Here is a 56,835-nt window from a genome sequence, read left to right on the forward strand (position 1 = left end):
AGCTTTCCAGCGCCGATGGTACTGCCTCCTTGCTGGGGTGGGAGAGTAGGACGCCGCCGTAATTGATGTTGGTTGGGCTCGTTTGGTTGCCTCTTGTGGGGGTGGCTGGGCGAGCCCTTCCGCATTTGTGGGGGTGTTTTCGGTGGCAGTCATCACCCGCACCCGTGAGGATTTTCGGGCGGGCGACGGCGCCGGCAGCGGCCACCGCACCGACCCCAACGTGTCCAGAGAGGTTTTCCCGGACCCCGCTGTACCGCGTCATGCCTGTTGCAGCGGCCAAAACACATGGTTTTCCAGGTAGATCCACAGATGCCGTACAGTTGGTCTGGATCTTCGGAATCATTTTGCGCTGCTATGCAAGAGGTGGCAGCGCTTTTGACTTGTTTACGGACGGAACGATGACTGACGAAAGCCGATCGGGGGGCCACGAAGGCTCCGGAGCACGCGACCATGGAGGTCATCGATCCGGCGGCCAGAGGTCGGGGGGTCGTGACAGCGGCCGGTTCGGTCGGGACACAGCCCGGGGTGGCGGTGGATCCGGGCGTGGGAACTGGTCACGTGACGGTCGTGATTCCGGACGTCGAGACGACCGCGCGGGTGGTGGTTTCCGTCGGGACGATCGCGCAGACCGTCCCCGTGACGACCGTGATGGGCCGCGTGGTGACGAGCGGCCCCGCCGTGACGGCGCAGGCCGTCCGAGCGGTGAGCGACGCGAAGGTGACCGCGGAGGCTTCCGAGGGGGGCGTGGCGACCGCCCGTTCCGGTCGAGTGACCAGCAGCGTTCCTCGTTCCGAGACAGCGACCGGCGGGATGGCTCCCGTGGCGGTTCCGACCGGCGTGACGATCGCGGTGGGTATCGTGGCGGTTCCGACCGGCGCGACGAGCGGCCGGGCGACCGCAACCGCGGAAATTATTCGGGTGAGCGTCGGGAGGGCGGCTATCGTGGCGGTTCCGACCGGCGCGACGACCGGCCGGGCGGTGACCGCGGAGGTTTCCGTCGCGACGACCGGCCCCGGGACGGCCGGGGTGCAGGTTCGGGGCGCCGTGACGAGCGCGGCGGTCGCAGCGATCGGCCGATGCGTTCCGGCTACCGCTCTGACGGCCCCCGTCGCCAGCAGGGCAACGACCGTTACCGCGAGGAGCCTCGTGACCCGCGCGACACCGCGCCGGAACTGCCCGAAGACGCCTTGCCGCACCGCCTGGACCCCGATGTCCGCAGTGAACTGACCACGCTTCCCAAGTCGCTGGCCGATGTAGTGGCCAAACACTTGGTCGCGGCTGGTGAACTGCTCGAGGAAGACCCGGAGCGTGCCTACCAGCACGCTGTCTACGCCCGTCGCAAGGCATCGCGGATCGGTGCCGTGCGTGAGGCGTCGGGGCTTGCTGCCTACAGTGTCGGGAAGTGGCAGGAAGGACTCTCCGACCTCCGGGCCGCTCGCAGGATGAATGGTCGCAATACCTACCTGGCGGTCATCGCCGACTGCGAGCGCGGTCTCGGCCGTCCGGAGCGGGCCCTCGAGGTTGCACACGGACCCGAGGCCGCTGACCTCGACGTCGCCGACCGGATCGAGTTGCGGATCGTTGCCTCCGGGGCACGCCGGGACATGGGGGACATCCACGCTGCCCTGGTGGAACTCCAGGTACCGGAGCTCAAGGAGCGCCGCGCACGCCCGTGGGTGGCCCGTCTGTTCTACGCCTACGCCGATGCCCTGCTCGAACTCGGCCGCGAGAGCGAAGCTCGTGAGTACTTCTCTCGCGCATCCGCTGTGGACCGGGAAGGCGGGACCGACGCCGACGAGCGTCTTGCCGCTCTTGAGGGCGTCGAGATCGTGGACAGCGATGATGACGTGGTCTGGACCGACGCCGAGGACCCCTACTTCGAGGAGGAAGCGGAGTCCGAGGCTCCTTCCGTGCCTTCGATGTCCACCGAAGAGGCCGACGCCGGCGATGTGCGCGGGCACGAGGACGGCCCCGCACCCCGGGACCGGGAGAATTAGGAGTTCCTCGCGACTGTGGTTCGGCGCCGGGCGGTTCGTGGCTCTTGTCCGCGAACCGCCCGGCGCCGTCGTGTCGGAAACCGGCAGGAGCGGCACCCTGAAAAACCGATTGCTTCTCGGCCTCCGGTGAAGTTGGGTTGGATGGGTGGCGGGTCCGACCTTGGTGACCTGCGCTCTTCGAGCATGGAAACGGTGAGTTTTGTGCCCCGGCAGTTCCCGAGTGCGCCGTGTATGCCCGCTTGGAGTCCGACTTGTGGTGTCCAGCGATCGAAAAAGATCTACTGATGCCCTCGGGTTGACCTTGCGGTGCGGGCGAGTCGCACTCCACGTGTGCCGTTTCGCCGATTCCCGCTAGGAGCATTCCATCGTGTCCCAACGACGCGACGACCGTTCTCGTTCACGTGCCGATCAGGGCGCCCGATCGTTTCGCTGTCACCACTGCCGTCTCGACGTCTCGCTGTGGGCGCCGGGCACGCAACACCGCAATCATTGCCCGAACTGTCTATACAGCAGGCATGTGGACGATCGCCTGCCGGGGGACCGCGCCTCCGAATGCCGTGCCCGGATGGAACCGATCGCCATCGCCGTACGCGGTGCCGGAGAATGGGTCATCGTCCACCGCTGCACAGGGTGCGCCGAGCTCAGCTCCAACCGCACCGCGGGCGACGACAATCCTCTGTCGCTGATGAGGATCGCCACCAGGCCACTCGCTCAGCCGCCGTTCCCGTTGGAGCACCTGACCCGGCTCTGACCGGTGGTGGTGCGGGCCATCGCAGAGGTGTTGGCCCGCACCACCACCCCGGGGCCATGACGATGGGGCCTGGGGGCTGGCGCACCGCGAGTTCATCGGTGAGACTTGAGGGGATGCCAGAACTTCCGTTGACGGATGTACGCGCCCTTGACCGTTCTTCTCCACAGGCGCCATGGCTGGCATCCGATGATCGGATGATTTTGGCTCTCCTGGTATCCCCGGCATCGACCATCTGACGGCTACGCACACGTGAGGCGACAGCGCTTATGACCGTTCTCCCTCCGCCGTTCAACGGCGCCGCCGTCCACCTCGGTGAGCTGCCCGCAACCCATGACTCAGTCGTTGTGCTGCTGTTCTCCCACGGGCGCCCGGTCATGGTCCGCCATCGCGACCGCGCCTGGGAATTTCCCGGCGGCCACACCGAGCCGGGTGAGGACGTGGAGACGACTGCTCGCCGGGAGGTGCGGGAAGAGGCAGGCGCGGAACTGGCCGATCTGACGATTGCCGGCTACTACCGTCTTGCCAACGGGCACACGACGGTCGTCACCCACGCGCGGTTGGTCGGCCTCGTTCCACTCACCGGGGAGTTCGAGACGCTCGAGGTCCGTGTTTTCGACGTGCTGCCCCCGGACCTGTCGTTCGACGACGGCCTCTACGCCCATCTGCTCACCGTGATCGGGCTTCCGGGGGTTCCGCCCACCGTGCCATGAGCCGTCTTCAGCGGGCGGAGTGCCCTGCTGCGGGTTTGGCGTACAGACTCTCCTCGGCGCAGGGTCGATAACCCAGCCACCGGTTGATGGCGAGCATGGGCACGTTGTCGTCCGCGTTGGCCGTGTAGGCGAAACGGTAGCCGTGCTCCCGAGCCCTGTGCAGTGCGGCGGTCTTGGCGTATTTGACCAGTCCACGACCGCGGTAGCCGCGTAGGGTCCCGGTCATCGCCGAGTAGACCCTGTCGATGCCGTCAGTGAACAGGCTGACGGTGCAGACGGGCCGCTCGTCCACCACCACGGCGGTACTCAGGTCGGTGTTCATCAGGGGATGCCGCCACATCATTCGACGCCAGTCCTCGTAGGGACTGGCGTCGAAGGGGATGTCGGCAGGCTCGTCCTTGATTGCTTCGGCCTCCACCGCATGCAGTGGTCTGGGGTCGGCGCCGAACCGGGCGAAGGGGGAAAGCGCGGCGTTCCCGGGCGCAGGTGGGATCGGCGGCAGCGCGCTGAGGTCGAGTTCTTGGAACTTCGCGCTCGTGCGGCGTTGGTAGCCGCGGCGTTCGGCGAACCCGGCGGAGTCGGTATCCAGCACATTGCCGCGCAGGACAACGGCTCCGACGGCGGCGAGGTGCTTCTCGGCCGCCTGGAGCAGCGCGCTGCCCGCTCCTCGCCCGCGATGACCCGGGGCCACCAGCACGTCCATTTCTCCTTGGCCGGCCAGTGTCGTCTCCCACTCCAGGCCGGCGCGTGCCCGGCCCACGACCACGCCGTCGAGTTCGGCGACGAGCACCGTCTCCCGGGACGTTTCCGGAACCCGGGCCGCACGATCGCACATGGCTGCAACGGTGTCGACCAGATACGGCATCACCGCCTGGCGGAAAGCGAAGACCGCCGGGGCGTCATCGCCTCGGAACGGTCGGATCACAAGGGTCATGTGGTGACCCTAGGGGGCGTGAGCAGGGATTGTCGCCTGATTATCGGGTCAGGAGCCGACTCACGGCCTTCAGCTCCGGACTGGTCGTGTGCAGCGCCGAAAGCAGGGCATCGCCTGCTGCTTCGACGTCACCGGAGGTCATGGGGGCGAGGGTGTCGATGATGAAGATGCCCCGGGTGGTCGTCTCGGTGAGCCGGGTGCGCAGACACTGGCGCCAGTTCCATCTGCGGCAGGTGACCCCGGTGGCGTCGCGCCACACGACCTCGCCCGGTGCAGGGTGTTCGATGATCGATTCACCGGCCTTGCTCGTCTCGAATTCTTCATCACCAGAGGCGCGCACCAAGTGCAGCGGCCCCTGATAACAGTCGAGGTCCTCGCCGCCGACAGGAACGACGTGGGAGACGGAGACGGCGTTGTAGGCGTCGGTGAGCCGGTCGACACGGGGCAGTCCCTCTGACGCCCTGCGCAGCAGTGCCTCCACGCTGGTGCGGGTGCGCTGCGGTTTTGCTCCGAAGGAGCGGAACGCCTCCCGCCAGGAGTGCACGTGGGGGAGGTCGGCCGGGTCCGTGTCCGCGAGCAGTGTCGTGGCACGGGATTCGGCGTCGGCGAGCAGCGCCTCGCTGGCCGCGTCGCTGGGACCGGGACGCAGCCCCTCTGCGGCGATCAGAAACGCTCGGTAGTCGGGACGCAGGGTGAAGACGGCATCGTCGACACGGGCCTCGTCGAGCCAGGCGGAGAGGTCGGCGGTCATGGTTCTCCTCGGGATGGAAGGGATCGGGGCGACAGATGCACGGTCATCAGGAAGTCGCAGGGCTGATCCGCCGCGCAGGAGTAGGCGTGCTCCTTGTCGGCGGCGAAAGCCGCGGTTGCGTCGGTCGCAACGACCGTCTCGGCCTTGTCCACGGTGACGTGCAGTGTGCCGTTGAGCACCGTCACGGTTTCGTGTACCCCTGCTCCGTGCATCGCACTGCGGTGCGTCTCGCCGGGCAGGAGGCGCCACCGCCACACCTCGACCGGTGCCGGGCCGGGGGTGGTCAGCAGCAGCCGGGCGGTACCGCCTGCGGTGCCGGTCCACAGTGGTGCGACGCGGTCGAGGGGGACAACGCGGATCGATTGTGTGCTGGTGCGCGGTTCCACCAGTGCGGACACCGACAGGGACAGTGCGTCGGCAAGGCGTACGAGGGTGGAGAGGCTGGGGTTGCCCTTGCCGTTCTCCACGGCCACCAGGGCACCTTTGCTCACGGTGGCCCGTGCTGCCAGCTGATCGAGGGAGAGCCCGTGCCTGGTCCGTGCGGAGTGGACGTTGGCGGCCACGGTCGCGGCTGTGTCGCGGTCGGTCACGTGCCTCCTTCGGTCATTATATTGACCGAATATATCACTAAAATGACCGCACGGAGAGTCGTGCCGCTCGGTTCGCAGCGTCCTCACCGCAGGTTGAATCCCCCGTCAAGCAGCAGGACCTCACCGGTGATATAGGAATTCGCCACCAGCGCCCACACGATGTCGGCGACGTCGGCCGGGGTCGCGGTGCGGCCCATGGGCGCGGTGTCGCGCCAATGCCGTCTCGCCTCGTGCCATTGTGCGGTCAACGGGGTCTCGACGAATCCCGGCGCCACCGCGTTCACGCGTACGTGCGGGCCCAGCGCGGCGGCGAGCAGCCGGGTGACATGGTTGAGGGCCGCTTTTGTCGCCGCATAAGGGATCGACGCGCCTTTGGGACGCACCCCGGCATGGCTGGTCACGTTGACGACCGAGCCACCGCCCGGGCGAGGACTTGACCGCAGTGCCTCAAGGAACGCCGAGGTCAGTGTCCAGGGCGCGATGAGATTGACGTCCAGCAGCGCGTGCCAGTCCGCGGCTGAGACCGCCGCCATGTCGGCGTGTTCGACGACCGTGCTGATTCCGGCGTTGTTGACCAGCACGTCCAGGCGGCCCAGCCTGGCCAGGACTTGTTCGGCCAGTGCAACGATGTTCTTCTCGTCGGAGAAGTCGGCCCATACGTGATAGCCGTCCAGTTCCGCCGCGAGTTCGGTTCCTGCGGCCCGGCCGTCGCGGCTGTGCACCACGACGAAAAACCCTTCCGCTGCCAGTCGGCGGGCCGCGCCGGCGCCGATCCCCCCGGTGGCCCCGGTCACCAGGGCCACCGGCCGGAGCTCCTTCCCGGTCATCCTGTCCGCTCTGTTTCCTCTTGTTCTGCCGCGATCCGGTCCAGCCAGTGCACGATGCCCGCGACGTTGCCCTCGACCCCGCTGAGAGCGTCCATGACCTGTCGGGTTTGCGAGAGCGCGTCGGATGGTTCGGTAGGGCGGCTGGTCACGCGTTCGCGTATGAGAGCGATGGCGTGGTCGAGGTCGCCTCCGTCGTCCCGGGAGACGCGGACGGTGTCGACCCACAGCCGCAGTTCCTCCACCGCGAGGCACAGGGTCTCCTCGACCGAGTCGGTTGCGCCGAAATGGGAGAACATCAGTCGTTGGGGGTCGATGTCGCCGAACAGCCGCAGGGAGGCCAGCCCGGCGTCCAGGTCGAAGTCCGGTGGTGGGGTGGCGGGGCGGACCCCACCGGTGGCGGGGTTGTATATTCCGGCCGCGTCACCGACATAGAGGTCCCCGGTTGCCGAGTCCACCAGCCCCACGTGATGTTTGGCGTGGCCGGGGGAGTAGTGGGCGGTGAGAGTGCGGCCCCCGCCCAGGTCCACGATGCCACCGGTGTCCACGGCCCGGATCCGGACGGCCTCGGTCGCGGCCATTTCCCCGAACAGTGCGTCCAGCCGTTCGCCCCAGACCATGCGGGCGCTGCGCATCAGCCGGGTGGGATCCGCGAGGTGCCGCGCCCCCTTCTCGTGCACCACTACTTCCGCATTGGGAAACATTCGTGCGATCTCGCCGGTGCCGCCGGCGTGGTCGAGGTGGATATGGGTGACCACGATGGTGGCCAGATCCGCCGGTGCGACCCCCAGCCGGTGGATCGCGTCGCGCAGGACCGGGGCCGATCCGGCTGCGCCGACCTCCACCACGCAGGGGCGCTCGGTGCGCAGCAGGTAGCTGGAGGTGACCCCTGGGCAGCCGGCCATCAGAGTGTCGATCGCGTAGACCTCGTCGCCCAGGGGCGTGATGTCCTCGCCGGTCGGCCGCGTCGTGTCAGCCATGGACTCCCCCGCTTCGTCTGCCGGCCCGCGATGTCGCGGACCCGAATCTATGTAGACGGTACGGGGCAGACGGGCGGCAGGGGCGATCCCGGTGCGGTTGTCCACAGATTGCGCTCCGGGGCGCAGACGTCCTGGCGCACCCGGTGATCCTGGAGACAGCAGGGCCCTGCCCGCGTTGCCAGCCCCGGTGGCTCCGGTTTCTTCGAGAGGACGACCATGCACGATCGCGCACCAGCACCCCCCAGCCCTCGCGGTCCGTTCGCGCCAGGCCCCGGCCAGCGGCCGGTTCCGGCTCGCCCGGTTCCCCAGCCCGCCGGGCACCGCAACGAGATCCTGTTGGCCGGCCGGGTCACCGCCGAACCGTCGGTGCGTGAGTTGCCCAGCGGCGATCAACTGGTGACATGGCGTATCGCCGTCACGAGGCCCCCGGCTGAGCAGCGTCCCAATCAGCCCGCCGATCCCATCACCTGTGTGAGTTTCCGCCGTGACATGGTCGAACTCACTCGTGACTGGCGCATCGGCGACACGGTTCAGGTCACGGGAGCGCTGCGACGCCGATTCTGGCGTTCGCCCAGTGGAGCGTCCAGCGTTTTCGAGGTGGAGGCCAAGACCGTGCGGCATGTCGCCCCCCGTGATCACCACCCCAGTTGATCGACTGCTTTCTGGGCGGAGTCGGGAGAGACGGTACGGGTACTGGTCCAGGCGGCCGCGCACAACGCCCGCAGAGCGTCCAGCCGCTCTCCCGACCCCTCAAGCTCAAGGTGCCCGTCGTTCGATTGCGCCTGCCAGGAGCCACAGCGCGCCCGGCCGTGCTCCACGACGGTCGGGGGGTGGCTCTCGTTGATTCCGTCCAGATCGTAGGAGAGGTAGGAGGGCCGATGCTCGGGTGGCGCCAGCATCAATTCGACGGGAGTGGTCACACCCGACAGCACCAGCAGGCTGTGCGCCCCGCGCCTCGTGGCCCCTTCGATGTCGGTGTCCAGGCGGTCGCCCACCACCAGAGGGTTGGTTGCTCCGGTGCGGTTCACCCCCTCCTCGTGCAAGGGGCGTTCGGGCTTGCCCGCCACGATGGGTTCGTGTTTCGTGGCGTAGGCGATCACCCTGGCGAAGGAACCGTTGCCCGGTTGGATTCCACGGCCCAGCGGCGCGGTGGCGTCGCCGTTGCTCGCCACGAACAGTGCTCCTGCCGCGACGGCCAAGGCCCCCTCCACCACCAGATCCAGCCCCATGCGGGGCGAGTACCCCTGCACCACCGCCACGGGTTTGTCGTAGACGGTCGTCACCGGCCGCAGCCCTTGCTCGCGTACCGCCTGGCGCAGGCCGGTGTCGCCGACCACCAGTACGGGGGACCCCGGGGCGAAACGCTCGGCCACCAGGCGCGCGGCCGCCTGGGCGGCGGTCACCACGTCGGCGGCGTCGGCCTGCACGCCCATCCAGGTCAGACGTTCGGCGATCGAAGCGGGGGTGCGGGACGCGTTGTTGGTCACGAAAGCCACGCGCATTCCGGCCGCACGTGCAGCGGCCACGGCGTCGGGGGCCGCGGGGATCACATCGGGTCCCAGGTAGACGACCCCGTCGAGGTCGAACAGGGCCGCGTCATAGACCGAGTGCAATGGTTCGGTGCTGGTCAGGAGTGTCAACGGATTCAACTCTCGCTCAAGGGGTGTCAGGCGGGTCCAGGCTGCGCAACACCAATCCGGTGCGCGGTTTGGGGCCGAAGGAGGTGGATTTGCGTGGGGTGAGTTCGCCACCAGCTGTTACCGCGTAGACGTCATCGACGCTCAACGCAGGCAGGAGTACCGCGGTCCGCTCACCGGGCACGGCGGACCGGGCAGCCTCGGCCGCGTTGTCGTGGACCAGTTCGGCGTCCTCGTCGCGGACTTTCCACATCGGCAGGAAGATACCGATCAGCGCTGCGGTGGGTAGCGCACGCCATCGGGGAGACCGTTTCGGCAACAGAGCGGCCAGACGATCACGGTCGATGTCGCGCACCAGATAGCGGTGTCGGGCATCAGCCAGCAGCAGGGCGGGGCCGCGTTCGGCGGCGTCGGCCAATCGGGCACTCGCGGCGTCGATGGAGCAACCGCCGAGATCGTCCACCTTGGCTGCTGTCCCGGCTGCCCGTGCGGCGCTCCTGCAGTCCAGGCCGGCGATGACGCGGTGAATGGCTCCCACGTGCGGAGGCGAGGTGTCGGAGTTCACCAGGAGGGCGAGGCCGTACCCCCATGCCCGCGCTGTGGGGTTTGCGGCGTGCATCTGCTGGTAGGCGGCGTAACGGTGGTGACCGTCGGCGATCAGTGCGTTGCGCGGTGCCAGGTCTGCGGCGATCTCAAAGAGTTGTGGGGTGTCGGTGATCGCCCACAGCCGGTGCGTGACACCGTCGTCGGTCGTGGTGTCCACCAGAGGAACTGCGGGCGGTTCGGCTTCGGCTGCCAGCGCTGCGGCGCCGCGTTGGTTTCCGCGACCGCCCTGGTAGAGCAGGAAGACCGGCTCAAGGTTGGCGCGGGCCTCGGTCATCAGCAGCGCACGGTCGGCCACCGACTCGGCGAAGACCTCTTCGTGTGCGCGTACGGACCGTGCCCCCGGGCCGGGCAACCGCAATGCTCCGATCAACCCGCGCTGACGTTCTCCCCCGGGAAGGAGCTGCTCGTACACGTAGAGCGAGGGGAAGCGGTCGCGGACCAGTGTCCCCGATTCGATCCAGGTGCGCAGGGTGGTCGCAGCCCTGCGGTACCGGTCGGGGCCGGTCAGCCCGGTGAGGGCGTGTGCAGCCGGTGGGACGGTCAGCCGCACGGCGTTGCGCGGCCCGCCGCGCAGCAGGTGACCGGCAGAGACCGCGTCCACCACGTCGTAGGGCGGGGCCAGCGCACGGGCCACGTCCAGCTCGGGAGAGTTGATGAGTGCCCGGGCATCGGGGGAGGCATAGCGGATTCCCCGAAAGGGAGCCAGCTCAAGGGGGTCCTGGACGTCGTCAACCACCCGCAAACGATATCGGCCGGTGTTACAGCAGTTTGCGCAGCCGCATCATGTCGCCCAGGCTCGCGTCCAGTTTGATCCGACCGCTGAGCAGCGCCTTGGCGAAATCGAGACGGTCCTCGGCGAGCTCGACGAGGTCGTCGCTGGAAACGGTGATCCGGACCTGGGCCCGTTTTGCCGCTGGATCGACGGGGCGGTCGGTGATCCCGACCAGTCCTGCCATGTCCAAACGCATATCGAAGACGGTCGCCAGGTCACTGACGGTAACGCTGACCGTGCGGTCCATGATGTGCTTGCGTCGGCGGCTCTCGTCCACCTGACTGATCCGGTCCGACACTTTGCCGATTGCGGCGCGGCATTCCTCAACACTGGCCATGGCCCCATCATGCCCTAAAACGCCACGGGGAAGGCCCCGCCGGCGTGGGCCACCACGCTCACAGCCGCGGCTGCCGCCCGACCGGGCCGTGTCGGCCCGGCCCCGTCAACGGGCAAGCGGTACACCGCACACCCCTTGAGTTGCCCACTGGGTAACATCGCCGCATCGATACAGGTAGTTTTCTTCAAGGGTCCCGATCCCGCCGATCACACCTGTGACCTTCGAGGAGTGCATGAAATGGTCGTCGACGCGGTACGCACGTATCTGGAGGCCGCCAGCGGCTTCACCGAGTTGACGCGCAAACGCGCGGTCACCGCGGCCAAGACGCTGCTCAAGGAGAGCGACGAGCGTTCTGGTGGTGCGATCACCAAGGCCACCGACACCGCCAAGAACACCATGGACAACGTCGAGAGCTCGGTGCGCGGAACCCGGGTCGGTCACAGCATCCAGGCGTTGGCCTCCGACCTGATCGAGACCAGCAAGACCAACCGGGCCGCGATCAGCAATCTGGTCGAGGGCGAGGTCGAACGCCTCCTCGACCGCCTCGACCTGGTGCGTCGGGACGAGCACGACCGGGTGGTGCGCCGCGTCGCCGAACTGGAGCGACGGATGGCCTCCCGTACGGCTGCACAGCGGCGCCGTACCACCGCTGTTCCCGAGCACACCGAGCACACGGCTCCTCCCGAGACCACGACAGTGCGCCCCGAACTCGCGGTCGTCGCCGAGCCGGCAGCGCCCGAGGCGCCCGCGCCAGAGCCCGTGGCCGAGCCGACCCCCGCTCCCGCGCCGCTTCCGGTCGAGGAGTCTGCCCCGCAGAGCGACCCCGCCCCGCAGAGCGATCCCGCCCCGGAGAAGCCCGCGCCGCGGGCAGCCAAGCCCAAGGCCACGGGTACCCGTGGCCGTGGCGCAGGCAAGGGCCAGACCAAGCGCACCGGTCCCCGGAAGAACACCGGTGGTTCCTCCAGTGGCAAGTAACCGTCGCGCCAGGAACCGCTGATGAGCCAGGACACTCACGGGGCCGACACGGTGTCCGCCGTTCCCGTGCCGCCCGGTACGGGAGAGGCGGCGCTCGCCGAACGTACGGTGAGGGGAGTGCGCGCCCGGCTGGACACCCTCGACGCCCTGCCCACCTTCGAACACGTCGCGGTGTTCGAGGCGGTGCATCGGGAACTGTCGGAGGTTCTGACCGCTCTCGACGCCGCTCGCGGCTGATCCGGATCGTGGACCCGCGTCGGCGCGCGGGATGATGGGGGCACCTGCAAGCCCACGATCAAGATAGGCATCGCACACCATGGCCAAACGCAGCCGCCTGGACGCCGAGTTGGTCCGGCGCGGGCACGCCCGCTCACGCGGGCACGCCGCCGAACTGATCGACGCCGGACAGGTCAGGGTGGCCGGAGCAGCCGCCACCAAGCCGGCAACCCAGGTGGGGACCGACCAGGCCATCGTGGTGACGGCCGCTACCACAGAGCCCGCCTATGTGTCCCGGGGCGCGCACAAACTGATCGGTGCGCTCGACGCCTTCTCCATCGGCGTCACGGGTCGCCGTTGCCTGGACGCCGGCGCCTCCACCGGGGGATTCACCGACGTGCTGTTGCGGCGCGGTGCTGCCGGGGTGGTGGCCGTGGACGTGGGGTACGGCCAGCTCGCCTGGTCGCTGCGCAGCGATGACCGGGTCACGGTCCTGGAACGCCAGAACGTTCGCGAGCTCACCCCCGAACACGTCGGCGAGCCGTTGCCCGACCTGGTGGTGGGAGACCTCTCCTTCATCTCTCTGAACCTGGTCCTGGCGCCGCTCGCCGAGTGTGCTGCCGCAGACGCCGACTTCACGATGATGGTCAAGCCGCAGTTCGAGGTCGGCCGGGAGCGGGTGGGCGCCGGTGGCGTGGTGCGCGAGCCCGAACTGCGCGCCGACGCGGTGCGCGGTGTGGCTGCGCGCGCGCTGGCCGTGGGCCTGGGGGTCGCCGGCGTGGCGGCCAGCCCGTTGCCCGGCCCCTCCGGCAACGTCGAGTACTTCCTGTGGCTGCGCCGCGACGCCCGTCCCTTGGAGGAGGAGCAGCTGAGCAGGGCGATCGAGGAGGGGCCGCAGTGAGCGGTCGCAGCCGAGAAGGTCAGGACCCTCGGCAAGGGATCGACGGGCTGCTGTGCGCGTGTGCGGACCTGATGCGCCTCCTCGACGAGGAATGCGTCCGGATCGTTGCGTCTTGGACACGGCGCACAAAGCCCGTCAGACGCTTCGGGTAGCGTGGCCCGGCCGGGGCGGACCCGGCGGGCGGTGCTGTGCGCGGTGGACGGGCATGGCGATGAGGAGGGCGTTGGATGACCGGCTCCACCAGGGGCGAAGGCGTGGCCGCCGCAACTGCGGAGGGGGCCGGGCGCACTGTGCTCCTTCTGGCGCATACGGGGCGCACCGCTGCGATCCGCAGCGCTCAGCTGGTCCATGAGAGCCTCACCCGCGCCGGTATCTCGGTGCGGATGTTCGCTTCCGAGGCCGACGACATCAAACAGACCGGTGCGCGACTGTACCCGTTGGAGATCGTCCGTTCCGACGATGCCGACGCCGCTGCCGGAGCCGAGTTGATCATGGTGCTGGGCGGGGACGGCACGCTGCTGCGTGCCGCCGAGATCGCCCGCCCCGCAGGGGTGCCGTTGCTCGGCGTCAATCTTGGCCACGTCGGCTTCCTTGCCGAGGCCGAGCGGGAGAACCTCTCCGACACCGTGCGCGCGGTGGTCGACCGCGACTACCAGGTCGAGGAACGGATGACGTTGGACATCGCCGTCTACGACCGGGCCGGCGCGGCCTCGACGGTCCCGGAGCGGACGTGGGCCCTCAACGAGGCCACGGCCGAGAAGGCCAGTGCCCGCAGCATGCTGGAACTGGTTTTGGAGATCGACGGTCGGCCATTGTCCCGCTGGGGGTGCGACGGGGTGGTCTGTGCCACCCCCACCGGTTCCACGGCGCACGCGTTCTCTGCGGGAGGCCCCATTGTCTGGCCCGACGTGGAGGCCCTGCTGGTGGTACCGATCAGCGCGCACGCCCTGTTCGCCAGGCCCATGGTGGTGTCCCCCGACGCCGTTGTGGCCCTTGAGGTGCTCCCCGACACCACCGACGGGGTGCTCTGGTGCGATGGACGTCGTATGGTCGAATTGCCGGCCGGTGCGCGGATCGAGATTTCGCGTTCGGCCACACCGGTCCGGCTGGCCCGTTTGCAGCGGGCTCCGTTCACCGATCGGCTGGTGGCCAAGTTCGGCCTTCCCGTGGCCGGATGGCGGGGGCGGGCCGAGCTCGCCGACCCCGACGGAACATGAACGGGTCCGCACCGTCCGGGGCGGTGCGGACAATGCGCGAAACGTTTTTTCACGGTGGTTTCAGGAGAGGGTCCGGTGCTCGAAGAAGTCCGAATTCAAGGACTCGGCGTGATCGATGACGCCGTCTTGGAGTTGTCGCCGGGATTCACCGTTGTCACGGGTGAGACCGGCGCCGGCAAGACGATGGTGGTCACCGGTCTCGGCCTGCTCTTCGGCGGTCGAGCCGATCCCCAGCGGGTCAGACCTGGTGCGGACCGCGCGGCGGTGGAGGGCAGGCTGACGGTCGCTCCTGACGGCAGGGTGGCCGAGCGGGTCGCCGATGCCGGTGGCGAACTCGACGGTGATGTCCTCATCGTGGCGCGCAGCGTGTCGGCCGAGGGGCGTTCCAGGGGGACCCTCGGGGGCCGGTCTGTTCCGGTCAGCCTGCTGGCCTACCTCGCGGACGACCTCGTAGCCGTGCACGGTCAGTCCGACCAACAGCGGCTGCTGCGCACCGACCGTCAGCGCGCCGCGCTCGACCGTTACGCGGGGGAGTCCCTGGCCAAGGTCCTCAGCACCTACAGCGCCGCCTATCGGCGTCATCGTGAGGTCGCGGAGGAACTCGCCGAGCTGACCACCCAGGCCAGGGAGCGGGCCCAGGAGGCCGACATCCTCCGGTTCGGGGTGGAGGAGGTCACGGCCGCCCAGCCGCGTCAGGGAGAGGACGTCGAGCTTCTGGCGGAGGAGACCCGCCTGGCCCACGCCGATTCGCTGCGCCTGGCGGCCACCACCGCGCACGAGGCACTGGCCGGTGACCCCGCCGGCGACATCGAGGTCGACGTCGCCGCCCTGCTCGCCACCGCACGCCAGGCGCTCACCGCGGTCCGTGAACACGACGCCGAGCTCGCGGCGGTCGCCGACCGGTTGGACGAGGCCAGTTACCTACTCAGCGACGCAGCCACCGAGCTCGCCTCCTACTTCGAGTCGGTCGACGCCGATCCTGCGCGTCTTGCCGCTGTCCAGGAACGGCGTTCGGTGCTCACCCAGCTGTCGCGTAAGTACGGCGAGACGGTCGACGACGTGCTGGCCTGGGCGGAGAACGCCGTCAAGCGGCTCGCCGACCTCGACGGCGACGACGAGCACATCGAGGAGCTACGGCGTGAGGAAGACGAGCTGCGCGAACGAATGACCGGACTCGCGGACCAGCTCACCGCGATTCGCACCGACGCCGCCGAGCGGTTCGGCGCTGCCGTCACCGAGGAACTCACCGCGCTGGCCATGCCGCATGCGCGGGTCGTCGTCCGGGTGAGCACCGGAGCGGAGTTCGGCCCGCAGGGCTGCGACGACATCGAACTTCTTCTGGCCGCCCACCCCAGTGCGCCGCCGCTGGCCCTGAACAAAGGGGCCTCCGGCGGTGAGCTGTCGCGGGTGATGCTGGCCATCGAAGTGGTCTTCGCCGGTGCCGACCCCGTGCCGACCTTCGTCTTCGACGAGGTCGACGCCGGAGTGGGCGGGAAAGCCGCTGTCGAGATCGGCCGCCGCCTTGCCCGTCTGGCCCGTCGCTCGCAGGTCATCGTGGTGACGCACCTGCCTCAGGTCGCGGCGTTCGCTGACGCGCACCTGGTGGTGGAGAAGTCCAACGACGGCATCGTCACCGAAAGCGGGGTGACCAGACTGGACCGTTCCGGGCGCGTGCGGGAACTCTCCCGTATGCTGGCGGGACTTGAGGACTCCGAGCTTGGCCGCGCCCACGCCGAGGAGCTGTTGACGATCGCGGCCGCTGATCGCGACTAGCGGCCGCCGGATCGGCCGCCGGGAAGGGTGGCCACGATTCACCCCGTTCCAGATCCGTACCAGCCCCAACACGCCGCCTGTGCACGCATTGTGACCCAAGCGCTGCGCCCTCTGGCAGGATGCAAGCGATGAAGGTCTCCAGCGTGTTCTCCTCGCGGTTTCCGCGACTCCGTCGAAGCAGGGCCGACGGTGTCCGCGGCGTGACCGCTCCGGTGCGAGCGGACCGCCGCACCAAGAACCTCACCAAACGCCTCAGACCTGGCGACATCGCCGTCATCGACCACGTCGACATCGACAAGGTGAGTGCCGAAGCCCTGGTCAGTTGCGGGGTCGCCGCGGTTCTCAACGTTGCGTCCAGCATCAGCGGCCGTTACCCCAATCTCGGCCCCCAGCTCATCCTGCAGGCGGGGATCCCGCTGGTCGACGACGTCGATCCGGAGGTGTTCTCCCGGATCGAGGAGGGCGAGCGGCTGCGGGTGGAGGACGGGGCCCTGCTGCGCGGCGACGACGTCGTGGCCAAGGGGGTCGAACAGGACACGGCCTCCATCGAGGCCGCCATGACCGAGGCGCGTGCCGGGTTGTCGGTGCAGTTGGAGGCGTTCGCCGCCAACACGATGGAGTACCTCAAACGTGAGCGCGCGCTGTTGCTGGACGGGGTCGGCGTCCCCGACATCGCCACACGGATCGAGGGCAAACACGTCCTGATCGTGGTCCGCGGTTACCACTACCGCGAGGACCTCGCCGCGCTGCGCTCCTACATCCGCGAGTACCGGCCGGTCATCATCGGTGTGGACGGCGGTGCCGACGCACTGCTGGAGGCGGGCTACCGGTCCGACATCATCGTCGGCGATTTCGACTCGGTCTCCGACGAGGCGCTGAACTGCGGTGCCGAACTCGTCGTGCACGCCTACCGGGACGGGCGTGCGCCGGGGCTGGAACGGGTGGCCGATCTCGGCCACGACGCAGTGGTGTTCCCGGCCACCGGTACCAGCGAGGATGTGGCGATGATGCTCGCCGACGATGCCGGCGCCGTCCTCATCGTCGCTGTGGGGACGCATGCCACCCTCGAAGAGTTCCTGGACAAGGGGCGTGCCGGCATGGCCAGCACCTTCCTCACCCGGTTGCGCGTGGGCGGAAAGCTCGTCGACGCCAAGGGCGTCAGTCGTCTCTACCGCAGTCGGATCTCGCCGTGGACGGTGCTGGCCCTCGTCGCGGCATCCTTGCTCACCATCGTCGTCGCGGCCTACAGCTCTCCGGCGGGTCAGGTCTACATGACCTTCCTCGCCGCGCGCTGGGACGCTTTCCTCTACTGGTTCACGGGGCTCTTCACGTGATCGATTTCCGCTATCACCTGGTCTCGATCGTCGCGGTCTTCCTGGCCCTGACCGTCGGTATCGTCCTGGGCACGACCATGCTCCAGGACCCGCTGCTCAACACCCTCAAAGCCGAGACCACCCAGTTGCGCGAGCAGAGCGAGCAGCTGCGCACCGAGAAGGACCTCGCCGACCAGCTCAACACCGGCAGCGACGCCTTGGTTGCCGCCTACGCCGACGACATGTTGGCGGACCGGCTGGCCGATCGTCGTGTGCTGGTCGTGGAGGCGCCGGGAGTCGAGCCCGAGTTGCGCGACGCCCTCATCGAGGAGATCAAACGTGCCGACGGCACGGTCAGCGGCCAACTCGCCTTCACCGCCCAGTACCTGGAGCCCGGTCAGGCCACGTTCGTCAACGAGCTCACCGATCAGCTCTCGGACGGGCTCGAACTGCCCCGTGGCAATCCCTATGAGCGGGCCGGGGCCGAACTGGCCCAGGCCGTGGTCGACGGCGACAAGGACGTGCCCGACGGTGTGGCCGTGCGTACCGGCGACTCCTTCGACGGCGAAGCGGTGCTGGCGGGGTTCACCGAGGCCGGCCTGCTCTCCGTCCAGGGGTCTCCGGCCTCTCCCGCCGATCTCGTGCTGGTGATCGCCCCCACAGAGCCGTTCCCCCTGGCCGAGGGGCAGGAGGACGACGGCGAGGCCGTCACTCCGCCGGGCAACGCCGCGATGCTCGCGCTTGCCCGTGCGTTTAGCCAGGCCGGAGGCGGTGTGGTGCTGGCCGGTCCGCCTAGTGCGGACGGACCGGACGGGATGGTGCAGCAGGCCCGGGCGGAGGACGTCCGTTTCTCCACCGTTGACAACGCCGGAGCGGCCACGGGCAACGTCGTGGCCGTGCTGGCCCTTGCGGCCGAGGCCGAGGGGCGCCGCGGCCACTACGGGGTCGGAGCGGCGAGTGACGGCTACCTCCCCGACCCGCTGCCCGAGGCGCAGCCCGAGGCAGCTCCTTCCCCCAGCCCGAGTCCCGCAGACAGAGCCGATTCCTAAGAGGTTCGAGAACCGGAGCCCCCGATGCCCCTGATCCCGTCGACCCGCGCCGCCCGCCTGATCACCGCTGTCGCCGGTGTTGCGCTGGGCGCTGTCGCAGCCCGAGGTACCTACGCGACGCTGACCAGCGCATGGGGGCCGGGCCCCGATAGCAAAACGCCGGGTCCGGCCGCGCGCTGGAACCGCACCAATTTCCGCGGCGACCGGGTCACGCTCCTGGAAGGGCCCGCGCTGGCGGTGGGGGTCTGCGCGGGGGCGGTGCTGGCCCCGGGCCTTTCACCACGCCTGCGCACGGCCACTGTCGTCGCGGGGGGAGGCGCGGGGGCGTTCGGGGCGTACGACGACCTCTCGGGGTCGGCGGGCGCGCGTGGTTTCAAGGGTCATCTGGGCGCGTTGGCGCGCGGTGAGGTGACCACCGGTGCGGTCAAAATCCTGGGGATCGGGGCCAGCGGCCTGGCCGCCGCGCTCGTCGTGAACCGCAACCCGGTGGACGTAGTGGTCAACGGTGCGTTGATCGCCGGCAGCGCCAACCTGCTCAACCTCTTCGATCTGCGCCCGGGGCGGGCAGCCAAGGTGGGGATGCTCGCGGGCCTGCCCGCCCTGGCCCATCCCGTGGCGGGACCGGTGGTCGCCCCCGCCCTGGGGGCGGCGGCCGCGCTGTTGCCGGAGGACCTGGGGGAGCGGGCAATGCTCGGCGACGCCGGGGCCAACGCCCTCGGAGCGGTGCTCGGGGTATCGGCTGCGGCGGGCCTGTCGCGTCGGGCCAGGTTGGGTCTGCTCGCCGGAGTGGTCGGGCTGACCGCGGCAAGCGAGTTCGTGAGCTTCACCAAGGTCATCGCCTCCACTCCACCGCTGCGCCATCTGGACGAGCTGGGGCGCCGGCCGGTGCAGGCAGCCGCGCACCGCCCCCTGCCCGCTGATCTGCTGGCCGCGCCCAGCGCGGAGTAGCGGTGCGCGCCCTGGGGAGGCGCGCACACCAGGACACCCCGGATCCAGGACGTCGATAGCCTCGACAACCCGAGTGGGGACAAGTCGAGGAGGGGGCGACCCGAACGTGGTCTGGGAGCGTATCCGGCGGGCCAGCGCCAGTCTTGCCGGAGCGGCGGTACTGATCGGGGTGGTCACCGCCTTCGCCCGGGTCGCCGGGTTCGGGAGGACCTTCGTGTTCGCCCAGACAGTTGGCGACCGCTGCCTGGGAACGGCCTATGTCACCGCCAACCAACTGCCCACCGTCCTGTTCGAGATCCTGATCGGCGGTGCACTGGCCGGCATGGTCGTTCCCGTGCTGGCCACCGCCGCCCGCAACGGGGACACCGAGCACGTCCGACGCACCGCTTCGGCACTCATCACCTGGGTGGTCCTGGCCGCGGTTCCGCTCAGCCTGTTGTTGGCCGTCGTGTCGGTCCCCATCACGCGGCTCCTGCTGGTGGACGCCCACGGGTGTCCACCCGACCAGCTCCTGGCCCTGACCGCCAGGTTCCTCGTGGTGTTCGCCCCGCAGATCCTGTTCTACGGCTTGGCAGCCGTTCTCTACGGGCTGCTCCAGGCGCATCGTCGGTTTCTCGCCCCTGCTCTGGCCCCGTTGCTGTCCAGCCTCGTGGTTATCTGCGCCTACCTGGCCTTCGTCCCGGTGAGCGGGTCGGGGGCCGACGACATCGCCGTTCTCCCGGTCGCCGCCGAGCTGACCCTGTCGTTGGGGACCACCCTGGGGGTGGTCGCGCTCTTCGTCACCGCTCTGCTGCCCGCGGCCAGGCTGCGCCTGAGACTGCGGCCGACGCTCCGTTTCCCGCCCGGCATCGCCCGTCGGGTACGTTCCCTGGCCGTGGCGGCGCTCCTGCCGCTCGTGGCGATGCAGCTCACCCTCCTGGTGTCCATGTGGCTCGCCAACAACGGCGGCGGGCAGGGGGCCGGGGTGCTCTACAGCTACGCGTGGGCGCTGTTCACCCTGCCCTACGGGGTGGTGGCGGTGCCGATCGCCACCAGCGCCTTCACCACCCTTTCCGTGCATCACGGCGAGAAGGACGGGGCGGCCTACGATCGGGTGCTGTCCATGAGCACCCGCGCCGTCCTGGCCACCACCGCGGCGGTCGCGGCGGCACTGGCCGCGGCAGCCGGCCCCCTGGCCGCTGTCTTCGCCACCGATTCCACCGGACCCCTGGCCGCGGCGCTGCCCGCCTACGCTCCGGGAGTGGTCGCCTTCGGGATGATCGCGTTGCTCAGCAAGGCGCTGTACGCCGCCCATCGGGGCCGATCCGCCGCAGCTGCCCAGATCGTCGGTTGGCTGACGGTGATGGCGGTCTCCGTCGCAGGGGTGGCGCTGGCCCCGTCGGATCGTGCCGTAGCCGCACTGGGTACCGCCATGTCCGCGGGGTTGACCGTGGGTGCGCTCCTGCTGGGCGCCGCCGTACTGCGGGCCCGGGGCACATCTGCCTTCGCCGGTCTGCCGCGTGCCCTGGTCGCGTCGGCCCTGGGGGCGGGCCTGGGCTACGCCGGTGGCGCAGCACTGGCCGGGGTGCTCCCCACTGCTCAAACACCGGTCGCCATCGGATCGGCCCTGGTCTCCGGCACCGTTGCGATCGTGGTGGCCGGAGCGGTCGTCGCCGCGATCGACGCCAAGGCGTTGCGGGCCGCGCTCACCCGACGGGTCCGCCCAGCGCGCCCCACCGACGAAGGGACGAAACCATGAACGGGCTGCGCATCGCGCTGACCCTGGCCACCAGCGGCGGGGGAGTGGGCAACCACGTCCGCTCACTGTGCTCCGGCCTCATCGACCGCGGCCACCGGGTCGCCGTTATCGGCCCGCCCAGTACCGAGGAGCGGTTCTCCTTCACCTCCACGGGTGCTCGCTTCGCGCCCTTGGAGGTGGGCGCGCTGCCCCGACCCGCCACTGATCTGGCCGCGCTGTCGCGGTTGCGGGGCCTGCTCGCCGGGGCCGACGTCGTCCACGCCCACGGGGTGCGCGCCGGTGCCCTGGCCGCGCTGGCCCGCCCCCGTGTTCCCCTCGCCGTCACTCTGCACAACGCACCTCCCGCCGGAAAGGGGTCCGGTCCGTTGGTGTTCGGGGTCCTTGAGAGCCTCGTCGCGCGCCGTGCCGACCTCGTCCTCGGCGTCTCGGGGGACCTGGTGCAGCGGATGCGCGATCGCCGTGCGCGCCGTGTGGACCGCGCCCTCGTTCCGGCACCGGCGATGACCGCCACCGGTATCGGGCCCGAGGAGGTGCGTGCGGCGCTCGGTGTGGAACCCGGACGCCCACTGCTGCTCACCGTGGCCAGGCTGGCCGGACAGAAGGGCTTGCCGGTCCTGTTGGACGCGGCCGCGCGCCTGGGGCGGCGGGATCACCGTCCGCTCCTGGCGGTCGCCGGGGACGGTCCGTTGGAGGCCGAGCTGGCCGCGCGGGTGGCAGCCGAAGGGCTGCCGGTCCAGTTGTTGGGCCGGCGCTCCGACATCGCCGACCTGTTGGCGGCAGCGGACATGTTCGTGTTGTCCAGCCTCTGGGAGGGCCAGCCTCTTGTGGTGCAGGAGGCGCTGCGCGCGGGGTTGCCCATCGTGGCGACCGACGTCGGAGGGGTTCCCGACCTGGTGGGCCCGGCCGCGGAGCTGGTACCCGCGGGCGATGCCGCAGCGCTCGCCGAGGCGGTGGCGCGAGTCCTGGACGACACCGCCCTGGCTGCCCGGATGCGGGCCGATTCCCGTGCCGCCGCGGACGCTCTCGCCGTTCCCGGAGACGACGCGGACCAGGTGATCGGCTTCTATCGGGAGCTGGTGGGCGTGCGCGGACCGGCGTGAGCTGCAAGGAGAGGGATATCACCTGCAAGAGGGGGAAGTGAGGCGGCGGGGCGGTTTGCAACCTGCCTGATCAGTGGCATCATAGAGCCGGATGCAGTTGCCGGTCGGGGTTTCCCGCGGCCGGTTTTTGTTTCCAATCAACGGTAGGGGAGTATCCCTTCGCAGCAGTGCCGTCATCACGGAGCGCAACGGCGCGTTCCCGGTGCTGTTGGTCGACCTGAATCTTCATGGTTGGCGGGAGAGACCTCCGGTTAGCAGTCGTGTCCGCAAAACGTAAGCGGACATCGTAACCGGAGGAGAAACCTCAAACCATGGACGTTCCCCTGTGGCTCTGGCTCGCCACCATCTTCGGCATCCTCGCCATCCTCGCCATCGACCTCGCGATCGTCGATCACCCGTGGAGCAAGAAGACCGCGCCCAAGGAATTCTCGATGAAGGCCGCCAGCTGGTGGTCGGCGTTCTACATCCTCATCGCGATCATCTTCGGTTTCGGGATCTGGTATTTCGCCGGTTCGGCCCGGGCGGGTGAGTACTTCGCCGGTTACGTCACCGAGAAAAGCCTGAGTGTCGACAACCTCTTCGTCTTCTACCTGATCCTCACCTCTTTCGCGGTCCCCAAGAAGTACCAGCACGAGGTGCTGCTGGTCGGTATCGTCATAGCGCTGGTCATGCGCGGCGCCTTCATCGCGATCGGTGCCCAGGCCATCAACGCCTGGAGCGAGGTCTTCTACCTCTTCGGCGCGTTCCTGATCTACACCGCCATCAAGATCGTCCGCGACCACCTCAAGGGCAGCGACGAAGAGGACGCCGACTACACCAACAGCTTCGCCGTGCGCATGGTGCGCAAGGTCTGGCCGGTCACCGACAAGTACCACGGTTCGCACCTGACGGTGAAGCTGGACGGACGTCGCCACGTCACCCCGATGCTCCTCGTCATCATCGCCATCGGCGTCACCGACCTGGTCTTCGCGGTCGACTCCATCCCCGCGATCTTCGGTCTCACCCAGGACGCCTACATCGTCTTCACCGCCAACGCCTTCGCGCTCCTGGGCCTGCGGGTGCTGTACTTCCTGCTCGCCGGCCTGATGGACAAGCTGGAGTACATCAGCTGGGGCCTGGCCGCCATCATGGTCTTCATCGGCATCAAGATGCTGCTGCACGCGTTGCACGAGAACGGTGTGCACGTCTTCGAGATCAGCACCAACCTCTCCCTGATCGTCATCCTCGGCGTGATGACCGTCACCGTCGTGGCCAGTGTGGTCAAGGCGCGGATCGACGGAAAGATCGGCAAGGGCGCCAAGAACGGCGAAGTCGCGCGTACCGGTGCCGACGAATAGCCGTCGATCGAACAGGCGTACGGCTATAGTGGAGTCGCTCGTTTGGAAATCCTCCGAGCCTCCCCGTGGTTACTGTTGAGAAGCCGATTGTCGTGGGGGAGCGTTTCCGCACCCCGAGAGGGCTGATCAATTCATGGCCGAGCAGCTGGTGATTCGCGGCGCCAGGGAGCACAACCTCAAAGACGTCTCGCTGGACCTGCCCCGTGACGCGATGATCGTCTTCACGGGGCTGTCCGGCTCGGGAAAGTCCTCCCTGGCCTTCGACACGGTCTTCGCCGAGGGGCAGCGGCGTTACGTGGAGTCGCTCTCGGCCTACGCCCGTCAGTTCCTCGGCCAGATGGACAAACCCGACGTCGACTTCATCGAGGGACTGTCCCCGGCGGTCTCCATCGACCAGAAGTCCACCAGTCGCAACCCGCGTTCCACGGTCGGGACCATCACCGAGGTCTACGACTACCTGCGTCTGCTCTGGGCACGCGTCGGCAAGCCGCACTGCCCCGAGTGCGGGCGGGCGATCGCTCGCCAGACCCCCCAGCAGATCGTCGACCGGGTCCTCGAACTCGACGAGGGGACCCGTTTCCAGGTGTTGGCCCCCGTGGTGCGCGGGCGCAAGGGCGAGTACACCGAACTGTTCAAGGACTTGCAGGCCAAGGGCTTCACCCGTGCCCGGGTCGACGGTGCGCTCATCCGACTGGACGAGCCCCCCACTCTCAAGAAGTACGAGAAGCACGACATCGCCGTGGTCGTGGACCGGCTCAGCGTCAAGGACTCCGCTCGCAAGCGGCTCACCGACTCGGTCGAGACGGCGCTGCCGTTGGCCGCCGGGACGATCCTGCTGGAGTTCGTCGACCTGGCCGAGGACGACCCCGAGCGCGAGCGGATCTTCTCCGAGCACCTCTACTGCCCCTACGACGACCTCTCCTTCGAGGAGCTGGAGCCGCGTTCCTTCTCCTTCAACTCCCCCTATGGGGCCTGCCCCGAGTGCGCGGGGCTCGGGACCCGAATGGAGGTCGACCCCGACCTCCTGGTCCCCGATCCCGCCAAGACCCTCAACGAGGGCGCCATCGCACCCTGGTCGGGGGGACATTCCGCCGAGTACTTCGGCCGTCTCATGCAGGGGCTCGGCGACGCCATCGGCTTCGACCTGGACACCCCGTGGGAGAAGCTGACCAAGGAGGCCCGCAAGGCGCTGCTCAACGGGCACAGCACCCAGGTGCACGTCAGCTACAGCAATCGCTACGGGCGCAAGCGCAGCTACTACACCGATTTCGAGGGGGTCATCGGTTGGGTGCACCGCCGGCACGGTGAGAGCGAGAGCGAGTTCAGCCGCGACCGCCTCGAAGGCTACATGCGGGTGGTGAACTGCCCGATCTGCGAGGGAAGCCGGCTCAAGCCGGTGATCCTGGCGGTGACCGTGGACGGTCGCTCCATCGCCGAGGTCAGCGCCATGCCGCTGAACGAGTGCGCGGAGTTCCTGGCGGCACTGGAGTTGTCCGAACGCGACAAGGCCATCGCGGCCCAGGTACTCAAGGAGATCAACGCCCGACTCGGGTTCCTGCTCGACGTCGGCCTGGACTACCTCAGCCTGTCGCGTGCCAGCGGGACCCTGTCCGGGGGCGAGGCCCAGCGCATCCGACTGGCCACCCAGATCGGGTCGGGGCTCGTGGGCGTGCTCTACGTCCTGGACGAGCCCTCCATCGGGCTGCACCAGCGCGACAACTTCCGGTTGTTGGAGACACTCCAGCGACTGCGCGACATCGGCAACACCCTGATCGTGGTCGAACACGACGAGGACACCATCCGTGCTGCCGACTGGGTGGTCGACATCGGCCCCGGAGCGGGGGAGCACGGCGGGCACGTCGTGGTGTCGGGGTCGGTCCAGGACCTTCTCGACAGCACGGAGTCCGCCACCGGCGAGTACCTTTCGGGACGGCGCGCCATCGCGTTGCCGGCCGAGCGCCGGCCGCGCGCCAAGGGTCGCGAGCTCGTGGTCAAGGGCGCGCGGGAGAACAACCTGCGCGACCTCGACGTCGCCTTCCCGCTGGGAGTGTTCACCGCCGTCACCGGGGTCTCCGGCTCGGGTAAGTCCACCCTGGTCAACGAGATCCTCTACAAGGCGCTGGCCAAGGAGCTCAACGGCGCGCGCTCGGTTCCCGGCCGCCACACCCGGATCAACGGGATGCAGCAGCTGGACAAGATCGTGCACGTGGACCAGAGCCCGATCGGGCGCACCCCGCGGTCCAACCCGGCCACGTACACCGGTGTCTTCGACCACATCCGCAAGCTGTTCGCCCAGACCGCCGAAGCCAAGATGCGCGGTTACCAGCCAGGCCGGTTCTCCTTCAACATCAAGGGCGGCCGCTGCGAGGCGTGTGCCGGTGACGGCACGATCAAGATCGAGATGCAGTTCCTGCCCGACGTCTACGTTCCGTGCGAGATCTGCCACGGGGCCCGGTACAACCGGGAGACGCTGGACGTGCACTACAAGGGCAAGACGATCTCCGACGTGCTGAACATGCCGATCGAAGAGGCGTGCTCGTTCTTCGAACCCATCACTGCCATCCGCCGACACATGCAGACCCTCAACGACGTCGGCCTGGGGTACGTCCGGCTCGGCCAACAGGCCACCACGCTCTCGGGCGGGGAGGCACAGCGGGTCAAGCTCGCCACGGAACTGCAACGCCGTTCCACCGGGCGCACCATCTACGTTCTCGACGAGCCCACCACGGGTCTGCACTTCGCCGACATCGAGAAGCTGCTGGGGGTGCTCGGCCGGCTCGTGGACGGGGGCAACACCGTCATCGTGATCGAGCACAACCTGGACGTCATCAAGACGGCCGACTACGTCATCGACATGGGCCCCGAGGGCGGTGCGCGCGGCGGTACGGTTCTGGCCACGGGTACCCCCGAAGAGGTTGCGGAGGAGCCGGACAGCTACACCGGTCAGTTCCTGCGTAAGATCCTTCTCTGACCGGGGACCGAATGCCCGGTTCTGCCGTGGCGTTCCCGGTTCGCCCCATCCCGTGGACGGACCGTCAACCGGTCGTTGTGCTCAACGTCGCCCGTCGTCGGGTAGGGAAACGATCTGACGGGGGCGGTGCGGCAGAGTAGGAGACGGCGCCTTTTCAGGAAGCCGTTTCCCTGTCGCCCACCCCCGTGAAAGTGAGCCCCCAATGGACGACATCCGTAGACCGGAGACCGGCCCGGCGCCGCTGAGCAGTCGCATCCTCGCCAGGGTGGTCGATGTGTTCGTCCTGGCAGGGGTGAGTATCGCGCTCAACAGCCTGCTGCTCGTCGTCCTCCCGAGCGAAGACCTTCTCCAGGCGTCCTTCAGTCCCGCGAGCCTGGCGCTTTCGGTGACCACCTTCGCCGTCTACCTCGGGTACGAGGTGCTGTGCGTCCGGTTGTACGGCGCGACGCCGGGCAAGCTGCTGTTCGGTCTGCGCCTGGCCGCGGCCTCGGACGGCACGACGACGGCCGCGACCTCCAGTGTCCTCAAGCGTTCGGTGCTCCTCTACGCCTCGGTTCTCTTCACCCCGATCCTGGTCGTCAACCTGATTGCGTTGGGGCTCTCGGTGTACGCGGTGATCTCGGCGCTCCTGAACGCTCCGAGCCGCCAGGGGATCCACGACCGGTTCGGCTCCACCCTGGTGGTCCGTCCGCGGTTGGTCCCCGCGGTCCCGTAACCGGGCCGCACCCCCGACCCGGTCGGTCGGCCCTCCACATCCCTACTACGCTGTGTAGTAGAAATGTTTCGAGTCGATCACCAGGGGAGCCCCGCCATGACGAGCAAGTCGGTGCCGTGTGCCTGCGGAGTCAGTAGACGAGCGTTGCTGGCCACCGCGGGCGCTGTGGGGGCGGTTGCCGTCACCGCTACGGCCTGCACCACCGACGAGAACCGGCCCAAGCCCCAGGACACGTTGCGCGGCCGGGTAGTTGCCCAGACCACGGACGTGCCCGAGGGCGGCGGACTGCTGGTCATCGGGGCCAAGCTGGTGATCACCCAGGCCCGGCCCGGAGAGTACCGGGCTTTCGGGGCGACCTGCACGCACGGAGGATGCACCGTTCAAGAGGTCACCGAGGACATTCACTGCCTGTGTCACGGCAGTCGGTTCGACCTTGAGGGCGAGGTCGTGAAGGGGCCGGCCACCGAACCGTTGGAGCCGTTCGAGGTGAGGGTGGAGGGGACCGACATTACCCTCGTCTAGCCGGAGGGGCAGGGTCGCTCGTCTAACCGGAGGGGCAGGGTCGCTCGTCTAACCGGAGGGGCAGGGTCGCTCGTCTAACAGGGGGAAGGACCGCGGGGGAGGAGTGGGGCGTCCACCAGGGGGACGGGCGCTCCGCTCAACCTTCGTCGTTGGTGGTTCCGGTGCCGTCGGTGGGACCGGCCTGGCTGAAGCCCGCCGGACGGCGAAACGCCGACGTCGGCCACATCGCCGCGTAGTTGTCGTTGGTCTCCGGAGCGGTGAACTCGGTGCGGTTGCGCGGCAACGACTGCGGGAAACGCTCACGGATGTAGGTGACCAGGTGTTCGCGCAACTCCACCGCCAGTGTCCAGCGCGCGTCGGAGTCGGCGACGGTCGCCACCACCCTGAGTTCGATCAATCCCGACTCCAGCACGTCGGTGACCTGAAGCGACCAGTTGCGGCCGTCCCACAGCGGGTGTTTGGTGACGAATTCCCCTACCTCGGAACGCACGTCGTCGACGGGAACCTCCCAGTCGACCCGGAACATCACCGCCGAGGTCAGCGAGGTGCCCTGCTTGGTCCAGTTCTCGAACGGGTTGTTGGTGAAGTGGGAGACCGGCAGGACGAAGCGGCGCTCGTCCCACAGTCGCAAGGTGACGTTGGTCAGGGTGAGTTCTTCCACCCGGCCCCACTCACCCTCGAACACGATGATGTCGTTGATCCGCAGTGCGTCGCTGAACGCCAATTGGAGCCCGGCGAACATGTTTCCCAGGGTGGACTGGGCAGCCACGCCGGCGACGATGCCGATCAGCCCGGCAGAGGCCAGCAGCCCGGCGCCCAGAGCCTTGACTGCGGGGAAGGTGAACAGGATCGCGGCTACCGCCAACAGCCCGATGACGGTGGCGATCACCCTGCGAAGCAGCTTGACCTGTGTCTGTAGTCGGCGTGAGCGCCGGTCGGCGTCGCCGTTGTAGGCCGAGAGCTTGCTGAGCACGCTGTCGGTGACGGCGTAGGCGATGGTCAGTGCCAGCCAGGTCAGCGATGCGATCATCGCGATGCGCATGCCGTGTTGGAACAGGGGGTACCAGAACCGCGGGTTCTCGAACCCGCCGGCGTCGGGGATCGCGAGGTTGACCCCCAGTACGGCGGCGGCGGCGTAGGCGGAGTTCCGGCTGCGTGCCACCAGGGGCTGGGCCAGGACCCAGACCTTGGAGAGTTGATGGGTGAGCAGCCAGTGCATCACCGTGACGAGCAGTACTGAGATAGCGACGGCCACACCGACCGCGATCCAGTTGCCAAGTGACATCACGGGAAGAATCCCCCTTAACGTTGAGATTTCATCGGTGGTCTTCAGCAAACCTAGGTCATCCGGATACCGAATTGTGACGTTTCAAGGGTGAACTAGTGCATCCCCGGCGCCGACCGGTGCCGCTCGGATGCAAACCGTCGTCGGGTCCGACCACAATGAGTGCATGGCTGTCCGACCACACCTGCGCCCCGAACCCGGATCGATCCCGACCGACCCCGGTGTCTACCGCTTCCGTGACGAACACGGTCGGGTCATCTACGTCGGCAAGGCCAAGAATCTGCGTGCCCGGTTGTCGTCATACTTTCAGGATTTCGCCGGCCTGCACCCGCGTACCCAGTCAATGGTCTCCACCGCAACCGATCTCGACTGGACGGTGGTCGGAACCGAGGTGGAGGCGCTGCAGCTCGAGTACTCCTGGATCAAGGAGTACGACCCGCGCTTCAACGTCAAGTACCGCGACGACAAGAGCTACCCCTACCTCGCCATCACCCTCGATGAGGAGTTCCCCCGGGTGCAGGTGATGCGTGGCGCCAGGCGCAAGGGGGTGCGTTACTTCGGTCCTTACTCCCATGCCTGGGCCATCCGCGACACCGTCGACCTGATGCTGCGCGTGTTCCCCGTGCGCACCTGTTCCGCGGGTGTGTTCAAGCGGGCCCGCTCCAGTGGACGTCCCTGCCTCCTGGGCTACATCGACCGGTGCGCTGCCCCGTGCGTGGGCAGGGTGTCCCCGCAGGAGCATCGCGTCCTCGCCGAGGACTTCGCCGCCTTCATGGCCGGTGACACCGGGCGCTTCATCCGCGCGCTGGAGGGCGACATGCGCGCCGCAGCCGCCGAGCAGGAGTACGAGCGCGCGGCACGCATCCGCGACGACATCGACGCGCTGCGCACCGCCCTGGAGAAGCAAGCAGTGGTGCTGGGCGACGACACCGACTGCGATGTCATCGCTTTTGCCGAAGATCCTTTGGAAGCGGCCGTTCAGGTGTTCTACGTGCGCGGCGGCCGCATCCGGGGGCAACGCGGTTGGGTCGTGGACAAGGTCGAGGACGTTGGTACGGGCGGGCTCGTCGAGCAGTTCCTCGCCCAGACCTACGGCGAGCTCAAGCCCGGCGCAGCCGATCCCTCCAGCGCGGGGACCGCCGGGGCGATCCCGCGCGAGGTACTCGTCTCGGCCGCTCCCGCCGATCATGCAGCGGTCACCGCTTGGCTTTCCGCACGGCGGGGAGCGGCCGTGGACGTGCGGGTGCCCCGACGCGGCGACAAGCGTTCCCTGCTGGAGACCGTTGCCAAGAACGCCGAGCAGGCGTTGGCCCGGCACAAGACCCAACGCGCGGGGGACCTCACCACGCGCTCCAAGGCGCTGGCCGAGGTCGCCGAGGCCCTGGGCCTGGACGCGGCCCCGCTGCGCATCGAGTGCTATGACATCTCCAACTTGCAGGGCGAGCACGTGGTGGCGTCCATGGTGGTGTTCGAGGACGGGATGGCACGCAAGTCCGAGTACCGGCGCTTCTCGATCAGGGGGAGCGGCAGCGGTGGCGCGGAGCAGAACGACGTCGCGGCGATGCACGAGGTCATCACCCGCCGGTTCACCCGGTACCTGGAGCAGAGCCAGCGTTCCGGCGAGCTCGACGCATTGGGGCGGGGCACCGTCGAGCCCGCCGAGGAGGCCGCGCCGGCCAAGTTCGCCTATCCGCCCAATCTGGTGGTCGTGGACGGAGGACGTCCTCAAGTGCTGGCGGCCGAGCGCGCACTCCGTGAGCTCGGTATCGACGACGTCGCGGTGTGCGGCCTCGCCAAGCGCCTGGAGGAGGTGTGGCTGCCCGACGACGAGGACCCGGTGATCCTGCCGCGCGCCGGAGAGGGGCTCTACCTGCTGCAACGTGTCCGTGACGAAGCCCACCGGTTCGCCATCGCCTACCATCGCGCAAAGCGGGCCAAAGCGCTCACCGGCAGTGCCCTCGACGAGGTCCCCGGTCTCGGGCCCACCCGTAGGAACGCGTTGATCAAGCACTTCGGTTCGGTGAAGCGCCTGGCAGCGGCCACGGTCGCCGAGATCGCCGAGGTCCCGGGGATCGGCAGGCGAACTGCGGAGGTGATCCACGCGAGCGTGGGCGAGAACGGAGATACTGGTGGTACGGGCACGACTACGAGCACGCAGCCAGCGGATGAGGGCGGACGGGAAAATGGGGGATGAACAGGTGACGACCAATCTCGGAGACGCATTGCCGCCGGAGATCGTCGTGGTGACCGGTATGTCGGGGGCCGGGCGCAGTACCGCCGCGCGGGCGTTGGAGGACCTCGACTGGTTCGTCGTCGACAACCTGCCGCCCGGGCTGCTGCCCACCATGATCGATCTCGCCGGACGAACCCACGGCGCCGTCTCGCGGGTGGCCGCGGTGGTGGACGTGCGCAGCATGGCCTTCACCCAGGATCTGCTCTCCACCGTCGAGGAACTGCGCACCCGCGGAATCGGTGCGCGTGTGGTCTTCCTGGAGGCCGGCGACGATGCCCTGGTGCGCCGCTTCGAGGGGGTGCGCCGTCCGCACCCCCTCCAGGGGGACGGTCGGCTCACCGACGGGATCACCCGCGAGCGCGAGCTGCTGCGGGCCATCCGCGGCGAGGCCGACCTGGTCATCGACACCTCTCAGCTCAACGTGCACCAGCTCAAGGCCAAGATGGTCGGGTTCTTCGGGGAGGCCAAAGAGGCACGGTTGCGTGCCAACGTGGTGTCCTTCGGGTTCAAGTACGGTCTTCCCGTGGACGCCGACCTGGTCATCGACTGCCGCTTCCTGCCCAACCCGCACTGGGTCCCGGAGCTGCGTCCGATGACCGGCAAGGACGATCCCGTACGCGACTACGTGCTCGCCCAGCGCGGCGCGAAGGAGTTGCTCGACTCCTACACCGATGTCCTTCGACTGCTCATCTCCGGTTACCTGCGCGAAGGCAAGCACTACATGACGCTCGCGGTCGGTTGCACCGGTGGCAAGCACCGCAGCGTGGCCATGGCCGAGCAGTTCAGTGCTCGGCTGCGCGACGAGGGGCTGGACGTCAACGCGATCCATCGGGACCTCGGACGCGAGTAGGGTCTCGGTACCGGCCGGTGCCAGACACCGGATCGGTCCGCGCGTGCGGTCGTCCACGGGGGCGGCGTGGACCGCGTGGCACGTAGGCGCCCAGCGCGCGAGGACTTTCGATGACAGGGTACGCATACACCGATGTCGGGCATCGAGGACGCTGAGCACAAAGCAGCGGGGAGCGCCAGAACGCAGCCGCCGCGAGTGGTCGCACTGGGCGGTGGGCACGGGCTGCATGCCTCGCTTTCGGCGCTGCGCCGGGTGACCACCGATGTCACCGCTGTGGTGACGGTTGCCGACGACGGTGGCTCCAGCGGGAGACTGCGCCGGGAACTCGGGGTGCTGCCTCCCGGCGACCTGCGCATGGCGTTGGCCGCGCTGTGCGGCGACGACGAGTGGGGTCACACCTGGAGCGAAGTGGTCCAGCACCGCTTCCGGTCCGAGGGGGAGCTGCACGGTCATGCCGTGGGCAACCTCCTGATCGTGGCGTTGTGGGAGTTGCTCGGCGACTCCGTGGCCGGTCTGGACTGGGTGGGCCAGCTCCTGGGAGCACACGGCAGGGTCCTGCCGATGTCCTCCGTCCCCTTGGACATCGTGGCCGAGGTGGAAGGGGCCGATCCCGACCGGCCAACTGCCATGACCACGGTGCGCGGACAGGTTGCCTGCGCGAGTACCCGGGGCCGGGTCCGTTCGGTGTCCCTCGTCCCGCAGGAGCCCCCGGTTCCCCAACAGACCCTCAAGGCCGTGTACGAGGCCGACTGGGTGGTCTTCGGTCCCGGTTCCTGGTTCACCAGTGTGCTGCCGCACCTCCTCGTGCCGGCGTTGGCCCGCGCGCTCGTTGCGACCTCCGCGCGCCGGGTGGTCACCCTCAACCTCTCCCCGCAGCGCGGTGAGACCGACGGGTTCGCCGCACACACCTACCTGGAGGTGCTCGCGGCACACGCTCCCGACCTACGGGTCGACGTGGTGCTCGCCGAGCGGTCCGGGGTGGAGGACCCGGTGATGCTGGAGCGGACCGCTGCCTCGCTGGGGGCCCGACTGGTGCTCGCCGACGTCTCCGCCGCAGACGGTTCCCCCCGTCACGACCCCGATCGGCTGGCGGCGGCCTTCGAGCGGTTCCTGGACTAGTCGGACTGGAAGGGACCCGCGCCCGGGACTCCGACGGAAGCGGTACGGGGGCAATACCGGCCAAGATCATCCAGAGCGGAAAACACGACTCGCCGGATTGAGCAGGGATTTCGAACACGCGCGCGTGGTCTGAGGTGTTGCGGTGCCCGCCAAGTACCCTCGGTGGCAGGGCGCTGTCCGTCGGGCGGCGCAGACGCATGAGTTTCACGGGGAGGACCGCATCCATGGCGATGACCGGCGTGGTGAAGGACGAGTTGAGCCGGCTGACCGTTCTCAAACCATGCTGCCGCAAGGCCGAGGTTTCCACGATCCTGCGTTTTGCCGGTGGCTTGCATCTGGTCAGTGGTCGGATCGTGATCGAGGCCGAGCTGGACACCGGGGCTGCGGCACGCCGGCTGCGCAAGGACATTTCCGAGGTCTTCGGCCACGAGTCCGAAGTCGTGGTGCTGGCACCCAGCGGCCTGCGCAAGGGCAATCGCTACGTGGTCCGGGTGATCAAGGACGGGGAGAGCCTGGCCCGGCAGACCGGGCTCATCGACGGCAACGGCCGTCCGGTGCGCGGACTGCCCCGCCACGTCGTGGCGGGCGGCTCCTGCGACTCCGAATCGGCCTGGCGCGGTGCGTTCATCGCCCACGGCTCGCTCACCGAGCCGGGGCGATCGATGTCGCTCGAAGTCACCTGCCCCGGCCCGGAGGCCGCCCTGGCCCTCGTGGGCGCTGCCCGTCGGCTCAAGGTGCACGCCAAAGCCCGTGAGGTGCGCGGTGTCGACCGGGTGGTGGTGCGAGACGGCGACTCGATCGGTGCGCTGCTCACACTGCTGGGCGCGCACCAGAGCGTGCTGGCCTGGGAGGAGCGCCGGATGCGCCGCGAGGTGCGCGCGACCGCCAACCGGCTGGCCAACTTCGACGACGCCAACCTGCGTCGCAGCGCGCGTGCCGCAGTGGCCGCGGGTGCGAGGGTGGAGCGGGCCCTGGAGATTTTGGCCGACGACGCCCCGGATCACCTGGTCACGGCCGGGCGGCTGCGCCTGGCGCACAAGCAGGCGTCGCTGGAGGAGCTGGGGCAGCTGTCCGACCCGCCGCTGACCAAGGACGCCATCGCCGGGCGGATCCGGCGGCTGCTGGCCATGGCCGACAAGCGCGCCTCCGACCTCGGGATCCCCAACACCGAGGCCAACCTGACCCCGGACATGCTGGTTCCCTGACGGTGCCCGGCGGCGGTGTGCCGAAAATTCTCGTTTTCCGCCCCGGACATGCGAATCAACCCCTGAAGGGGGGCCGTGGCGCGACCTCGGCGGGGCCGGGGAGCCCTTCGGCCCCGTGCGACGTCTGTTAACGCGCCCGTAACGAAAGTGTGAAAGGTCGGCGTTGGGCGCCCACGCTTTCACGATCTGCGGAAACAGTGCCGGCCGGGTAGAAAAATCCGGTCTAATGGTCTATACCTCTAGCCCGCCGCGGTGCCAGTATGGGCATTACTGCGAGGGGTGTCGATCCTGCGGCCGGTCCAGCTCAGGCGTTCGCCGGCAGAGGCGATAGGCTCGATTGCGACCCCAAACGCACTGTTTCCGTGATCCGGCGCGTGTCGCGTCGGAAGTAGCGTCAACGACGCATTCAACACGTGAGGAGAATGGTTTCCGTGACCATCCGGGTAGGCGTCAACGGCTTCGGACGAATCGGTCGTAACTTCTGGCGCGCGGTTCAGGCCGCCGGGGGCAACGACGTCGAGATCGTCGCCGTCAACGACCTCACCAACAAGGCGACTCTGGCCCACCTGCTCAAGTACGACACTCTCCTGGGCACCCTCCCCGGCGAGGTCGAGGTCGGTGAGGACACCATCACGGTGGACGGCAAGAGCTTCAAGGCCCTCGCCGAGCGCGACCCGGCCAAGCTGCCCTGGGCCGAGCTGGGTGTGGACGTCGTCATCGAGTCCACCGGCTTCTTCACCAAGGCCGAGGACGCCAAGAAGCACATCGCCGCCGGCGCCAAGAAGGTCATCATCTCCGCCCCGGCCAAGGGCGAGGACCTGACCGTCGTCATGGGCGTCAACGACGACAAGTACGACCCTGCCACCCACCACGTGCTGTCCAACGCCTCCTGCACCACCAACTGCGTGGCGCCGATGGCCAAGACGCTGCTGGAGAACTTCGGCATCGTCAAGGGGCTCATGACCACGGTCCACGCCTACACCAACGACCAGGTCATCCTCGACTTCCCGCACTCGGACCTGCGCCGTGCCCGCGCCGCCGCGCAGAACATCATCCCGACCACCACGGGCGCCGCCAAGGCCACCGCGCTGGTCCTGCCCGAGCTGCAGGGCAAGCTGGACGGTATCGCCATGCGCGTGCCGGTTCCCGACGGCTCCGTCACCGACCTGGTCGTGACCCTGGACCGTGAGGTCACCAAGGACGAGGTCAACGCCGCGTTCAAGGCCGCAGCCGAGGGCCCCCTCAAGGACCTGCTGGTCTACACCGAGGACCCGATCGTCTCCTCCGACATCGTGGGCACCCCTGCCTCCTGCACCTTCGACGCCAGCCTGACGATGGCCTTCGGCAACCAGGTCAAGATCATCGGCTGGTACGACAACGAGTGGGGCTACTCCAACCGCCTCGTGGACCTGACCACCCTGGTCGGCTCCAACCTCTAGGCACGAGACGCCGCAAACGGCAACGGTGACGCCCTCCTCGCGTTGTGCAGCGGGGAGGGCGTTCCGCCCCTATACGCCACTCCCATGAAGGGGAAGCAGACATGCGGACGATCGAGGACCTCGACGTCGCAGGCAAACGCGTCTTCGTCCGGGCCGACCTGAACGTGCCGCTGGACGGTGACCGCATCACCGACGACGGCCGTATCCGGGCCAGCCTGCCCACCATCCAGAAGCTGCGCGAGCGCGGCGCACGTGTCATCGTCGGCGCGCACCTGGGCCGCCCCAAGGGGCAGGCCAAGCCGGAGTTCTCCCTGCGCCCCGTCGCGGCCCGGTTGGGCGAGCTGCTGGGCACCGAGGTGCGCTTCGCCGTCGACACCGCGGGTGAATCCGCCCGTGCCGTGACCCAGGCACTCTCCGACGGTGAGGTCGCCGTGGTCGAGAACCTGCGGTTCGAGCCCGGGGAGACCAGCAAGGACGACGCCGAGCGCGGAGAGTTCGCCGACCGCCTCGCGGCGCTGGCGCAGCTCTACGTCGGCGACGGATTCGGTGCCGTGCACCGCAAGCACGCCAGCGTCTTCGACCTCCCCCAGCGGCTGCCGCACGCCGCCGGTGGCCTGGTGTTCACCGAGGTCGACGTCCTGCGCAGGCTCACCGAGTCCCCGGAGCGGCCCTACGCGGTCGTCCTGGGCGGCTCCAAGGTCTCCGACAAGCTCGGAGTCATCGACAACCTGCTCGAAACCGCCGACCGTATCCTGATCGGCGGGGGCATGGTCTTCACCTTCCTCGCCGCCAAGGGCCTGGAGGTGGGCTCCAGCCTGCTGGAGCGCGACCAGATCGACACCGTCAACGAGTACCTGCGCCGCGCCCGCGACAAGGGCGTGGACTTCGTGCTCCCGGTCGACGTGGTCGCCGCCGAGAAGTTCGCCGCCGACGCCGCGCACGACGTCGTGGCCGTCGACGCGATCCCCGCCGACCGCATGGGCCTGGACATCGGCCCCGAGTCGGCCCTGCTGTTCGCCGCCGCGCTCGCCGACGCGCGGACGGTCTTCTGGAACGGCCCCATGGGCGTGTTCGAGATGGAACCCTACGCCGGCGGAACCCGTGCGGTCGCCCAGGCGCTGCTCGACTCCGGCGCGTTCACCGTCGTGGGTGGTGGCGACTCCGCCGCCGCCGTGCGGGCCCTGGGCTTCGACGAGACCGCGTTCGGCCACATCTCCACCGGCGGCGGCGCCAGCCTGGAGTACCTCGAAGGCAAGACCCTGCCCGGCATCGCGGCACTGGAGGACTAGAAAACATGGCAACCGCCAAGCGCAAACCGCTGATCGCGGGCAACTGGAAGCTGCACAACAACCACCTGGAGGCCATCGCCCTGGTGCAGAAGATGGCGTTCGCCCTCAACGACGCCGACTTCGACGCCGCCGAGGTCGTGGTGCTCCCGCCGTTCACGGCGCTGCGCAGTGTGCAGACCCTGGTGGACGGGGACAAACTGTCCATCGGCTACGGAGCGCAGGACATCTCCGAGCACGAGAAGGGCGCCTACACCGGCGAGATCTCCGGAGCGATGCTGGCCAAGCTCGGCTGCTCCTATGTCCTGGCCGGGCACTCCGAGCGGCGCGAGTACCACCGCGAGGACGACGCCGTCGTCAACGCCAAGGTCAAGGCTGCTTTCGCCAACGACATCACCCCCATCCTGTGCCTGGGCGAGGGCCTGGAGGTCCGCAAGGCGGGCCAGCACGTCGAGCACAGCCTCACCCAGCTCGAGGGCGCGCTCAAGGGCGTCACCGACGAGCAGGCCCAGCGCCTGGTCATCGCCTACGAGCCGGTCTGGGCAATCGGGACCGGCGAGGTCGCCACCCCCGAGGACGCCCAGGAAGTGTGCGCGGCGCTGCGGGTCCGCCTCGGTGAGCTCTACTCCCCGGAGACTTCCCGCGCCACCCGCATCCTCTACGGCGGCTCCGTCAAGAGCGACAACGTCGCCGCCATCCTCGGCAAGAGCGATGTGGACGGTGCACTGGTCGGTGGGGCGAGCCTCAAGGCCGAGGAGTTCGTCAAGCTCGCCCGCTTCCGCGAGCAGCAGGGCTGACCCGTACTCCTTCGGCGTGCTTCCAGCGGGTCCGGCGCTGCCTGGCGTCGGACCCGCGGAAACCCCTGAGCGGCGGATCTGTGCGGATCTAACCGGAAAAGAGGGCCTTCGGTCGCTCCAAAATCGGTTAGCAACGCGCTACGATGCGCGAAGGGTTCCCCCCGAACCGACCCGGGCCCTTCGGGGCGCGGGTTAAAATCAGGTACTGTCCCCGGTCCCCTACCCGCCGTTGCGAGCACCCTCTCCAGGGGCACGCGGTACGCGGTGGGACCTTAGGTCGTCAATTCCCCCTCGTTGGGGTCGAGTTACGGGTGAGCACGTGATTGTCGGTCTGTCCATTGTCCTGATGATTGTCAGCCTGCTGATGATCATGCTGGTGCTCCTCCACAAGGGCAAGGGTGGTGGCCTCTCCGACCTGTTCGGTGGCGGCGTAACCTCCTCTCTCGGTGGCTCCTCGGTCGTCGAGCGAAACCTCGACCGGCTGACCGTCATCACGGGCGTGACGTGGATCATCTGCGTCCTCGTTCTCGGGCTGCTGCTCAACCGGGGATAGTCCGTCCCAGACATCCGGTGCCCGCACGGCCCGGGCATGCGCGCCCTCAAAGTCCGTGCGGAGCGCACCAGGTTTCCCCTCTCTCAAGCGGGGACGCACGCCGAAGGAGTTTTTCGTGGGTAGTGGCAGTGCCATCCGTGGCAGCCGCGTCGGTGCCGGCCCGATGGGTGAGGCCGAGCGCGGCGAGTCCGCGCCGCGGATCCGTATCGCGTTCTACTGTGCCAACAAGCACGAGGTGATCCCGAGCTTCTCGCACGAGGCCCAGGTCCCCGAGGAGTGGGACTGCCCGCGTTGCGGATTCCCCGCGGGCAAGGACCCCCAGAACCCGCCGGCCCCCCCGCGGACCGAGCCTTACAAGACCCACCTGGCCTACGTGAAGGAGCGGCGCAGTGACGCCGACGGTCAGGCGATCCTCCAGGAGGCGCTCACCAAGCTGCGTGCCGACCGTGCCGCAGTGGACGCGGCCATCAAGGCCATGAGCAGCTAGACGTGCCCGACGGCCGCCCGCTCCCGCTGTCGGGGAGCGGGCGGCCGTCGTTTGGGGTGTTCAGAGCGGTTGCCGGCCGCCCAGGCGACGTGTGAGCTCGGCGGCTGCGTCACGGACCCGGGCCGCCAGGGCCTCGGCGGTGACCGGACGCTGCTGCGGCACCGTCAGGCTGATGGCGGCGACGGGGACGCCGTGGTGGTCGAACGCCGCGGCGGCCACGGACGAGTAGCCCTCGGTCACTTCGCTCTCCTCCCGGGAGAAACCGCGTTTGGCCTCGGCCGACAGCACTTCGCGTAGTTGGCCGGGAGACGTGGGGCCGCGACCGGTGCGGCTGGTGAACCGGTCGGCATCGGGGTAGAGCGCGCGGACCTGGGCGCGCGGCAACCCGGCCAGCATCGCCCGCCCCGATGCGGTCAGGTGAGCGGGCAGCCGGACCCCGACACCGGTGATCAGGGGCGGTGTGTGCGGGGGTTGCTCCTTGAGTAGGTAGAGGGTGTCCGCGCCGTGCAGGACACCCAGATGCGCTGTTGCCCCGACCTGTTCGGCGAGCCTGGTCAACAGGGGGCGGGCCAGTCGCTCCAGCGGATCGTGGCGCAAGTAGGCCGATCCGATCTCGAATGCGGCCACCCCCAACCCCCACCGGTGCTCTTCCGGCAGGTGGACGACGAAGCCCTCCTCGGCCATCGCCTCCAGGAGTTGGTAGACGCTGGATCGCGGGAGTTGCAGGTCGCGGGCCAGCGTGCTGGCCGATACCGGCCCGGCCTGGGCGGCCAGGAGGCGGAGGACGCGTAGGGCACGGGTCGCGGCCGGGACAACGCTCATGATGGTAATTGTCGCTGGTAGCCGTAGTGCCGACGCGCAGATTTCCCTTTCGTGGAATATTGTTGAATATTAAACCGTTTGCTAATGTGTCCGATGCTTCGGAGATGACTAAAGACCAGCAAGGTGTCCGCACCGAAAACGGGCGACCGGAGTCGACGGTGGGACCAGGGGAACGGATCCGCCGCGGACCCGCCACAGGAAAGCGAGTACGACCATGAGCGTGCGTCCCTCGGGGATCCACCACGTCACCGCCATCGCCACCGACCCACAGGCCAACGCAGACTTCTACCGCAACGCACTGGGGATGCGCCTGGTCAAGCAGACAGTCAACTTCGACTCTCCCGACACCTACCACCTCTACTACGGCGACCGTGCGGGAAACCCGGGAACCGTTATGACCTTCTTCCCGTGGCCCGGAGCACCCAAGGGGCGTATCGGTGCGGGCCAGGCCACGGTCACTTCCTTCTCGGTGCCGGAGGGGTCACTGGGCTGGTGGCAGAACCACCTGGCAGGGCTGGGAGTGGAGTCCAGCCGCCCGGCCGAACGCCTGGAGGAGGACGTGTTGAGTCTGCGCGACCCCGACGGACTGGTCATCGAACTGGTCGCCAGCACCGACCACCACGACACCGACCCCTGGGACGGCGGTCTTGTCCCGGTCGAGCACGCCGTTCGGGGTATCCGCGCGGTCACCCTGACCGAGCGCGAGTACGAGAAGACCGCGACCATGCTCCAGAGCCAGCTCGGATTCACCCTCGCAGCCGAGCAGGGCGACCGCTTCCGCTTCCGCACCGGTGCGGCCACCGACGGGGTCGGTACCGTTGTGGACGTCATCGCCGCGCCCAATGCACGTCAGGGCCACGTCGCGGCAGGGACCGTCCACCACGTCGCCTACCGCGCGCCTGACCAGCAGGCCCAGGCCGCCTGGCAGCGCGATCTGCTCGAACAGGGCGTCGACGTGACCGAGATCCGGGACCGCTCCTACTTCACCTCCATCTACTTCCGCGAGCCGGGCGGAGTGCTGTTGGAGATCGCCACCGACGGGCCCGGTTTCGACTACGACGAGCCGCTGCTGGCACTTGGGCGCGCACTCCAGCTCCCGCCGTGGTTGGAGCCCAACCGCAGCCAGATTGAGCGGGCGCTGCCCGGACTGAGCGTGGGGGAGTGAGTACCGTGGCCGACCTCGGTTTCGAGCACGTGTTCCATCCGGCGGCCACGCCGGGCGGCCCGACCCTGGTTCTCCTGCACGGCACCGGAGCCGACGAGCACGACCTGATCGGCCTGGGGCAGCTGCTGGCCCCGGGGGCGGCACTGCTGTCACCGCGCGGCAAAGTCAACGAGCACGGCGCCAACCGCTGGTTCCGCCGTCTGCGCGAGGGCGTCTTCGACGTCGATGACGTGATCGACCGCTCAGGCGAACTCGTGGAGTTCGTCGAAGCCGCGACGGTCGCCTACGGGATCGATCCGGCGGGCCGGGTCGCGGTCGGCTTCTCCAACGGCGCCAACATCGCCGCTGCCACGCTGCTCCTGCACCCCGGGGTCTTCGGTGCGGCCGCGCTGTTCGCGGCAGCCGCACCGTTGCAGGACCGGGAACCCCGGCAGGTGGATCTGTCGGGTACCCGGGTGTTCATGGGAGCCGGCGTGGCCGACCCGATCACCACGATCGACCAGGCCCGCCTGCTCGCCGAGCAGCTCCGGCAGCGCTCGGCGGACGTGCGGTTGCGCGAACACCCCGGTGGTCACGCCTTGCCGGCCGCTGTACTGGACGAGGCCCGGCAGTGGCTCGGTGAAACGGCGGCCTAGTTCCTCTCCCGAGCGCGCGTCCGTCCCGCGCGCACAGTGGGCGCCCCACCGAACCGGTCGGGCGCCCACTGCATGCCTGCCGCCACAGAATCCGGGCCGCCCACAACGGAAACGGGCGACAGCAATCTTTTCGGCTTCGCCGGGCCGGATAGCTGCGTTCGTTAACGTTCCGGACCTCCTGCGCAAGCGCAGGAGGTCCTCGTCCAGCTGTTCCTCAGCAGGCCCGAGCTCGCGGCCCTGCTGGTGGACACCGTGTTCGGGCTCGACCTCCCCGTCTACGGCAAGGTCGGGATCGAGTCCGGTGATCTGTCCGATTGCGAGCCCGTCGAGTACCGCGCCGACGCGGACGTGACAAGAGAAAACGGCGCAGTCGGCCCGTTGGCCCGTCTGCCCGTTCATCCTGCGAGCCCGGCCGGCCTGCCCGGTCGTGACTACTCGTGCTGTGCCCTGACGATGCCATCGCCCGATGGCGCGCGATGCCGATCGACATGACATCCCGGCCGGGTACCGTCCCCGCTCGTGCTCGGTCCCGACACCACACCGGTGCCGACCTCTGCGGAGCAGGCCGCGAAATCCCCTGAGCCGGCCGCGCCGTCGGCTCTCGCGCACAGCGGCGACACCAGGGCGCTCGACGCGCGGCCACCGGGCACGGCGCCGCCGAACTCCTCGACCGACCGGGGGCCGCCCCGGACGGAACCTGTCTGAAATCTCGGACACGACCTCTGCTCCGGCCCTGGCCCAAAACGGGTGGAACCGGGTCCAATGGACCCATGCCCACCGCAGACGAAGTCCTGGTCGGCCCCTGGCCGCCCACCGCAGCCGAGGTCGTCTCCGTCGCCCGCGCCGGCGCCACCGTTCGCCTCACCGACGACGCGCTCAAGGCCGTCCTCGCGGGTCGCCGGCGCGTCGACGCGCTCGCGGCCGCGGAGACACCCGCCTACGGGGTGAGCACGGGCTTCGGTGCCCTCGCCACCAGGCACATCGCCCCGGAACTGCGCGCGCGGCTCCAGAAGTCGTTGATCCGCTCGCACGCAGCCGGAGCCGGCCCCGAAGTGGAGCGCGAGGTCGTACGCGCGCTCATGCTGCTGCGGTTGCGCACCCTGGCCTCCGGCCACACCGGCGTCCGGGTCGAGACCGCCCAGGCCCTGGCCGCGCTGCTCAACGCCGGGATCACTCCTGTCGTCCACGAGTACGGCAGTCTCGGCTGCTCCGGCGACCTCGCCCCGTTGTCGCACGTCGCCCTGGCGCTCATGGGAGAGGGCAGCGTCCGTGACGCCGCCGGAACCCTCACAACGGCCGATTCCGCGCTTCTGGCAGCGGGAATCCGGCCGATCGACCTGGCCGCCAAGGAAGGCCTGGCTCTCATCAACGGCACCGACGGCATGTTGGGCATGCTGCTGCTCGCCTGCCACGACCTCGACGCGCTGTTGCGTACGGCCGACCTCACCGCGTCGATGAGCGTGGAGGCCCTGCTGGGGACCGACCGGGTCTTCGCAGCCGACCTTCAGCGGCTACGGCCCCACCCCGGCCAGGCCGCCGCCGCGGCGAACATGCGCGCGCTGTTGGCGGACTCGTCGATCATCGCCTCGCACCGCGGACCCGACTGCACCAGGGTCCAGGACGCCTACTCGCTGCGCTGCGCCCCGCAGGTCGCGGGCGCGGCCCGCGACACCCTTTCCCACGCGGTGACCGTCGCCGAGCGCGAACTCGCCTCCGTCATCGACAACCCGGTGGTACTCGACGACGGGCGCGTCGAGTCCAACGGCCACTTCCACGGCGCGCCGGTGGGCTACGTGCTGGACTTCCTGGCCATCGCCGTCGCCGACGTGGCCTCCATAAGCGAGCGGCGCACCGACCGCATGCTGGACGTGGCCCGCTCCCACGGACTGCCCGCTTTCCTGGCCGACGACCCCGGCGTGGACTCCGGGCACATGATCGCCCAATACACCCAGGCGGCCGTCGTCTCCGAACTCAAGCGCCTGGCCGCCCCGGCGAGTGTGGACTCCATCCCCAGTTCGGCCATGCAGGAGGACCACGTGTCCATGGGGTGGTCGGCCGCACGCAAGCTGCGCCGAGCGGTCGACGGCCTCACCACGGTTCTTGCGGTGGAGCTGCTCACCGCATCCCGTGCCCTGGAGCTGCGCGCACCGTTGCGCCCGGCACCGGCCACCGCCGCCGCGGTGGCCGTCGTGCGCGAGCGGGTCGCCGGCCCCGGTCCAGACCGTTACCTCGCCCCCGAGATCGCTGCCGCCGCCGAACTGGTCGCCGACGGCACCGTCCTGAGCGCCGTCGAGGCCGTGGCGCCACTGTCCTGAAACCGATGTCCCGCGGTAACCACCAGAGAGGCTGACGCCATGTCCAACGCAGGCCCCCGCCCAGTGCGGGCCGCGCGCGGCACCGAACTCACCGCCAAGGGCTGGCAGCAGGAGGCGGTGCTGCGAATGCTGCACAACAACCTCGACCCCGATGTCGCCGAGCACCCCGACGAGCTCGTCGTCTACGGGGGAACCGGGAAGGCGGCCCGCGACTGGGCCAGCTTCGACCGGATCACCGCCTCGCTGCGCGACCTGGAAGGCGACGAGACGCTGCTGGTGCAGTCGGGACGCCCGGTCGGGATCCTGCGCACCCACGAGTGGGCTCCCCGGGTGCTCATCGCCAACTCCAACCTGGTCCCCGACTGGGCCGACTGGGAGGAGTTCCGCCGCCTCGACGCGTTGGGCCTGACCATGTACGGCCAGATGACCGCCGGATCGTGGATCTACATCGGTACCCAGGGAATCCTGCAGGGCACCTACGAGACCTTCGCCGCGGTCGCCGCCAAGCGCTTCGGCGCGGACCTGGCCGGGACGGTCACCCTCACCGCAGGTCTGGGCGGGATGGGGGGAGCCCAGCCGCTGGCGGTCACGATGAACGGAGGGGTCGCCCTCGTCGTGGAGGCCGACGCAAGCCGGATCAAACGTCGCCTGGACACCCGCTACCTGGACGTACAGGCCACCGACCTGGACGACGCACTGCGCCTTGCGTCCGAGGCCCGCGCCGCTCGCCGCCCCCTGTCCATCGGGGTACTGGGCAACGCGGCGGAGGTCCTGCCCGAGCTGTTGCGCAGGGGGGCGCCCATCGACATCGTCACCGACCAGACCTCCGCCCACGATCCGCTCGCCTACCTGCCGGCGGGGGTGGACTTCGCGGACTGGCGCGACTACGCCGCTGCGAAGCCGGCCGAGTTCACCGAGCGTGCACGGGAGTCGATGGCCGCGCACGTGGCGGCGATGGTCGGGTTCATGGACGCCGGGGCCGAGGTCTTCGACTACGGCAACTCCATCCGAGGCGAGGCCAAGACGGCCGGTTACACCCGCGCCTTCGACTTCCCCGGTTTCGTCCCCGCCTACATCCGCCCGCTGTTCTGCGAGGGCCGGGGACCGTTCCGCTGGGCGGCACTCTCGGGGGACGCAGCCGACATCGCCCGCACCGACCGCGCCATCCTCGACCTGTTCCCCGACAACGAGCCGCTGGCGCGCTGGATCCGCCTGGCGGGGGAGAAGGTGGCCTTCCAGGGCCTGCCCGCCCGGATCTGCTGGCTCGGCCAGGGGGAGCGGGCCGCCGCGGGCCTGCGCTTCAACGAATTGGTGGCCTCCGGCGAGATCAGCGCCCCGTTGGCCATCGGCCGGGACCACCTCGACACCGGCTCGGTGGCCTCCCCCTACCGCGAGACCGAGGCGATGCGCGACGGTTCTGACGCAATCGCGGACTGGCCGCTGCTCAACGCGTTGGTCAACACCGCCTCGGGAGCGTCGTGGGTGTCCATCCACCACGGCGGCGGGGTCGGAATGGGGCGCTCTCTGCACGCCGGCCAGGTCAGTGTCGCGGATGGCACCGAACTGGCCGCGGCCAAGTTGGAGCGGGTCCTCACCAACGATCCCGGTACCGGAGTGCTGCGCCACGTCGATGCCGGGTACCCGGAGGCCGAGGCGGTCGCCGAGCGCGAAGGGCTCCGGGTACCCATGCGCGAGGGCTGACCGCCGTCGCCGGTACCCAACGAAAGGGGCCGGGTAGAGCCGACCGGAGAGCACCCGACCACCGACCGCTGCCGGGGCGACCGTCCCGGCAGCGTGACGACCTGGAGGAAGCACGTCATGAGTGACACCTTCGACGAACTGTGGGCCGACCTCGCGCCCTTGGGGCGGCACCGGTCCACCGGGGGGTACCGCCGCTACTCCTGGACCGGTGCCGACACCCAGGTGCGCGACTGGTTCGGCGCGGCGGCCACCGCGCGCGGCCTGAGCGTGGAGACCGACCGCAACGGCAACCTGTGGGCCTGGTGGGGACGGCCCGGTCCAGGAGCGGTCGTCACCGGATCGCACCTGGACTCCGTCCCCGACGGGGGAGCGTTCGACGGCCCCCTCGGCGTGGTCAGCGCCCTGGCGGCCGTCGACGAGCTCCAGCGCCGTGGCCTGCGCCCCGCAGTGCCGCTGGCGGTCACGGTCTTCGTCGAGGAGGAGGGGGCACGGTTCGGTGTCCCCTGCCTGGGGTCGCGCCTGATCACCGGAGCCATAGCCCCGGATCGGGCCCGCGAGCTCACCGACGCCGACGGCGTCACCTGGGCAGCCGCGATGACCGATGCGGGGTTGGACTCCGACCGGATCGGCCCCGACCCCGACCGGCTCGCCCAGATCGCGGTCTTCGTCGAACTGCACGTGGAGCAGGGGCGTGCACTCGTCCATCAGGACGCACCCGTCGGAGTCGCCTCCAGTATCTGGCCGCACGGGCGCTGGCGCCTGGACTTCTCCGGTCAGGCCGACCATGCCGGAACGACGCTCCTGGCCGACCGCAACGACCCCATGCTGCCTTTCGCGGAGACCGTTCTGGCCGCTCGCTCGGCCGCCCGCGCCCACGACGCCGTCGCAACCATCGGCAAGGTGCACGTCGCTCCCAACGGAACCAACGCGATCCCCTCCCGGGTCCGTGCCTGGCTGGACGCCCGAGCCCCCGACGAGGCCGCGTTGCGCGCGGTCGTGGCGGGGGTGGATGCCGCAGCCCGTGACGCCTCCGCCGCCCACGGGGTGGCCCTGTCCTCCTATCAGGAGTCCTTCAGCCCCGTCGTCGATTTCTCCACCGCCCTGCGCGACCGCCTCGCAGCACTGGTGGGTGGGGACCGGCCGGTTCCCATCCTCCCCACGGGGGCCGGCCATGACGCTGGTGTCCTCGCCACGGCCGTTCCCACCGCGATGCTGTTCGTGCGCAATCCCACGGGCGTCTCCCACGCCCCCGAAGAGCACGCCGACGCCGCCGATTGCCATGCCGGGGTCGCAGCGCTCGCCGACACCCTGGCCGAACTGACCGGTGCCCGGTGACCGGTTCCCCCATCGGCCGGACGGAGGCCCAATGACCAGAGTCCACCGGTACTGGTGCGAATGGGCCCTGGTGGGCCCGCACCCGGCAGCCGCCGCCGGTGTGCTGATCGAGGTGGCCGACGGACGCATCCGCGGTGTCAGGGCAGGGGAAGCCGCACCCTCCGATGCCGAGCGCCTACAAGGCCTCACCGTTGCGGGATTCGCCAACGCCCACTCCCACGCCTTCCACCGTGCACTCCGCGGGCGCACCGGCGAACACGGCGGCAGCTTCTGGACCTGGCGGGAGAGGATGTACGCCGTCGCGGCAGCGCTGGACCCCGACTCCTATCATCGGCTGGCCCGCGCCGTCTACGCCGAGATGGCGCTCGCCGGGGTCACCTGCGTGGGGGAGTTCCACTACCTGCACCACGGTCCCGGAGGGGTTCCCTACTCCGACCCCAACGCCATGAGCGCAGCACTCGTGGCCGCGGCCGCCGACGCCGGAATCCGCATCACCCTTCTCGACGCCTGTTACCTGTCGGGCGGTCTGGACGCGGACGGCAAGCACACCCAGCTCCGCGGCACCCAGCTGCGTTTCGGTGACGCGTCGTTCGACGCCTGGGCGCACCGCGTCGCCGACTACCGGCCCGACGGCACGCACGCGCTGCTCGGCGCCGCAGTGCACTCGGTGCGCGCCGTCCCCGAGCCAGACCTGCGCGCCTTCGTACGCCACTACGACGCGTTGGCCGAGCCCTGGCCCGCCGTGCACATCCATTTGTCCGAGCAGCCGGCCGAGAACGCCTCCTGCCTGGCCGCGCACGGCCGGACGCCCACGGGGCTGCTGGCCGACACCGGTTTCCTCGACCGCACCGCCCCCACTCTCGTACACGCCACGCATCTCACCGACGACGACCTGGACCTGCTGCGAGCCGCCCGCTCACGGGCCGTGGTGTGCCTGTGCCCCACCACCGAGCGCGACCTCGCCGACGGGTTGGCGCGCACCGCCGACTTCGGTGCCGAGGTTCCGGTGTCCTTGGGGAGCGACGGGCACTCCACCATCGACATGCTCGAAGAGGCGCGCGCGGTGGAGATGCACGAACGGCTGCGCACCGGGCGTCGTGGCACCGTCGATGCGTCCCGACTGCTGGAGTCCCTGCACACAACAGGCCACGCCGGCTCCCTCGGATGGAAGGACGCGGGCGCACTCGGAGCAGGCAACCGCGCGGACCTGGTCACCATCGGCCTGGACAGTGTCCGTCTGGCCGGGTTCGACCCCGATCGGGCAAGCGATGCCGTCGTTTTCGCCGCGACCGCCGCCGACGTGCGCCACGTTATGGCCGACGGCCGCTGGATCGTGCGCGACGGCGTCCACCAGCTCATCCCCGACGCCGCCCGCGTCCTCGACCAGGCAATCAAGGAGCTGTGACCACGATGCGCGCCCCGAACGTGCCCCACACCCTGCTCATCGACCGCATCGGCGTCCTCGTCACCAACGATCCCGGCAACGGTCCCGGCGCACTGGGCCGCGTCGAGGACGCCGCTCTCGTGGTCGCCGACGGCCGTGTCTCCTGGATCGGTCCCGCCGCCGGTGCCCCCGCCGCCGATGTCCGGGTGGACGCCGACGGGCGCTGCCTCATCCCCGGCTTCGTCGACAGCCACTCCCACATCGTCTTCGCCGGCGACCGCAGCGCGGAGTTCGCCGCCCGTATGAGCGGACGCCCCTATCAGGCGGGCGGTATCCGCACGACCGTGGCCGCCACCCGGGAGGCCACCGACGCCCAGTTGAGGGCCGGCGCCGTGCGGTTGTTCCACGAGGCCCGTGCCCAGGGCACCACCACCCTTGAGATCAAGACCGGCTACGGCCTGACCACTGCGGACGAGGAGCGCTGCGCCCGGATCGCGGCCCAGCTCACCGACGAGGTGACCTTCCTCGGCGCCCATGTGGTGCCCCCCGAGTACGCCGACGATCCGGCGGGGTACACGGCCCTGGTCACCGGGGACATGCTCACCGCGTGCGCACCGCACGCGCGCTGGATCGACGTCTTCTGCGAGAACGGTGCCTTCGACGCCGATGCCGCCCGTACGATCCTCGCCGCCGGACGCGAACACGGACTGCTGCCCCGGGTGCACGGCAACCAGTTGGGCCCCGGCCCTGGTGTCGCCCTCGCCGTCGAGGCGGGGGCGGCCTCCGTGGACCATTGCACCTACCTCAGCGCCCAGGACGTCGCCGCCCTCGCCGAGGCCGCCACCCGCAGCGATCCCACGGTGGCCACTCTGCTGCCCGGGGTGGACTTCTCCACCCGCCAGCCCTATCCCGATGCACGGGCTCTCATCGACGCCGGGGCCACTGTCGCCCTGGCCGGCGACTGCAATCCGGGATCCTGCTTCACCTCCAGCATCGCTTTCTGTATCGCCCTGGCCGTGCGCGAGACGGGGATGACCCCCGATGAGGCCCTGTGGGCGGCTACCGCCGGCGGAGCCGCGGCCCTGCGCCGCAGCGACGTCGGCGCGCTGAGGGTCGGGGCCCGCGCGGACATGGTGCTGTTGGACGCCCCCGATCCCGTCTATCTCGCCTACCGTCCAGGGGTTCCCCAGGTCGCGGCCGTGTGGAAGGACGGGGTCCTGGCTGCCGGTCGTCCCTGAGACGGTCACGACGCTCGGACCGGCTCTTCCGGGGCCTGGCCACCGCCCGCTGAAGGCCACCACCCACTACGCTCGCCCCATGCCCGGTACATACGACTACGTCGTGCTGCTGCGTCAGGACCCCCGCCCCGACCCCCTGCGCCAGTGGGTGGACCTGATGGAGGTCGTCTCCGGGGTGCCCCGGTACCGGCTCTACGAGGTCGCGGCGCTCCTGGCCCCGATTCCCGAGCCGATCCGCGCCTGGACTCCGCTGGCGCGGGTGGTCGCGGAGTTCGAGCGCTTCGGCGTGGAGATCTCCCAGCACGCTGCGCGTCACCCCGGCGTGGCCCCCGGGGTCGACGACCGGCTCCTGGCGGCCCGAGCCGAGCTCCTGGAGCGCCGCGACCGGGAACAGGCATACGCTGCGCTGTCGCGGGCGGCGCGGGCGCTGCACCACGATCGTGCCGGACGCGCGGTGGCCGGACCGCGCGCCCTGCTGCGCCGCCGTAGCGCCGATGCCCAGTGCGCTCCCGTCCACCGGGCGGCGTCCGTGCGGTCGCGGGGGCGCGGACATCGCGGCTGCTGGACCACACCCGCTCTGATCCTGTTGGCGGCTGCTGTGAGTGCTGTTGCTTTCTGGCTCGCCTGAGCGGTCCGCGTCTACGGCCCATCCGCCGCTAACCCACCTGTAGCACCCCTGAAACACGGTCCGCGCACACTGAAAGCCAGATGCGCGACAACCCCAGTCTGTGTGGAGGTGCGGCATGGCCCTGTGGCGAATCCGAGTGGCTGTCGATGATCGGCCCGGCCAGTTGGCGGCCCTCGTAGGCGTCATGGCCGAACACGGCGCAAACGTTCTGGGGATGTCCATCCACGCCGATCCCATCGGCGTCGTGGACGAGTTCATCGTCGATCTTCCCGGCGCACACCACGCGCTGTCGGCCGCCCTCACCCCGCTCAGCAGCGACGGCGACGTGACCGCGGTCCCGGCCGTACCGCGCGACGTCGGCGACGACGTGACCAGGTCGCTCCTGCTCACCGCACGGCTCAAGTCCGCCCCCAACCGACTGCCCGAGGCCCTGCGCGACCTGCTGAGCGCGGACGAGGCCAAGTGGACCAACCTCACCCGGCCCGCGCCGGAGTTCCCGGAGGAGCCCGAGACCGCGCTGGTGGTTCCGGTCGGTCCACTGCGCGCGGTCCGGTTGCGTCGCTCGGACCGTCCTTTCACCTGGACCGAGTCGGCCCGGGCCGATGCGCTGGTGCGCTCGATCCTTCCCCCGACCGGTCCTGCGCCCACCAGCGGATCGGTCATCACCCAGCGAGGCGTCGAACTCTTCGTCTGGCAGACCGGTACCGGTGACGGGGATGCCATCCAGCAGCTGCATCGGCGCTCCTCGGTCGAGACCACGCGCAGGCGCTACTTCTCCACCGTCCGTGAACTCAGTCCGCGCATGCTCGATGTCTTCTGCGACCCGGAGCGGGGCCTCACCCTGGCAGCGCGCCCCGTCAACGGGCACGAGCCGGTGGCGCTGGCCCATTTGATGTACACGCTGGATCCGGGAGTGGGGGAGATCGCCCTGCTGGTGGAGGACACCTGGCAGGGGCAGGGGATCGGTGCCTGCCTGGCCCGGGTGCTCACCACGATCGCCGCGGATTGGGGGCTGGCCGAGATCCGCGCGGAGACGGTGGTCGACAATCAGCCCATGCAGCGCATCATGGGCCGACTCGGCGCGACCATTCGTCCACCGCGCGAAGGCATCGTCCAGGCCCGCCTGCCGGTCGCCGGAACCGTCCCCTCGCGCAGGCCGGGGCGCCTGATGACCCTGCTGGGTCAGGCAGGCGCCCCGGGAACCGCGAGGTGATCCGGCTGCTGCGGTCAGTCGGCTGAGTCGTCCTTCACGGTCGGGGTGTGCTCGGCCCGGGCCAGTCGGCTCTTGCGCATTCCGTAGCAGAAGTAGACGATCACGCCCAGGAGCATCCAGACCAGGAACCGGATCCAGGTGTCCACGGTCAGGTTGAGCATCAGCCAGCCGCAGGCCAGGGCCGCGATGACCGGGAGGACCGGCACCCACGGCGCGCGGAAGGCACGGGGCAGGTCCGGGCGGGTCCGGCGCAGCACGATCACACCGACGGAGACCACCACGAACGCGAACAGCGTGCCGATGTTGACCATTTCCTCGAGCGCGCTGATGGGCACGAGACCGGCGAGGAGAGCCACCGCGACGGTGGTGATGCCGGTCATGACATAGGGCGTGCCGAAGCGCGGATGCGTCTTTGACAGTCCGCGCGGCAGCAGGCCGTCACGCGACATCGCGAACGCCACTCGGGACTGGCCCATCATCAGGACCAGGATCACGGTGGTGATGCCGATGACACCGCCCAGCGAGATCAGTGTCGCCGCCCAGTCCGCCCCCACACCCCGGAAGGCTTCGGCCAGGGGCGCGTCGCTGTTCAGTTCGGTGTAGGGGCGCATGCCGGTGACGATGGCCGCGACCGCCATGTACAGCACGGTCACGATGATCAGTGAGCCGAAGATTCCCACCGGCATGTCGCGCTTGGGGTTCTTGGTCTCCTCGGCGGTGGTCGCGACGATGTCGAAGCCGATGAAGGCGAAGAACACCACGGACGCGGCGGCGATGACCCCCCAGATACCGAAGGAGCTGGGTTCCAGGCCGAGCAGGACCTGGGTCAGGGGCTGGTGCCCGATCGACTGGGTCTCGGCCGGGACCGGCTCGGCGGGGGGAACGAACGGCGTCCAGTTGGACGCCTTGACGTAGAACGCGCCCACGACGATGACGAACAGCACGATGGCGACCTTGATGGCCACGACCACCGCGGTTACCCGTCCCGACAGCTTGGCGCCCAGGGTGCTGACGACACCCAGGAGGATGACGATCGCCATCGCGCCGACGTTGACCCCGTAGTCGTCGGTGATCGCGATCGAGGTGGGTATGCCGAGCAGATCGCCTGCGTAGGCGGACCAGCCCACCGCGACCACGGAGGCGGCCAGGGTGAACTCCAGGATCAGGTCCCAGCCGATGATCCACGCGACGAACTCGCCGAGGCTGGCGTAACCGAAGGTGTAGGCGCTGCCCGCGACCGGAACGGTGGAGGCGAACTCCGCGTAGCACATGGCCGCCAGAGCGCATACGAGTCCGGCGATCAGGAACGACACGATGATGGCGGGGCCGGCGTTCTCCGCCGCTTGACGGCCGGTCACCACGAAGATGCCGGTTCCGATGATGACGCCGATACCGAAGACGATCAGATCGAATCCGGTCAGGTCCTTGCGAAGGGCGTGTCCTGGTTCGTCGGTGTCCTTGATGGACTGCTCGATGCTTTTTGTGCGCCAAATACTCACGAAGGGGTGCTCCAGCCTAATTACCTGGCTCTTGCGAGGTCAGGGACGGCTTCGGATGGTTCAACTGCCGCGCGAGCATACTCCCACCTGGAAGGTTTCTCGAAACTTCTTCCACGGTCCTGACTGGCGCGCAGTGGTCGGTGTTGGAGCCGTTGCTGTCCGCGGTGGGCACAAGTCGCAGGCGGTCTGGCTGTCGGTGGCTGCTAGACGGTGGGCGGTGTGCATGGGGTTGCACCTTCCGTAGCGGCATGTGGTCCGATGGATTTGCGTCCCGGTTTCTTGAGGAAAGGTCCCTTCTCATGCATTCGTCGTTCGTGCCACCCCGCCAGGTCAAGATCGGTGACGCGGCGGCCTTCGCCGGCAGCACGCCACGGGCGATTCGCCATTACCACGCGATCGGCCTGCTCCCCGAGCCCGAGCGGGGCGGCGATGACCGCCGCCGCTACGAGTACGAGGACATGATCCGCCTGCTGTGGATTCGCAAGATGGCCGACGCCGGGATCGCCCTGGACGACATCCGTGACGCCTTTGCCACCGGCACGGCTTCCGCCGGTGCAAACAGCGGAGAAGGTATCGCGGGCATCCTGGAGCGGTTGGAACAAACCCTCGTCGAGCAGGAGGCGAAATTGCGGCGGCAACGGACCGCCGTGCAGCGGATGCGCACCGAAGGCAGCCGAATGGGCCTGCTCTCCGACTTCGTCACCGACCGTCTCAAGAGCCTGCCCGAGGGCTCCCTGCGTCAGGCGGACCTGGACACTCTGCTGGTCACTGAGCGGATCTTCGGCCCGCTCGGCGCGGCCGTCCAGGCCACCCGCTTCGTCGCCCTGGCCGTGCATCCCACTCTGCGGGAGGAATCCGACCGCATCGACGACGCCGAGGAGGCACTCGATGACAGCGTCGCCGTCGATGATCCACGGGTGGCTCAAGTCGCCGTCGAGCGGCACGCCTTCGAAAGCGCCCTGCAGGCCGTCATCGAGGAGTCCGGCCTGGACAAGGACGACGATGCCCTCTTCGACGCCTGGGACGCTGTGCACCCCGCTACCGCCGATGACGGCGAGGACGAGGCCGGCCTCGGTTCCGGTAGGCGGAAGGCTGACTCCATGAGCGCGTTCGAAGCCATCGGCAAGATGCCCTACGACTTCTCCCCAGCCCGATGGCGCTGTATGGAACTGGCCATAGAACTGTCCGCCCAAGACTCCCCCGTTACCTGAAACGCGGTCTGGCGGTCGGGGAAAGAAGAAGCGGCCGGCGCCCGAGGGGGCGCCGGCCGCCAGAAGACATGCCGGTCGTTGTCGTGCGGACCGGGGGTCCTGGTTGCCGCTATGGGCTGGTTACGCCTCGGCGGAAGTCTCGTCAGCGGAAGTCTCGTCGGACTTCTTGGTGACGCGGCGCTTCTTCACCGGGCGCGAGTAGTCCACCAGTGCCTCGAACTGGGTCTCGTACTCCTTCTTGCACTCCTCGCAAGAGTCGACCTCGCGCACGGTCCCGTCCCAGGCGAACTGGACGACCTCGGTGGCCTCGACCTTCTCGTCACGGACGGCGTGCGGGTCGCAATATTTGCGCGTGAAGACCTCGGTGACCACGATGGCGGCTCCCCATTCGGTGACTGTGTGGGTACTGGCCCCAAAATCATACACGCGTACGAACGCGGGTTCGGGGGTGCGCAAAGGGGGTGCTGGGTAGCTGCACAGGGCGCGCCACAAGGGAGAAGCCTAGCGAAGTTCGGACAGGCTCCGGCCCGTGGCGCAATGGGGTGGCCGGGGAGGCTGTGTGGAGGTGTGGCATTGGCCACGTTCCGTATCCAGGCGAATACGAATACGATCAATTTTCCTCGGAAGATGTTCCCGGGACGGTTGAAGGTCAAGGATCCCCGCCCTTATTCCGCGCCGACCGTATTCAGTCAATCGATGGAAGAAGGATCACGTCATGGCCGAGACCACTCGTCACACCAGGGCCTGGGCGGCCGACATCACCGCCCTCGTCGCCCGCGTCGCCGTGGGCCTGGTGTTCATCGCGCACGGCCTGCAGAAGCTCGGCGGGGGAGTCGGTGGCACTGCCGAGATGTTCGCCGCCATGGGCATCCCGCTTCCGCAGGTCGCCGCCGTCGTCGCAATCGTCATCGAGGTGGGGGCCGGTGCCGCCCTGCTGATCGGACTGGGGCTTCCTGTCGCAGGCATCCTGCTCGCGGCCCAAATGCTCGGCGCTTTCGTCTTCGTGCACACCAGCGACCCTTTGCTGGGCGGCTATGAACTGGTTCTGGTCCTGGGGGCCGCGGCCCTCGCGTCGGGCTTCAACGGCGGAACCCTCGCGGTGGACCGTTTTCTCCCCTGGGGGCGCTCCGCGGTCCGTGCCACCGAGCCGGTGTCGCGTTCCTCGTAGGCCCTGATCCGCTCGCCTCGGGGGTGGACGCTTTTTGCCTCCGAGGCCCTTGTGGGTAAGGGATTTGGCACCTTTTGAGTATTGTGGCGATCGCTCTTGGTGACCGACCATGTACCGCACAGCGCGCGTCCGTCACCCCGTGGATGCGCATCCCTGCACGGAGCGGGTGGTTGTCCCGCCCCTTCCGTGGTCGGTCATGCTCGAATCGACGAGAGAAGACGATCATCATGCGGCACTACACCCCCACCCTCCGCGACAGCCTGGTCGATATCACCGCCCTGGTGGCCCGTATCGCCGTGGGTGTCACCTTTATCGCCCACGGCGCCCAGAAGCTCGGCATGGGAGTCGAGGGGGCCGGGCACATGTTCGATGCCATCGGCGTCCCGTTCCCGCAGGCCGCCGCGGCGCTCGCCATCGCGGTGGAGATCGGGGGCGGTGCGGCCCTGCTCCTCGGACTGGCGCTGCCCGTGACCGGTGCGGTACTCGCCGGCTTCATGGCGGCGGCCTACTTCTTCGGTCACCTGGGCGCCCCGCTCACCGGTCCCGGCGGATTCGAATTGGCCCTGGTGCTCGGCGGCTCGGCCCTTGCGCTGGGCTTCGCCGGCGGCCGGTTGACCGTGGACCGTTTCCTTCCCTGGGGCAGGCAGGCGGTACGCACCTCGGCGACCGAGGTCAGTCCGGCGGCCTGAGTCGGTATCTCCCACGGGCCTTCGCGCGTATTTGGGAGCGCTCCCAAATACGCGCGAAGGTGGCCCCGGTCCGCCTCGGCGGTCCGGGGCCTCTGCTCAGTCGAAGATCTCGTCGAGGAAGTCGGCCTGTCGCTTACGGCGTTCGCCCTGGTAGTCGTTGCGGGTGTAGGCGTCCTCGCTGTTGTCCCCGTTGTCGCGATGGCGGCGTCCGCCGCTGTACTCGTCCTCCTGGCCGCGCCGCCAGCGGTGCTCGGCTTCCAGGAGCTGTTCCAGCTCGCCGCGGTCCAGGAAGATTCCCCGGCACTGCGAGCACTTGTCCACGGTCACGCCCACGAGGTTCTCCCGGCTGAGCGAGCCGGGGCACTTGGGGCAGGAGAGAGTGTTCATGACAATGTGGATAGCGCATCGCGGCGCCGGGTTCCACTCGGGGCGGTTCCCGAAGCGCGATCGTCGATGCCCGTTGTTCGCCCGGGTGGGCGACGCAGGCAAACCGGCAAACATCGTCGAGATTTCGGATAAGCCGAACGTGTGCCGTTGCCGCTGGATATCGTAGGCGACTGCCCCTCGCTCTCCCGGGTGTGCCCGAATTCGACCGGCATCACCCAAGAAGGGGATTCTTTGCGAAATGTCGCGGCCCCGAACAGTTGCATGAATTTCGGTGGACCACGGGGAAAGTGGCGCTCCGGCGGGGAGAGGCGGGGAGCCCGTTTTGGGAGAAAAACGTGGTGGACCGTCGTGAGAGCGCTGATCCTGGACCGGCTCCGGTTCAAGGCGGGCAGTGGTGGCACTCCGAGGAGGAGCGTCGAGGGCAGCTCGTCCAGCAGAGCATCCAGATCGTCCGAATGGGGGCCGATCCGCGTTTCGTCGCTCTGCGCAAACGGTTCATCCGTCAGTTTTCCCTCCTTGTCGTCTTT

At 69.0% G+C, this 56,835-nt stretch carries 53 protein-coding genes (1 of these 53 only partly in view); 40 read left to right on the forward strand and 13 right to left on the reverse strand.

Annotation, left to right across the window (positions count from 1 at the left end; all coding sequences use genetic code 11):
* Window positions 1-1,076: 1,076 nt before the first annotated feature.
* The 3 genes from QSJ59_RS18345 to QSJ59_RS18355 all read left to right on the forward strand — a co-directional run bounded on the left by QSJ59_RS18345 (window position 1,077) and on the right by QSJ59_RS18355 (window position 3,458).
* Entirely contained in the window at window positions 1,077-1,997 is a 921-nt protein-coding gene (locus QSJ59_RS18345) for a tetratricopeptide repeat protein (RefSeq protein WP_285760868.1), read from the forward strand.
* A 367-nt stretch (window positions 1,998-2,364) separates the two neighbouring features.
* Window positions 2,365-2,748 carry an RNHCP domain-containing protein gene (locus QSJ59_RS18350; protein ID WP_285760870.1) on the forward strand — a complete coding sequence of 128 codons (384 nt, stop codon included), beginning with the start codon at window positions 2,365-2,367 and terminating at the stop codon, window positions 2,746-2,748.
* A 266-nt stretch (window positions 2,749-3,014) separates the two neighbouring features.
* The gene (locus QSJ59_RS18355) at window positions 3,015-3,458 is read left to right on the forward strand and encodes an NUDIX domain-containing protein (protein ID WP_285760871.1); all 444 of its coding nucleotides are present in this window, start codon (window positions 3,015-3,017) and stop codon (window positions 3,456-3,458) included.
* A 7-nt stretch (window positions 3,459-3,465) separates the two neighbouring features.
* On the opposite strand, the gene QSJ59_RS18360 is transcribed toward QSJ59_RS18355, so the two are convergent.
* The 5 genes from QSJ59_RS18360 to QSJ59_RS18380 all read right to left on the reverse strand — a co-directional run bounded on the left by QSJ59_RS18360 (window position 3,466) and on the right by QSJ59_RS18380 (window position 7,537).
* A complete protein-coding gene (locus QSJ59_RS18360; protein ID WP_285760872.1) occupies window positions 3,466-4,392 on the reverse strand; it encodes a GNAT family N-acetyltransferase in 927 nt (308 codons plus the stop codon).
* 40 nt (window positions 4,393-4,432) lie between these two features.
* A complete protein-coding gene (locus tag QSJ59_RS18365; RefSeq protein ID WP_285760873.1) occupies window positions 4,433-5,143 on the reverse strand; it encodes a B3/B4 domain-containing protein in 711 nt (236 codons plus the stop codon).
* A complete protein-coding gene (locus QSJ59_RS18370; protein WP_285760874.1) occupies window positions 5,140-5,733 on the reverse strand; it encodes a helix-turn-helix domain-containing protein in 594 nt (197 codons plus the stop codon). Before QSJ59_RS18370 ends, QSJ59_RS18365 begins: the two co-directional genes overlap by 4 nt.
* Before the next feature lie 83 nt (window positions 5,734-5,816).
* Entirely contained in the window at window positions 5,817-6,536 is a 720-nt protein-coding gene (locus QSJ59_RS18375) for an SDR family NAD(P)-dependent oxidoreductase (RefSeq protein WP_285760875.1), read from the reverse strand.
* A 20-nt stretch (window positions 6,537-6,556) separates the two neighbouring features.
* Entirely contained in the window at window positions 6,557-7,537 is a 981-nt protein-coding gene (locus QSJ59_RS18380; protein WP_285760876.1) for an MBL fold metallo-hydrolase, read from the reverse strand.
* A gap of 216 nt (window positions 7,538-7,753) precedes the next feature.
* Between QSJ59_RS18380 and QSJ59_RS18385 the strand changes: the two genes are divergently transcribed.
* Complete coding sequence (locus QSJ59_RS18385) at window positions 7,754-8,188, forward strand: single-stranded DNA-binding protein (protein WP_285760877.1); 435 nt, start codon at window positions 7,754-7,756, stop codon at window positions 8,186-8,188.
* Here the strand turns inward: QSJ59_RS18385 and QSJ59_RS18390 are convergent.
* From QSJ59_RS18390 to QSJ59_RS18400, 3 genes are read right to left on the reverse strand one after another with little or no spacing between them, the layout of a single operon-like run.
* The gene (locus tag QSJ59_RS18390) at window positions 8,173-9,177 is read right to left on the reverse strand and encodes an HAD-IIA family hydrolase (RefSeq protein ID WP_285760878.1); all 1,005 of its coding nucleotides are present in this window, start codon (window positions 9,175-9,177) and stop codon (window positions 8,173-8,175) included. The genes QSJ59_RS18385 and QSJ59_RS18390 overlap by 16 nt on opposite strands.
* Before the next feature lie 16 nt (window positions 9,178-9,193).
* Complete coding sequence (locus QSJ59_RS18395) at window positions 9,194-10,516, reverse strand: DUF1015 domain-containing protein (protein WP_285760879.1); 1,323 nt, start codon at window positions 10,514-10,516, stop codon at window positions 9,194-9,196.
* Window positions 10,517-10,538: 22 nt separating this feature from the next.
* On the reverse strand, window positions 10,539-10,889 hold the full coding sequence (locus QSJ59_RS18400) for an SCP2 sterol-binding domain-containing protein (RefSeq protein WP_285760881.1): 351 nt from the start codon (window positions 10,887-10,889) through the stop codon (window positions 10,539-10,541).
* A gap of 237 nt (window positions 10,890-11,126) precedes the next feature.
* Between QSJ59_RS18400 and QSJ59_RS18405 the strand changes: the two genes are divergently transcribed.
* From QSJ59_RS18405 to QSJ59_RS18470, 14 genes are all read left to right on the forward strand, one after another.
* Window positions 11,127-11,864 carry a coiled-coil domain-containing protein gene (locus tag QSJ59_RS18405; protein ID WP_285760883.1) on the forward strand — a complete coding sequence of 246 codons (738 nt, stop codon included), beginning with the start codon at window positions 11,127-11,129 and terminating at the stop codon, window positions 11,862-11,864.
* Between the two features lie 21 nt (window positions 11,865-11,885).
* Window positions 11,886-12,101 carry a hypothetical protein gene (locus QSJ59_RS18410; RefSeq protein ID WP_285760885.1) on the forward strand — a complete coding sequence of 72 codons (216 nt, stop codon included), beginning with the start codon at window positions 11,886-11,888 and terminating at the stop codon, window positions 12,099-12,101.
* A 79-nt stretch (window positions 12,102-12,180) separates the two neighbouring features.
* A complete protein-coding gene (locus tag QSJ59_RS18415; protein WP_285760887.1) occupies window positions 12,181-12,981 on the forward strand; it encodes a TlyA family RNA methyltransferase in 801 nt (266 codons plus the stop codon).
* A gap of 227 nt (window positions 12,982-13,208) precedes the next feature.
* Entirely contained in the window at window positions 13,209-14,198 is a 990-nt protein-coding gene (locus QSJ59_RS18420) for an NAD kinase (RefSeq protein ID WP_285760889.1), read from the forward strand.
* Window positions 14,199-14,273: 75 nt separating this feature from the next.
* Window positions 14,274-15,971 carry a DNA repair protein RecN gene (gene recN, locus QSJ59_RS18425; RefSeq protein WP_285760890.1) on the forward strand — a complete coding sequence of 566 codons (1,698 nt, stop codon included), beginning with the start codon at window positions 14,274-14,276 and terminating at the stop codon, window positions 15,969-15,971.
* A gap of 128 nt (window positions 15,972-16,099) precedes the next feature.
* Window positions 16,100-17,305 (forward strand): putative cytokinetic ring protein SteA, encoded by a 1,206-nt coding sequence (gene steA / locus QSJ59_RS18430; RefSeq protein WP_285760892.1) that lies wholly within the window; start codon window positions 16,100-16,102, stop codon window positions 17,303-17,305.
* Entirely contained in the window at window positions 17,302-18,333 is a 1,032-nt protein-coding gene (locus QSJ59_RS18435; RefSeq protein ID WP_285760894.1) for a copper transporter, read from the forward strand. The genes steA and QSJ59_RS18435 overlap by 4 nt, the downstream gene beginning before the upstream one ends.
* A 24-nt stretch (window positions 18,334-18,357) precedes the next feature.
* Window positions 18,358-19,281, forward strand: coding sequence for a hypothetical protein (locus tag QSJ59_RS18440; protein ID WP_285760896.1), 924 nt, complete (start codon window positions 18,358-18,360; stop codon window positions 19,279-19,281).
* Window positions 19,282-19,387: 106 nt separating this feature from the next.
* Entirely contained in the window at window positions 19,388-21,019 is a 1,632-nt protein-coding gene (murJ, locus tag QSJ59_RS18445; RefSeq protein WP_285760898.1) for a murein biosynthesis integral membrane protein MurJ, read from the forward strand.
* Complete coding sequence (locus QSJ59_RS18450) at window positions 21,016-22,119, forward strand: glycosyltransferase family 4 protein (protein WP_285760900.1); 1,104 nt, start codon at window positions 21,016-21,018, stop codon at window positions 22,117-22,119. Before murJ ends, QSJ59_RS18450 begins: the two co-directional genes overlap by 4 nt.
* Window positions 22,120-22,430: 311 nt before the next feature.
* A complete protein-coding gene (locus QSJ59_RS18455) occupies window positions 22,431-23,456 on the forward strand; it encodes a TerC family protein (RefSeq protein WP_285760902.1) in 1,026 nt (341 codons plus the stop codon).
* 133 nt (window positions 23,457-23,589) lie between these two features.
* Window positions 23,590-26,427 (forward strand): excinuclease ABC subunit UvrA, encoded by a 2,838-nt coding sequence (gene uvrA, locus QSJ59_RS18460; protein WP_285760903.1) that lies wholly within the window; start codon window positions 23,590-23,592, stop codon window positions 26,425-26,427.
* A gap of 202 nt (window positions 26,428-26,629) precedes the next feature.
* Entirely contained in the window at window positions 26,630-27,142 is a 513-nt protein-coding gene (locus tag QSJ59_RS18465) for an RDD family protein (protein WP_285760904.1), read from the forward strand.
* A gap of 96 nt (window positions 27,143-27,238) precedes the next feature.
* Window positions 27,239-27,664 carry a Rieske (2Fe-2S) protein gene (locus QSJ59_RS18470; RefSeq protein WP_285760905.1) on the forward strand — a complete coding sequence of 142 codons (426 nt, stop codon included), beginning with the start codon at window positions 27,239-27,241 and terminating at the stop codon, window positions 27,662-27,664.
* Between the two features lie 136 nt (window positions 27,665-27,800).
* Here QSJ59_RS18470 and QSJ59_RS18475 read toward each other — a convergent pair whose 3' ends face one another.
* Window positions 27,801-28,949: a mechanosensitive ion channel family protein gene (locus QSJ59_RS18475; RefSeq protein WP_285760907.1), complete on the reverse strand. Its 1,149-nt coding sequence runs from the start codon at window positions 28,947-28,949 to the stop codon at window positions 27,801-27,803.
* 166 nt (window positions 28,950-29,115) lie between these two features.
* Here QSJ59_RS18475 and uvrC point away from each other — a divergent pair, with 166 nt between their 5' ends.
* The 9 genes from uvrC (at window position 29,116) to QSJ59_RS18520 (ending at window position 38,918) form a co-directional block, all read left to right on the forward strand.
* The gene (uvrC, locus tag QSJ59_RS18480; protein ID WP_285760909.1) at window positions 29,116-31,143 is read left to right on the forward strand and encodes an excinuclease ABC subunit UvrC; all 2,028 of its coding nucleotides are present in this window, start codon (window positions 29,116-29,118) and stop codon (window positions 31,141-31,143) included.
* 4 nt (window positions 31,144-31,147) lie between these two features.
* The gene (gene rapZ / locus QSJ59_RS18485; protein ID WP_285760911.1) at window positions 31,148-32,032 is read left to right on the forward strand and encodes an RNase adapter RapZ; all 885 of its coding nucleotides are present in this window, start codon (window positions 31,148-31,150) and stop codon (window positions 32,030-32,032) included.
* A 132-nt stretch (window positions 32,033-32,164) separates the two neighbouring features.
* On the forward strand, window positions 32,165-33,151 hold the full coding sequence (locus tag QSJ59_RS18490) for a gluconeogenesis factor YvcK family protein (protein ID WP_285760913.1): 987 nt from the start codon (window positions 32,165-32,167) through the stop codon (window positions 33,149-33,151).
* A 224-nt stretch (window positions 33,152-33,375) separates the two neighbouring features.
* Window positions 33,376-34,356 (forward strand): DNA-binding protein WhiA, encoded by a 981-nt coding sequence (gene whiA, locus QSJ59_RS18495; RefSeq protein WP_285760914.1) that lies wholly within the window; start codon window positions 33,376-33,378, stop codon window positions 34,354-34,356.
* A gap of 431 nt (window positions 34,357-34,787) precedes the next feature.
* A complete protein-coding gene (gene gap / locus QSJ59_RS18500; RefSeq protein ID WP_285760917.1) occupies window positions 34,788-35,795 on the forward strand; it encodes a type I glyceraldehyde-3-phosphate dehydrogenase in 1,008 nt (335 codons plus the stop codon).
* A 101-nt stretch (window positions 35,796-35,896) separates the two neighbouring features.
* Window positions 35,897-37,084, forward strand: a complete 1,188-nt coding sequence (locus QSJ59_RS18505) for a phosphoglycerate kinase (protein ID WP_285760919.1) — start codon at window positions 35,897-35,899, stop codon at window positions 37,082-37,084.
* Between the two features lie 5 nt (window positions 37,085-37,089).
* On the forward strand, window positions 37,090-37,878 hold the full coding sequence (gene tpiA, locus QSJ59_RS18510; protein ID WP_285760921.1) for a triose-phosphate isomerase: 789 nt from the start codon (window positions 37,090-37,092) through the stop codon (window positions 37,876-37,878).
* A gap of 319 nt (window positions 37,879-38,197) precedes the next feature.
* Window positions 38,198-38,431 (forward strand): preprotein translocase subunit SecG, encoded by a 234-nt coding sequence (secG, locus tag QSJ59_RS18515; RefSeq protein ID WP_285760923.1) that lies wholly within the window; start codon window positions 38,198-38,200, stop codon window positions 38,429-38,431.
* A gap of 115 nt (window positions 38,432-38,546) precedes the next feature.
* A complete protein-coding gene (locus QSJ59_RS18520) occupies window positions 38,547-38,918 on the forward strand; it encodes an RNA polymerase-binding protein RbpA (protein WP_285760925.1) in 372 nt (123 codons plus the stop codon).
* Between the two features lie 60 nt (window positions 38,919-38,978).
* Here QSJ59_RS18520 and QSJ59_RS18525 read toward each other — a convergent pair whose 3' ends face one another.
* A complete protein-coding gene (locus QSJ59_RS18525) occupies window positions 38,979-39,740 on the reverse strand; it encodes an IclR family transcriptional regulator (RefSeq protein ID WP_285760927.1) in 762 nt (253 codons plus the stop codon).
* Between the two features lie 214 nt (window positions 39,741-39,954).
* Here QSJ59_RS18525 and QSJ59_RS18530 point away from each other — a divergent pair, with 214 nt between their 5' ends.
* The 9 genes from QSJ59_RS18530 to QSJ59_RS18570 all read left to right on the forward strand — a co-directional run bounded on the left by QSJ59_RS18530 (window position 39,955) and on the right by QSJ59_RS18570 (window position 51,354).
* Window positions 39,955-40,905 carry a ring-cleaving dioxygenase gene (locus QSJ59_RS18530; protein ID WP_285760928.1) on the forward strand — a complete coding sequence of 317 codons (951 nt, stop codon included), beginning with the start codon at window positions 39,955-39,957 and terminating at the stop codon, window positions 40,903-40,905.
* On the forward strand, window positions 40,902-41,540 hold the full coding sequence (locus QSJ59_RS18535; RefSeq protein ID WP_432707503.1) for an alpha/beta hydrolase: 639 nt from the start codon (window positions 40,902-40,904) through the stop codon (window positions 41,538-41,540). Before QSJ59_RS18530 ends, QSJ59_RS18535 begins: the two co-directional genes overlap by 4 nt.
* 770 nt (window positions 41,541-42,310) lie before the next feature.
* On the forward strand, window positions 42,311-43,855 hold the full coding sequence (gene hutH / locus QSJ59_RS18540) for a histidine ammonia-lyase (RefSeq protein WP_285760929.1): 1,545 nt from the start codon (window positions 42,311-42,313) through the stop codon (window positions 43,853-43,855).
* 39 nt (window positions 43,856-43,894) lie between these two features.
* Window positions 43,895-45,556 carry a urocanate hydratase gene (hutU, locus tag QSJ59_RS18545; protein ID WP_285760930.1) on the forward strand — a complete coding sequence of 554 codons (1,662 nt, stop codon included), beginning with the start codon at window positions 43,895-43,897 and terminating at the stop codon, window positions 45,554-45,556.
* Between the two features lie 117 nt (window positions 45,557-45,673).
* Complete coding sequence (locus tag QSJ59_RS18550; RefSeq protein WP_285760931.1) at window positions 45,674-46,891, forward strand: allantoate amidohydrolase; 1,218 nt, start codon at window positions 45,674-45,676, stop codon at window positions 46,889-46,891.
* Window positions 46,892-46,922: 31 nt separating this feature from the next.
* On the forward strand, window positions 46,923-48,296 hold the full coding sequence (locus QSJ59_RS18555; RefSeq protein ID WP_285760932.1) for a formimidoylglutamate deiminase: 1,374 nt from the start codon (window positions 46,923-46,925) through the stop codon (window positions 48,294-48,296).
* A 5-nt stretch (window positions 48,297-48,301) separates the two neighbouring features.
* Entirely contained in the window at window positions 48,302-49,513 is a 1,212-nt protein-coding gene (gene hutI / locus QSJ59_RS18560) for an imidazolonepropionase (RefSeq protein WP_285760933.1), read from the forward strand.
* 79 nt (window positions 49,514-49,592) lie between these two features.
* Window positions 49,593-50,141, forward strand: coding sequence for a hypothetical protein (locus QSJ59_RS18565; RefSeq protein ID WP_285760934.1), 549 nt, complete (start codon window positions 49,593-49,595; stop codon window positions 50,139-50,141).
* A gap of 115 nt (window positions 50,142-50,256) precedes the next feature.
* Entirely contained in the window at window positions 50,257-51,354 is a 1,098-nt protein-coding gene (locus QSJ59_RS18570) for a GNAT family N-acetyltransferase (RefSeq protein WP_285760935.1), read from the forward strand.
* 14 nt (window positions 51,355-51,368) lie between these two features.
* Here QSJ59_RS18570 and QSJ59_RS18575 read toward each other — a convergent pair whose 3' ends face one another.
* Window positions 51,369-52,853 (reverse strand): amino acid permease, encoded by a 1,485-nt coding sequence (locus QSJ59_RS18575; protein ID WP_285760937.1) that lies wholly within the window; start codon window positions 52,851-52,853, stop codon window positions 51,369-51,371.
* 299 nt (window positions 52,854-53,152) lie between these two features.
* On the opposite strand from QSJ59_RS18575, the gene QSJ59_RS18580 reads away from it, so the two are divergent.
* Complete coding sequence (locus tag QSJ59_RS18580) at window positions 53,153-54,064, forward strand: MerR family transcriptional regulator (protein WP_285760939.1); 912 nt, start codon at window positions 53,153-53,155, stop codon at window positions 54,062-54,064.
* A gap of 120 nt (window positions 54,065-54,184) precedes the next feature.
* Here the strand turns inward: QSJ59_RS18580 and QSJ59_RS18585 are convergent, their stop codons facing one another.
* Window positions 54,185-54,436: a hypothetical protein gene (locus QSJ59_RS18585; RefSeq protein ID WP_285761100.1), complete on the reverse strand. Its 252-nt coding sequence runs from the start codon at window positions 54,434-54,436 to the stop codon at window positions 54,185-54,187.
* A 343-nt stretch (window positions 54,437-54,779) separates the two neighbouring features.
* On the opposite strand from QSJ59_RS18585, the gene QSJ59_RS18590 reads away from it, so the two are divergent.
* Window positions 54,780-55,232 carry a DoxX family protein gene (locus QSJ59_RS18590; protein WP_285760941.1) on the forward strand — a complete coding sequence of 151 codons (453 nt, stop codon included), beginning with the start codon at window positions 54,780-54,782 and terminating at the stop codon, window positions 55,230-55,232.
* A 227-nt stretch (window positions 55,233-55,459) separates the two neighbouring features.
* Entirely contained in the window at window positions 55,460-55,921 is a 462-nt protein-coding gene (locus QSJ59_RS18595) for a DoxX family protein (protein WP_285760942.1), read from the forward strand.
* Between the two features lie 96 nt (window positions 55,922-56,017).
* On the opposite strand, the gene QSJ59_RS18600 is transcribed toward QSJ59_RS18595, so the two are convergent.
* Complete coding sequence (locus tag QSJ59_RS18600) at window positions 56,018-56,308, reverse strand: TFIIB-type zinc ribbon-containing protein (RefSeq protein WP_285760944.1); 291 nt, start codon at window positions 56,306-56,308, stop codon at window positions 56,018-56,020.
* Window positions 56,309-56,643: 335 nt separating this feature from the next.
* On the opposite strand from QSJ59_RS18600, the gene QSJ59_RS18605 reads away from it, so the two are divergent.
* On the forward strand, window positions 56,644-56,835 hold the 5' portion of the coding sequence (locus tag QSJ59_RS18605) for a DUF485 domain-containing protein (protein ID WP_285760946.1). Its footprint extends 246 nt past the window's final position; 192 of the gene's 438 nt are visible here — the first part of the coding sequence; its start codon is at window positions 56,644-56,646; its stop codon lies off the right edge, out of view.

It is taken from the genome of Nocardiopsis ansamitocini, from assembly GCF_030268225.1.
In the GTDB taxonomy this organism is placed as follows: Bacteria; Actinomycetota; Actinomycetes; order Streptosporangiales; family Streptosporangiaceae; genus Nocardiopsis_D; species Nocardiopsis_D ansamitocini.

What these genes read in the sequence shown, in the direction of transcription:
- QSJ59_RS18345 (WP_285760868.1), top strand. Translation starts at nt 1,077, where the DNA reads ATGCGTTCCGGCTACCGCTCTGACGGCCCCCGTCGCCAGCAGGGCAAC.
- QSJ59_RS18355 (WP_285760871.1), top strand. Translation starts at nt 3,015, where the DNA reads ATGACCGTTCTCCCTCCGCCGTTCAACGGCGCCGCCGTCCACCTCGGT.
- QSJ59_RS18360 (WP_285760872.1), bottom strand. Translation starts at nt 4,392, where the DNA reads ATGACCCTTGTGATCCGACCGTTCCGAGGCGATGACGCCCCGGCGGTC.
- QSJ59_RS18365 (WP_285760873.1), bottom strand. Translation starts at nt 5,143, where the DNA reads ATGACCGCCGACCTCTCCGCCTGGCTCGACGAGGCCCGTGTCGACGAT.
- QSJ59_RS18380 (WP_285760876.1), bottom strand. Translation starts at nt 7,537, where the DNA reads ATGGCTGACACGACGCGGCCGACCGGCGAGGACATCACGCCCCTGGGC.
- QSJ59_RS18385 (WP_285760877.1), top strand. Translation starts at nt 7,754, where the DNA reads ATGCACGATCGCGCACCAGCACCCCCCAGCCCTCGCGGTCCGTTCGCG.
- QSJ59_RS18400 (WP_285760881.1), bottom strand. Translation starts at nt 10,889, where the DNA reads ATGGCCAGTGTTGAGGAATGCCGCGCCGCAATCGGCAAAGTGTCGGAC.
- QSJ59_RS18405 (WP_285760883.1), top strand. Translation starts at nt 11,127, where the DNA reads ATGGTCGTCGACGCGGTACGCACGTATCTGGAGGCCGCCAGCGGCTTC.
- QSJ59_RS18410 (WP_285760885.1), top strand. Translation starts at nt 11,886, where the DNA reads ATGAGCCAGGACACTCACGGGGCCGACACGGTGTCCGCCGTTCCCGTG.
- QSJ59_RS18415 (WP_285760887.1), top strand. Translation starts at nt 12,181, where the DNA reads ATGGCCAAACGCAGCCGCCTGGACGCCGAGTTGGTCCGGCGCGGGCAC.
- QSJ59_RS18420 (WP_285760889.1), top strand. Translation starts at nt 13,209, where the DNA reads ATGACCGGCTCCACCAGGGGCGAAGGCGTGGCCGCCGCAACTGCGGAG.
- steA (WP_285760892.1), top strand. Translation starts at nt 16,100, where the DNA reads ATGAAGGTCTCCAGCGTGTTCTCCTCGCGGTTTCCGCGACTCCGTCGA.
- QSJ59_RS18440 (WP_285760896.1), top strand. Translation starts at nt 18,358, where the DNA reads ATGCCCCTGATCCCGTCGACCCGCGCCGCCCGCCTGATCACCGCTGTC.
- QSJ59_RS18450 (WP_285760900.1), top strand. Translation starts at nt 21,016, where the DNA reads ATGAACGGGCTGCGCATCGCGCTGACCCTGGCCACCAGCGGCGGGGGA.
- QSJ59_RS18455 (WP_285760902.1), top strand. Translation starts at nt 22,431, where the DNA reads ATGGACGTTCCCCTGTGGCTCTGGCTCGCCACCATCTTCGGCATCCTC.
- uvrA (WP_285760903.1), top strand. Translation starts at nt 23,590, where the DNA reads ATGGCCGAGCAGCTGGTGATTCGCGGCGCCAGGGAGCACAACCTCAAA.
- QSJ59_RS18465 (WP_285760904.1), top strand. Translation starts at nt 26,630, where the DNA reads ATGGACGACATCCGTAGACCGGAGACCGGCCCGGCGCCGCTGAGCAGT.
- QSJ59_RS18470 (WP_285760905.1), top strand. Translation starts at nt 27,239, where the DNA reads ATGACGAGCAAGTCGGTGCCGTGTGCCTGCGGAGTCAGTAGACGAGCG.
- QSJ59_RS18475 (WP_285760907.1), bottom strand. Translation starts at nt 28,949, where the DNA reads ATGTCACTTGGCAACTGGATCGCGGTCGGTGTGGCCGTCGCTATCTCA.
- uvrC (WP_285760909.1), top strand. Translation starts at nt 29,116, where the DNA reads ATGGCTGTCCGACCACACCTGCGCCCCGAACCCGGATCGATCCCGACC.
- QSJ59_RS18490 (WP_285760913.1), top strand. Translation starts at nt 32,165, where the DNA reads ATGTCGGGCATCGAGGACGCTGAGCACAAAGCAGCGGGGAGCGCCAGA.
- whiA (WP_285760914.1), top strand. Translation starts at nt 33,376, where the DNA reads ATGGCGATGACCGGCGTGGTGAAGGACGAGTTGAGCCGGCTGACCGTT.
- QSJ59_RS18505 (WP_285760919.1), top strand. Translation starts at nt 35,897, where the DNA reads ATGCGGACGATCGAGGACCTCGACGTCGCAGGCAAACGCGTCTTCGTC.
- tpiA (WP_285760921.1), top strand. Translation starts at nt 37,090, where the DNA reads ATGGCAACCGCCAAGCGCAAACCGCTGATCGCGGGCAACTGGAAGCTG.
- QSJ59_RS18525 (WP_285760927.1), bottom strand. Translation starts at nt 39,740, where the DNA reads ATGAGCGTTGTCCCGGCCGCGACCCGTGCCCTACGCGTCCTCCGCCTC.
- QSJ59_RS18530 (WP_285760928.1), top strand. Translation starts at nt 39,955, where the DNA reads ATGAGCGTGCGTCCCTCGGGGATCCACCACGTCACCGCCATCGCCACC.
- hutH (WP_285760929.1), top strand. Translation starts at nt 42,311, where the DNA reads ATGCCCACCGCAGACGAAGTCCTGGTCGGCCCCTGGCCGCCCACCGCA.
- hutU (WP_285760930.1), top strand. Translation starts at nt 43,895, where the DNA reads ATGTCCAACGCAGGCCCCCGCCCAGTGCGGGCCGCGCGCGGCACCGAA.
- QSJ59_RS18550 (WP_285760931.1), top strand. Translation starts at nt 45,674, where the DNA reads ATGAGTGACACCTTCGACGAACTGTGGGCCGACCTCGCGCCCTTGGGG.
- QSJ59_RS18555 (WP_285760932.1), top strand. Translation starts at nt 46,923, where the DNA reads ATGACCAGAGTCCACCGGTACTGGTGCGAATGGGCCCTGGTGGGCCCG.
- hutI (WP_285760933.1), top strand. Translation starts at nt 48,302, where the DNA reads ATGCGCGCCCCGAACGTGCCCCACACCCTGCTCATCGACCGCATCGGC.
- QSJ59_RS18565 (WP_285760934.1), top strand. Translation starts at nt 49,593, where the DNA reads ATGCCCGGTACATACGACTACGTCGTGCTGCTGCGTCAGGACCCCCGC.
- QSJ59_RS18570 (WP_285760935.1), top strand. Translation starts at nt 50,257, where the DNA reads ATGGCCCTGTGGCGAATCCGAGTGGCTGTCGATGATCGGCCCGGCCAG.
- QSJ59_RS18580 (WP_285760939.1), top strand. Translation starts at nt 53,153, where the DNA reads ATGCATTCGTCGTTCGTGCCACCCCGCCAGGTCAAGATCGGTGACGCG.
- QSJ59_RS18590 (WP_285760941.1), top strand. Translation starts at nt 54,780, where the DNA reads ATGGCCGAGACCACTCGTCACACCAGGGCCTGGGCGGCCGACATCACC.
- QSJ59_RS18595 (WP_285760942.1), top strand. Translation starts at nt 55,460, where the DNA reads ATGCGGCACTACACCCCCACCCTCCGCGACAGCCTGGTCGATATCACC.
- QSJ59_RS18600 (WP_285760944.1), bottom strand. Translation starts at nt 56,308, where the DNA reads ATGAACACTCTCTCCTGCCCCAAGTGCCCCGGCTCGCTCAGCCGGGAG.